47 protein-coding genes, 2 tRNA genes, 1 other RNA gene, 1 pseudogene and 1 CRISPR repeat array (2 of these 52 running past the window's edge) are annotated in these 57,252 nt (G+C 61.9%); of the genes and pseudogenes, 27 read left to right on the top strand and 24 right to left on the bottom strand.

Features of this window, described 5'->3' with window-relative positions:
• The 3 genes in view from ACMZ6R_RS02360 to ACMZ6R_RS02370 are tightly spaced (at most 20 nt apart) and all read left to right on the top strand, a layout consistent with a single transcriptional unit that may run on beyond the window.
• Window positions 1-101: the 3' end of an FUSC family protein gene (locus ACMZ6R_RS02360; protein WP_416109212.1), read on the top strand. It extends 2,035 nt beyond the left edge of the window; only the last 101 of its 2,136 coding nucleotides appear in the window; the start codon falls outside the window, past its left edge; the stop codon is at window positions 99-101.
• A 20-nt stretch (window positions 102-121) separates the two neighbouring features.
• The gene (locus ACMZ6R_RS02365; RefSeq protein WP_416109214.1) at window positions 122-334 is read left to right on the top strand and encodes a DUF1656 domain-containing protein; all 213 of its coding nucleotides are present in this window, start codon (window positions 122-124) and stop codon (window positions 332-334) included.
• A 5-nt stretch (window positions 335-339) separates the two neighbouring features.
• On the top strand, window positions 340-1,425 hold the full coding sequence (locus ACMZ6R_RS02370) for an HlyD family secretion protein (RefSeq protein ID WP_416109215.1): 1,086 nt from the start codon (window positions 340-342) through the stop codon (window positions 1,423-1,425).
• 248 nt (window positions 1,426-1,673) lie between these two features.
• Here ACMZ6R_RS02370 and ACMZ6R_RS02375 read toward each other — a convergent pair whose 3' ends face one another.
• The gene (locus tag ACMZ6R_RS02375; RefSeq protein WP_416109217.1) at window positions 1,674-3,128 is read right to left on the bottom strand and encodes an NAD-dependent succinate-semialdehyde dehydrogenase; all 1,455 of its coding nucleotides are present in this window, start codon (window positions 3,126-3,128) and stop codon (window positions 1,674-1,676) included.
• A 329-nt stretch (window positions 3,129-3,457) separates the two neighbouring features.
• Between ACMZ6R_RS02375 and ACMZ6R_RS02380 the strand changes: the two genes are divergently transcribed.
• From ACMZ6R_RS02380 to ACMZ6R_RS02415, 8 genes are all read left to right on the top strand, one after another.
• Window positions 3,458-5,161, top strand: coding sequence for a sigma 54-interacting transcriptional regulator (locus ACMZ6R_RS02380; RefSeq protein WP_416109219.1), 1,704 nt, complete (start codon window positions 3,458-3,460; stop codon window positions 5,159-5,161).
• 425 nt (window positions 5,162-5,586) lie between these two features.
• Entirely contained in the window at window positions 5,587-6,912 is a 1,326-nt protein-coding gene (gene gabT / locus ACMZ6R_RS02385; RefSeq protein WP_416109221.1) for a 4-aminobutyrate--2-oxoglutarate transaminase, read from the top strand.
• Between the two features lie 42 nt (window positions 6,913-6,954).
• On the top strand, window positions 6,955-8,202 hold the full coding sequence (locus ACMZ6R_RS02390) for an ABC transporter substrate-binding protein (protein ID WP_416109223.1): 1,248 nt from the start codon (window positions 6,955-6,957) through the stop codon (window positions 8,200-8,202).
• 72 nt (window positions 8,203-8,274) lie between these two features.
• The gene (locus ACMZ6R_RS02395) at window positions 8,275-9,159 is read left to right on the top strand and encodes a branched-chain amino acid ABC transporter permease (protein WP_005994335.1); all 885 of its coding nucleotides are present in this window, start codon (window positions 8,275-8,277) and stop codon (window positions 9,157-9,159) included.
• Between the two features lie 11 nt (window positions 9,160-9,170).
• Window positions 9,171-10,187, top strand: a complete 1,017-nt coding sequence (locus ACMZ6R_RS02400; protein ID WP_416109224.1) for a branched-chain amino acid ABC transporter permease — start codon at window positions 9,171-9,173, stop codon at window positions 10,185-10,187.
• Window positions 10,184-10,912, top strand: a complete 729-nt coding sequence (locus ACMZ6R_RS02405; RefSeq protein WP_416109225.1) for an ABC transporter ATP-binding protein — start codon at window positions 10,184-10,186, stop codon at window positions 10,910-10,912. Before ACMZ6R_RS02400 ends, ACMZ6R_RS02405 begins: the two co-directional genes overlap by 4 nt.
• Entirely contained in the window at window positions 10,899-11,609 is a 711-nt protein-coding gene (locus tag ACMZ6R_RS02410) for an ABC transporter ATP-binding protein (protein WP_416109226.1), read from the top strand. The genes ACMZ6R_RS02405 and ACMZ6R_RS02410 overlap by 14 nt, the downstream gene beginning before the upstream one ends.
• Before the next feature lie 68 nt (window positions 11,610-11,677).
• Window positions 11,678-12,334 carry a CBS and ACT domain-containing protein gene (locus ACMZ6R_RS02415; RefSeq protein ID WP_416109228.1) on the top strand — a complete coding sequence of 219 codons (657 nt, stop codon included), beginning with the start codon at window positions 11,678-11,680 and terminating at the stop codon, window positions 12,332-12,334.
• A 101-nt stretch (window positions 12,335-12,435) separates the two neighbouring features.
• Here ACMZ6R_RS02415 and ACMZ6R_RS02420 read toward each other — a convergent pair whose 3' ends face one another.
• From ACMZ6R_RS02420 to ACMZ6R_RS02460, 9 genes are all read right to left on the bottom strand, one after another.
• The gene (locus ACMZ6R_RS02420; protein WP_416109230.1) at window positions 12,436-13,905 is read right to left on the bottom strand and encodes a M48 family metalloprotease; all 1,470 of its coding nucleotides are present in this window, start codon (window positions 13,903-13,905) and stop codon (window positions 12,436-12,438) included.
• A 166-nt stretch (window positions 13,906-14,071) separates the two neighbouring features.
• Window positions 14,072-15,319: a transcription termination factor Rho gene (gene rho / locus ACMZ6R_RS02425; protein WP_416109231.1), complete on the bottom strand. Its 1,248-nt coding sequence runs from the start codon at window positions 15,317-15,319 to the stop codon at window positions 14,072-14,074.
• A 356-nt stretch (window positions 15,320-15,675) separates the two neighbouring features.
• Window positions 15,676-16,188 carry a CarD family transcriptional regulator gene (locus ACMZ6R_RS02430; RefSeq protein WP_416109232.1) on the bottom strand — a complete coding sequence of 171 codons (513 nt, stop codon included), beginning with the start codon at window positions 16,186-16,188 and terminating at the stop codon, window positions 15,676-15,678.
• Window positions 16,189-16,345: 157 nt separating this feature from the next.
• Complete coding sequence (gene pth / locus ACMZ6R_RS02435) at window positions 16,346-16,969, bottom strand: aminoacyl-tRNA hydrolase (protein ID WP_416109233.1); 624 nt, start codon at window positions 16,967-16,969, stop codon at window positions 16,346-16,348.
• A gap of 111 nt (window positions 16,970-17,080) precedes the next feature.
• Window positions 17,081-17,713, bottom strand: a complete 633-nt coding sequence (locus ACMZ6R_RS02440) for a 50S ribosomal protein L25/general stress protein Ctc (RefSeq protein WP_416109234.1) — start codon at window positions 17,711-17,713, stop codon at window positions 17,081-17,083.
• A 66-nt stretch (window positions 17,714-17,779) separates the two neighbouring features.
• Complete coding sequence (locus ACMZ6R_RS02445) at window positions 17,780-18,724, bottom strand: ribose-phosphate diphosphokinase (RefSeq protein ID WP_416109235.1); 945 nt, start codon at window positions 18,722-18,724, stop codon at window positions 17,780-17,782.
• An 85-nt stretch (window positions 18,725-18,809) separates the two neighbouring features.
• Window positions 18,810-18,885: transfer RNA gene (locus ACMZ6R_RS02450), tRNA-Gln, on the bottom strand.
• A gap of 55 nt (window positions 18,886-18,940) precedes the next feature.
• Window positions 18,941-19,831, bottom strand: a complete 891-nt coding sequence (ispE, locus tag ACMZ6R_RS02455) for a 4-(cytidine 5'-diphospho)-2-C-methyl-D-erythritol kinase (protein ID WP_416109236.1) — start codon at window positions 19,829-19,831, stop codon at window positions 18,941-18,943.
• 58 nt (window positions 19,832-19,889) lie between these two features.
• Window positions 19,890-21,350: a DegQ family serine endoprotease gene (locus ACMZ6R_RS02460; RefSeq protein WP_416109237.1), complete on the bottom strand. Its 1,461-nt coding sequence runs from the start codon at window positions 21,348-21,350 to the stop codon at window positions 19,890-19,892.
• Window positions 21,351-21,768: 418 nt separating this feature from the next.
• Between ACMZ6R_RS02460 and ACMZ6R_RS02465 the strand changes: the two genes are divergently transcribed.
• The 3 genes and pseudogenes from ACMZ6R_RS02465 to cas5c form a co-directional block, all read left to right on the top strand.
• Window positions 21,769-21,845 (top strand) — tRNA-Arg (locus ACMZ6R_RS02465).
• 447 nt (window positions 21,846-22,292) lie between these two features.
• The gene (locus tag ACMZ6R_RS02470) at window positions 22,293-24,554 is read left to right on the top strand and encodes a CRISPR-associated endonuclease Cas3'' (RefSeq protein WP_416109239.1); all 2,262 of its coding nucleotides are present in this window, start codon (window positions 22,293-22,295) and stop codon (window positions 24,552-24,554) included.
• 111 nt (window positions 24,555-24,665) lie between these two features.
• Window positions 24,666-25,130: pseudogene (gene cas5c, locus ACMZ6R_RS02475) on the top strand (type I-C CRISPR-associated protein Cas5c); the annotation flags it as partial.
• A 242-nt stretch (window positions 25,131-25,372) separates the two neighbouring features.
• Here the strand turns inward: cas5c and ACMZ6R_RS02480 are convergent.
• The 6 genes from ACMZ6R_RS02480 to ACMZ6R_RS02505 all read right to left on the bottom strand — a co-directional run bounded on the left by ACMZ6R_RS02480 (window position 25,373) and on the right by ACMZ6R_RS02505 (window position 30,697).
• Window positions 25,373-25,789: a hypothetical protein gene (locus ACMZ6R_RS02480; protein ID WP_416109240.1), complete on the bottom strand. Its 417-nt coding sequence runs from the start codon at window positions 25,787-25,789 to the stop codon at window positions 25,373-25,375.
• Window positions 25,790-25,847: 58 nt separating this feature from the next.
• A complete protein-coding gene (locus ACMZ6R_RS02485) occupies window positions 25,848-26,477 on the bottom strand; it encodes a hypothetical protein (RefSeq protein ID WP_416109242.1) in 630 nt (209 codons plus the stop codon).
• Between the two features lie 364 nt (window positions 26,478-26,841).
• Window positions 26,842-28,182 (bottom strand): hypothetical protein, encoded by a 1,341-nt coding sequence (locus ACMZ6R_RS02490; RefSeq protein WP_416109243.1) that lies wholly within the window; start codon window positions 28,180-28,182, stop codon window positions 26,842-26,844.
• A 147-nt stretch (window positions 28,183-28,329) separates the two neighbouring features.
• Window positions 28,330-29,253: a hypothetical protein gene (locus tag ACMZ6R_RS02495; RefSeq protein WP_416109245.1), complete on the bottom strand. Its 924-nt coding sequence runs from the start codon at window positions 29,251-29,253 to the stop codon at window positions 28,330-28,332.
• Between the two features lie 9 nt (window positions 29,254-29,262).
• Window positions 29,263-29,808: a hypothetical protein gene (locus ACMZ6R_RS02500; protein ID WP_416109246.1), complete on the bottom strand. Its 546-nt coding sequence runs from the start codon at window positions 29,806-29,808 to the stop codon at window positions 29,263-29,265.
• A 91-nt stretch (window positions 29,809-29,899) separates the two neighbouring features.
• The gene (locus ACMZ6R_RS02505; protein WP_416109248.1) at window positions 29,900-30,697 is read right to left on the bottom strand and encodes a hypothetical protein; all 798 of its coding nucleotides are present in this window, start codon (window positions 30,695-30,697) and stop codon (window positions 29,900-29,902) included.
• Between the two features lie 939 nt (window positions 30,698-31,636).
• Here ACMZ6R_RS02505 and ACMZ6R_RS02510 point away from each other — a divergent pair.
• From ACMZ6R_RS02510 to cas2, 4 genes are all read left to right on the top strand, one after another.
• On the top strand, window positions 31,637-32,071 hold the full coding sequence (locus tag ACMZ6R_RS02510; RefSeq protein WP_416109250.1) for a hypothetical protein: 435 nt from the start codon (window positions 31,637-31,639) through the stop codon (window positions 32,069-32,071).
• A gap of 282 nt (window positions 32,072-32,353) precedes the next feature.
• Complete coding sequence (locus ACMZ6R_RS02515) at window positions 32,354-33,016, top strand: hypothetical protein (protein WP_416109252.1); 663 nt, start codon at window positions 32,354-32,356, stop codon at window positions 33,014-33,016.
• A gap of 129 nt (window positions 33,017-33,145) precedes the next feature.
• Window positions 33,146-33,664: a hypothetical protein gene (locus ACMZ6R_RS02520; RefSeq protein ID WP_416109253.1), complete on the top strand. Its 519-nt coding sequence runs from the start codon at window positions 33,146-33,148 to the stop codon at window positions 33,662-33,664.
• A gap of 363 nt (window positions 33,665-34,027) precedes the next feature.
• Window positions 34,028-34,333, top strand: coding sequence for a CRISPR-associated endonuclease Cas2 (gene cas2 / locus ACMZ6R_RS02525; RefSeq protein WP_416109254.1), 306 nt, complete (start codon window positions 34,028-34,030; stop codon window positions 34,331-34,333).
• Between the two features lie 165 nt (window positions 34,334-34,498).
• Window positions 34,499-35,582: direct repeats of the CRISPR family, unit length 32 nt; unit sequence GTCGCCCCCCGCACGGGGGCGCGGATTGAAAC.
• A gap of 158 nt (window positions 35,583-35,740) precedes the next feature.
• Here cas2 and ACMZ6R_RS02530 read toward each other — a convergent pair.
• The gene (locus tag ACMZ6R_RS02530) at window positions 35,741-37,816 is read right to left on the bottom strand and encodes a methyl-accepting chemotaxis protein (protein ID WP_416109255.1); all 2,076 of its coding nucleotides are present in this window, start codon (window positions 37,814-37,816) and stop codon (window positions 35,741-35,743) included.
• Window positions 37,817-39,113: 1,297 nt separating this feature from the next.
• On the opposite strand from ACMZ6R_RS02530, the gene ACMZ6R_RS02535 reads away from it, so the two are divergent.
• Both ACMZ6R_RS02535 and ACMZ6R_RS02540 read left to right on the top strand, forming a co-directional pair.
• Window positions 39,114-40,361, top strand: a complete 1,248-nt coding sequence (locus ACMZ6R_RS02535; protein ID WP_416109257.1) for an MFS transporter — start codon at window positions 39,114-39,116, stop codon at window positions 40,359-40,361.
• A 223-nt stretch (window positions 40,362-40,584) separates the two neighbouring features.
• A complete protein-coding gene (locus ACMZ6R_RS02540) occupies window positions 40,585-40,887 on the top strand; it encodes a hypothetical protein (RefSeq protein ID WP_416109312.1) in 303 nt (100 codons plus the stop codon).
• Between the two features lie 14 nt (window positions 40,888-40,901).
• Here the strand turns inward: ACMZ6R_RS02540 and ACMZ6R_RS02545 are convergent, their stop codons facing one another.
• From ACMZ6R_RS02545 to hpsG, 4 genes are all read right to left on the bottom strand, one after another.
• A complete protein-coding gene (locus ACMZ6R_RS02545) occupies window positions 40,902-42,272 on the bottom strand; it encodes a sigma-54 interaction domain-containing protein (RefSeq protein WP_416109258.1) in 1,371 nt (456 codons plus the stop codon).
• Between the two features lie 183 nt (window positions 42,273-42,455).
• Window positions 42,456-43,376 carry a glycyl-radical enzyme activating protein gene (locus ACMZ6R_RS02550; RefSeq protein WP_416109259.1) on the bottom strand — a complete coding sequence of 307 codons (921 nt, stop codon included), beginning with the start codon at window positions 43,374-43,376 and terminating at the stop codon, window positions 42,456-42,458.
• 122 nt (window positions 43,377-43,498) lie between these two features.
• Window positions 43,499-44,851: an MFS transporter gene (locus ACMZ6R_RS02555; protein WP_416109261.1), complete on the bottom strand. Its 1,353-nt coding sequence runs from the start codon at window positions 44,849-44,851 to the stop codon at window positions 43,499-43,501.
• Window positions 44,852-44,994: 143 nt separating this feature from the next.
• Window positions 44,995-47,490: a (2S)-3-sulfopropanediol dehydratase gene (hpsG, locus tag ACMZ6R_RS02560; RefSeq protein ID WP_416109262.1), complete on the bottom strand. Its 2,496-nt coding sequence runs from the start codon at window positions 47,488-47,490 to the stop codon at window positions 44,995-44,997.
• Between the two features lie 632 nt (window positions 47,491-48,122).
• Here hpsG and ACMZ6R_RS02565 point away from each other — a divergent pair.
• The 4 genes from ACMZ6R_RS02565 (at window position 48,123) to ACMZ6R_RS02580 (ending at window position 51,240) form a co-directional block, all read left to right on the top strand.
• A complete protein-coding gene (locus ACMZ6R_RS02565; protein WP_416109264.1) occupies window positions 48,123-48,962 on the top strand; it encodes an amidohydrolase family protein in 840 nt (279 codons plus the stop codon).
• A gap of 38 nt (window positions 48,963-49,000) precedes the next feature.
• The gene (locus tag ACMZ6R_RS02570; RefSeq protein ID WP_416109265.1) at window positions 49,001-49,732 is read left to right on the top strand and encodes a sulfite exporter TauE/SafE family protein; all 732 of its coding nucleotides are present in this window, start codon (window positions 49,001-49,003) and stop codon (window positions 49,730-49,732) included.
• Window positions 49,733-49,767: 35 nt separating this feature from the next.
• The gene (locus tag ACMZ6R_RS02575; protein ID WP_416109267.1) at window positions 49,768-50,460 is read left to right on the top strand and encodes an SDR family NAD(P)-dependent oxidoreductase; all 693 of its coding nucleotides are present in this window, start codon (window positions 49,768-49,770) and stop codon (window positions 50,458-50,460) included.
• Between the two features lie 144 nt (window positions 50,461-50,604).
• Entirely contained in the window at window positions 50,605-51,240 is a 636-nt protein-coding gene (locus ACMZ6R_RS02580) for a hypothetical protein (RefSeq protein ID WP_416109269.1), read from the top strand.
• 169 nt (window positions 51,241-51,409) lie between these two features.
• Here the strand turns inward: ACMZ6R_RS02580 and ispD are convergent, their stop codons facing one another.
• Together ispD and rnpB are read right to left on the bottom strand one after the other, a co-directional pair.
• Window positions 51,410-52,618, bottom strand: a complete 1,209-nt coding sequence (gene ispD / locus ACMZ6R_RS02585) for a 2-C-methyl-D-erythritol 4-phosphate cytidylyltransferase (RefSeq protein ID WP_416109271.1) — start codon at window positions 52,616-52,618, stop codon at window positions 51,410-51,412.
• 29 nt (window positions 52,619-52,647) lie between these two features.
• An RNA gene (gene rnpB, locus ACMZ6R_RS02590) (RNase P RNA component class A) lies at window positions 52,648-53,010 on the bottom strand.
• Window positions 53,011-53,161: 151 nt separating this feature from the next.
• Between rnpB and ACMZ6R_RS02595 the strand changes: the two genes are divergently transcribed.
• Window positions 53,162-53,566 (top strand): surface-adhesin E family protein, encoded by a 405-nt coding sequence (locus ACMZ6R_RS02595; RefSeq protein WP_416109313.1) that lies wholly within the window; start codon window positions 53,162-53,164, stop codon window positions 53,564-53,566.
• Between the two features lie 143 nt (window positions 53,567-53,709).
• Here ACMZ6R_RS02595 and ACMZ6R_RS02600 read toward each other — a convergent pair whose 3' ends face one another.
• Window positions 53,710-54,198, bottom strand: coding sequence for a response regulator (locus tag ACMZ6R_RS02600; RefSeq protein WP_416109272.1), 489 nt, complete (start codon window positions 54,196-54,198; stop codon window positions 53,710-53,712).
• Between the two features lie 287 nt (window positions 54,199-54,485).
• Here ACMZ6R_RS02600 and ACMZ6R_RS02605 point away from each other — a divergent pair, with 287 nt between their 5' ends.
• On the top strand, window positions 54,486-55,232 hold the full coding sequence (locus ACMZ6R_RS02605; protein ID WP_416109273.1) for a DUF547 domain-containing protein: 747 nt from the start codon (window positions 54,486-54,488) through the stop codon (window positions 55,230-55,232).
• Between the two features lie 89 nt (window positions 55,233-55,321).
• Window positions 55,322-57,252, top strand: partial view of a glycosyltransferase gene (locus tag ACMZ6R_RS02610; RefSeq protein WP_416109275.1) — the 5' portion only. The gene runs 40 nt beyond the window's last position; only the first 1,931 of its 1,971 coding nucleotides appear in the window; it begins with the start codon at window positions 55,322-55,324; its stop codon lies beyond the right edge, outside the window.

Consider the following 57,252-nt stretch of genomic DNA (forward strand, 5'->3'; position numbering starts at 1 on the left):
GGCTGCTCGGCAGTTACCGGGGACTTTACAAGGCGCTCGTCGCCCATGCCGGCTTGGCGGCGGACATCGATTGGGGTTTGTGGCGCGAAGCCCGCTTTTGAACCGGATGAAGGAGAAGGAAATGTTGTCCGCACCGTATGAAGTCAATCTGGCCGGAGTTTTTCTGCCGCCCATGCTGGTGGCGGGAGGTCTTGGCCTGCTGCTGGCCTATTGGTTGACCCGGGCCCTGACCCGGTACCGGCTTTCCCGGTTTTTTGCCGCGCCACCCCTCGTGTTTCTCGCCCTGGTCGTCATTTTGACCGGGGCGATAGAATCCCTGCTTTTTATAAGGTGACATCCATGAAATTGCGTTCCTGGAAAGTGCTTCTCACCACGGTGGTCGTCGTGGCCGCCCTGGGCATGGTCGTCTTCAAGTACCGCCAATACATGCTCGATCCCTGGACACGGGACGGAAAGGTCCGGGCCAATGTCGTCCAGATCGCGCCCCGCGTTTCCGGTCCCATCGTGCGTTTGCCCGTCATCGACAACCAGTTCGTCCATAAGGGGGATGTGCTTTTCGAGATCGACCCCCGGACGTACCAGGCGGCGTTGGATCAGGCCCGGGCCAATCTGGACAAGACGCGCGACGAGATCAAAAACCTGGAAGCCCAGGTCAAAAGCGCGGAGGCGGCTTTGGAGCAAAGTCGCACCACGGTGCGCAACGCCTCCTTCGGGGTGACCAGCGCCAAGGCGCATTCCGAGGAAGTGCACAAGGATCTGGGCCGCAACAAGACCCTGGTGGACAACGGCACCATTGCCAGGCGGGATTACGATCTGAGCCAGGAAAGCGCCATCACCGCCCAGGCGGCCCTGAATCAGGCCGAAACCCAACTCGACAAGGCGGGCGCGGCCAAGCTCCAGGCCAGCGCGGAACTGGCGCAGGCCAAGGCGGCCCTGGGCGCGCCGGGCGAAAACAATCCGCATTTGCGAGAGGCGGTCGCCCAGTGGGAGCAGGCCAAGCTGAATTTCGAATTCACCAAGGTCAGGGCTCCGGTTGACGGGTACGTCACCAATCTGAACCTGCGCCTGGGAAGCCAGGCCGTGGCGAACCAACCGCTTCTGGCGTTGGTCGACGCGGGAAGCTTCTGGGTCGCCGGCTATTTCCGGGAAACCGTCATCAACAACATTCGAAAAGGCGACAAGGCCGTGGTGACGCTCATGTCCTACCCGGAAACGCCGCTTACCGGCGTGGTGGAAAGCATTGGCCAGGGCATCACCCAGGAGGACGGTTCGAGCGGGCAGGATCTTCTGCCCACCATCAGCCCGACATTCGAGTGGATTCGGCTTGCGCAGCGCGTGCCGGTACGGGTGCATATCACGAAAAAACCGCAGGAAGTGGCGCTTCGGGTCGGCACGACCGCATCGGTTCTCGTGCTGACGAAATAAGCCGTTTTTCCCCGCGATCACGCGGACCGCGCAGGAGAAGGCAGGGTTGCGCCACGTTGGCGCAACCCTTTTTTGTGCCGATGAAACCGAGGTCCTGCGGCGACGCAAGGGGCCTGCTTCCTGGGACTGACCGCAGGCAGGATACGCTATTATCCTATTGATAAAAAAGAAAAAAGTTTAGGAAAGGGAGAGCGCGAGAGGGGAGAACCCTTTTCAAAGGGTTTCCCCTCTCGCATCTCTTTTCCCTCTTACCCAAGACAGGTGCAGACGTATTTGATTTCCAGGTACTCGTCGATGCCGTACTTGGAGCCTTCGCGGCCGATGCCGGACTGTTTGACGCCGCCGAAGGGGGCGACTTCGTTGGAGACCAGTCCGGTGTTGTGGCCGACGAGGCCGTATTCCAGGCCCTCGGCCACGCGCCAGACCCGGCCGGCGTTTTCCGTGTAGAAGTAGGCGGCCAGGCCATACTCGGTGTCGTTGGCCGCGGCGATGACTTCCTCTTCGGTCTCGAAGCGGAAAAGCGGGGCCAGGGGGCCGAAGGTCTCCTCGCGGGCCACGCGCATCTCGCGCGTCACGCCGGTCAGGATGGTGGGCTCGAAAAAGCTGCCGCCGAGGGCATGGCGCTTGCCGCCAAGAACCACTTTCGCGCCCTTGGAGACGGCGTCGGCGATGTGGCTTTCCACCTTTTCCACAGCCTTGGCGTCGATCATGGGGCCGATCTGGACGCCCGGCGCGTCGCCCCGGCCGATGGGCATGGCGGCCACGGCGTCGGCGAGCTTTTTCGCGAAGGCGTCGTAGACCCCGGACTGGACGTAGAGCCGGTTGGCGCACACGCAGGTCTGGCCGGCATTGCGGTATTTCGAGGCGATGGCCCCGGCCACGGCGGCGTCGAGGTCGGCGTCGTCGAAGACGATGAAGGGGGCGTTGCCGCCAAGCTCCAGGGAGATGCGCTTGATGGTCGGGGCGCACTGGGCCATGAGCAGGCGGCCGACCTCGGTGGAGCCGGTGAAAGACAGCTTGCGCACGGTGTCGCTGGCCGTCAGCACGGCGCCGATGGCGCGCGAGGAGCCGGTGACGACCTGGAACACGCCGGCCGGAACGCCGGCTTGCTGGGCCAGCTCGGCCAGGGCCAGGGCGGTGAAGGGCGTCTGGGCGGCCGGGCGCACGATCATGGAGCAGCCGGCGGCCAGCGCCGGTCCGGCCTTTCTCGTGATCATGGCGGCCGGGAAATTCCAGGGCGTGATGGCGGCGGTGACGCCGACGGGCTGCTTCAGCACGAGCAGCCGCTTGTCGGCCGTGGGCGCGGGGATCACGTCGCCGTAGACGCGGCGGGCTTCCTCGGCGAACCACTTGATAAATGACGCCGCGTACATGATCTCGCCCTTGGCCTCGGCCAAGGGCTTCCCCTGTTCGGTGGTGAGGATGGTCGCCAGATCGTCGGCGGCCTCCAGAATCAGACCGTACCATTTTTCCAGGACCGCCGCGCGCTGCGTCGCGGCCAGGGCCGCCCAGGGCCGAAAGGCCGCACTCGCCGCCGCGATGACGCCCTCGATTTCCTTTTCGGAGAGCTTGGGCACACGGCCGACCAAGGACCCGTCGGCGGGGTTGGTCACTTCCATGGTTTCGCCGCTGGCCGCCGCGACCCATTGGCCGTTTACAAGGCAGGCTTCGCGGAAAAGTTGCGGATTGGAAAGCTGCAACATGATCTTCCCCCTGTTGGTGCGTTGACGCGTTTGACGCCCGAGTTCGCCGTGCGCGGAGATACGACTGCTGCCATGAAAATAAATAAAACAAATAGGATAGAACTTCATTTCGCGTGTCGGGCAGCGCGCGCGGCAGGCCCGGGGGGCCATTGGGTCCAGGCGTATAAGCCCGGACACGGCCGGCGCGCAAGGGTCGCTTCGTCTTTTTCGTTCGTTGGAAAAGGTTCTGGCGGGCAGGTCGCGGTTGCCTCCAAAGGCGCTTGTGTGCCAGTTTGCGGCAGGGACGCCGGCCGATTGCCGCGCCCCGAAAAAAATTTCGCGGACCTCCCATGCCAGCCCCCTTTACTGACGCCGACATCCTGCGTGCGCTGACCGGCGCCCTGCTCGCCGTGGACGCCGACGGCCGGGTGGTCATGGCCAATCCGGCGGCGAGAAACCTGCTTGGGCCGGAGACGGCCGCCCCGGGCGTCGCCTTGCCCCTGGTGCGGCCCGACCTGTGGCAGGCGGCGGCCGGCTGCCTGGCCAGCGGGCAGGGGGCCTGCGCCACCTTCGCCGTGGCCGGCAACGTGCGCACGGCCCGCATCGTGCCCATCACCGGCGCGGACGGCCGCGTCGCTGGCGCGTCGATCCTGTGCGGCGACGCCCAAGGGGGCTGCGGCCCGGTGGTGGACGACCAGCTGCGTTCCGTGCTCGATTCGGTCTCCGACGGCATCTGGATCTGTACGGGCGATGGCGTGATCCTGGAGATCAACGCCGCCTCGGAGCGCCTCAATTCCGTCGCGGCCGCCGCGTACATCGGCAAGGACGTGGCCTGTATCGTGGCCGACGGCATGGTGGACCGCTCGGCCACGGTCGAGGTCATGGCCACCAAGAAGCAGGCCAGCATGATCCAGCACATCACCCGCACGGGCAAGCAACTGCTGGTCACGGCCTCGCCCGTGTTCGACGCCGACGGCCATGTGTCGCTGGTGGTGGTCAACGAACGCGACGTGACCGAGCTTAATAACCTGCGCCAGGGCTTGCAGCACGCCCGCAAGGTGGAGGAGCGCTACCGCAGCGAGCTGGCCGAGCTTTCGCTCTACGAGCTGTCCCAGAAAGATATCGTGGCCCGCAGTCCGCAAATGCAGCGTACCCTGCGCACGCTTTTGAAACTCGCCCAGATGGACGTGACGCGCATCCTGCTTCTTGGCGAATCCGGCACGGGCAAGGGACTGCTCGCCAAATTCCTGCACCAGGTCAGCCCCCGGGCCAAGAAGCCCTTTATCCAGATCAACTGCCCGGCGGTGCCGGAAAACCTCTTCGAGGCGGAGATCTTCGGCTACGAGCGGGGGGCCTTCACCGGGGCGCGGGAAAGCGGCAAGGCGGGGCTGATCGAGCTGGCCATGGGCGGCACGCTTTTTCTCGACGAGGTGGGCGACATTCCGCTCTCGGTCCAGGCCAAGCTGCTCAAGTATCTCGACGATCACGAGCTGCGCCGCCTTGGCGGGGCCGAGTCCCGGGTGGTGGAATGCCGGGTGGTGGCGGCCACCAACTGCGACATGGAGTCCCTGGTGGAGCGGCGGCTTTTCCGCAAGGACCTCTACTATCGGCTCAACACCTTCGTGGTGCGCATCCTGCCCCTGCGCGAGCGCCGCGAGGACATCTTCGGCCTGGCCGAATTCTACCTGGCCCAGCAAAACGTCCGGCACGGCAAGGCCAAGCGCCTTTCGGCCAAGGCCATGCGGCTGCTTGAGGCCCACGATTTTCCGGGCAACGTGCGCGAACTGGTGAGCCTGATCCAGAAGGCCTTCGTCATGAGCGAGGACGACGACCTCACCGACGCCCTGGAGGAGGCGCTCGCCGGAGATGCCGGGGAGGGCGGGGCGGACGCCGCGCCGCGCAGTCTGGCCGAGTCCACGGACCAGACGAACCTGCGCCGTTTGCGCGAGGCCATGGCCGCCTGCCGCACCACGCGGGAAATGGCCGCCTATCTTGGCGTGAGCCAGGCCACCGTGGTACGCAAACTCAAACGGTACGCCCTGAATCGGGATTGATTCACTTCTGAATCAGAGCCCTCCCGCTGCCGCGCCTCCGGCGGGATGCCTCCCTCGATCGTGCAGAAGGCGTCTTTCCACAACCATCCCGCTACGTTTGCCGTTTTCGCTGCACTCCGGCCCGCTGGTCGGTGTCTGGTGTTTTCCGGTCGTCCTTTCGGTATGGCCGGGGGGCGGGTTTCTTTTGATTTATAATTGAATCAAGGGTAACTTCCTATTATGTAATTATTTTAACAAATTTGACGATTCATTAATGAATCAAGCGTAAGGCCTGAAAGGGGTGGCTGTTTTACAACACACTAAAATTAAATAGCTTTTTAAAAATACTCGGCTGGCGTGTTTTTTGCTCCAGAAACGAGTTGACGTTTAGGTCTTCATGGCAGACCGGCGATTTTGCCCCCAACCGTCAACTTCGAGGATGCTCCGTGAACACCACTGACAAGGCGAGCCAACTGCAAGCGTTGCGTGAACGTTATGTCCCCAAGGGCCATCCCAACGGCACGCCCTTCTTCGTCGAATCCGCCCAGGGCGCCTTGCTGCGCGATGTCGCCGGCCGCGAATTCATCGATTTCGTCGGCGGCATCGGCGTGCTCAACGTCGGCCACTGCCACCCGCGCGTCGTGGCCGCCATCAAGGACCAGGCGGACAAGTACCTCCACACCTGCTCCATGATCACCATGTACGAGCCGTACGTGGAGCTGGCCCGCCGGGTGTGCGAGGCCGCCGCCGGCGAGAGCCCGAAAAAAGCCCTTTTTGTCAATAGCGGTTCCGAAGCCGTGGAAAACACGGTTAAAATCGCCCGCTGCCACACCGGCCGCCCCGGCGCGGTGTCCATGAAGAACGCCTTCCACGGCCGCACGCTTCTGGCCATGAGCCTCACCAGCAAGGTCAAGCCCTACAAGTACGCCTTCGGCCCCATGGCCTCGGAAGTCTACCAGTACCCGTACTACGCCTACTGCTACCGCTGCCCGCTGGGGCTTTCCTATCCCGACTGCGGCGTGGCCTGCGCCGACAAGATGCGCGAATTTTTCATCGGCACCGCCGCCGCCGAACAGATCGCCTGCATCATCGCCGAACCGGTCCAGGGCGAGGGCGGCTTCGTCGTGCCGCCGGCGGAATTCTTCGTGAAGCTTCGGGCCATCTGCGACGAGTTCGGCATCGTGTTCGTGGCCGACGAGGTCCAGTCCGGCTTCGGCCGCACCTCCAAGCTTTTTGCCATGGAGCACTTCGGCGTGGAGCCCGACCTCATGAGCGTGGCCAAGAGCATGGGCGGCGGTCTACCGCTGGCCGGCGTCATCGGCAAGGCGGACATCATGGATTCCGTCCATGTCGGCGGCATCGGCGGCACCTACGGCGGCAACCCGCTGGCCTGCCGGGCCGGCCTCGCCGTCATGGACGCCTTCGAGCAGGACGACCTGCTGGGCGCGGCCGTGCGCCTGGGCGACACGCTCAAAGCCCGGTTCGAGGCCTGGAAGGACGAATTCCCCGTCATCGGCGACGCCCGGGGCCTTGGGGCCATGCGCGCCCTGGAGTTCGTCTCCGACCGGGCGACCAAGGCGCCCTGTCCCGAAGCGGCCAAGGGCGTGGTCAAGTACTGCCAGGACAATGGCTTGCTCGTGCTTTCCTGCGGCAACTTCGGCAACTGCATCCGCGTGCTCATGCCGCTGGTCATCACCGACGAGCAGCTCGCACGCGGCCTGGACATCATGGAACGCGGCATCCGCGAGGTTTCCAAGAACCTCGGCAAATAGACGAGGCCCGACCGACAGCAACCGTCAACCAAGGGGTATTGCATGAAATCGCAGGGTAAACGATCGCTGGTAGCGTGCTGCCTGGCCGCGGCGCTGGGGCTTTTCCTGGCCGCATCGCCGGCCGCCGCCGCCGACAAGGTGATCAAGATCGGCAACGTCGAGCCCCTGTCCGGCCCGTCGGCCTCGGTCGGCGTCCAGGGCAAGCAGGCCCGGGAAATGGCCGTCGAGGAAATAAACGCCGCCGGCGGCATCAAGTCCTTAGGCGGGGCCAAGCTCGACCTCATCTATGCCGACAGCAAGTCCGACCCCACGGTTGGCGTCACCGAGACCGAACGGCTCATCAACACCGAGAAGGTCAACATCCTGACCGGCTGCTGGAACTCCGCCGTCACCTATCCGGCCACCCAGGTTGCCGAGCGTTACGGCATCCCCTTTGTCGTGCCCGTGGCCGTGCGCGACACCATCACCGAGCGCGGCTTCAAGAACATCTTCCGCGTGGCCGCCAAGGACTCCTGGTGGGTGCGCGACCAGTTCCGCTTCCTCAAGGACATGCAGGCGGAAACCGGCACCAAGCTTACGACCATCGCCTTTGTCTTCGAAAACGGCGACTGGGGCACCGGCTTTGCCGAGAAATGGCGCAAGCTGGCCGAAAAGGACGGCTACAAGGTCGTGCTCGACGAGCCCTATCCGTCCACGGCCACGGACCTGACCCCGGTCGTGACCAAGCTTAAGGCCGCCAATCCCGACATCGTGATGCTCGTCTCCAACGCCGCCGACGCCATCCTCTTGACCAACACCATGACCGAAATGCAGCTCAAGCCCAAGGTCGTGCTGACCAGCGGCGGCGGCCATGCCGATCCCAAGTTCCTGGAGAATACCGGCGACAACGCCATGGGCTTTTTCGACGAGGTCGAGTGGAACACCGACGTCAACAAGCCCGGGGCCAAGGAAGCCAACGCCAAGTTCAAGAAGAAGTATGGCTACGACATGACCGGCGAATCCGTGGACGCCTACGCCTCCATGTACGTCATCGCCGACGCCCTGGAACGCGCCGCCTCCACCGACCTGGCCAAGCTCCGCGAGGCCCTGGCCACCACCAAGCTCACCACCGGCCCGGCCATGATCGTCTCCTACGACGGCGTCGAGTTCGACAAGAACGGCCAGAACAAGAATGCCGGCATCGTCATCGTCCAGGTGGCCAAGGTCGACGGCAAACCCCAGCGCGTGACCGTGTGGCCGAAGTCCGCCCGTCGCGCCGGCTACACCCCGGTCTTCCCGGCCAACAAGTAACCCCGCAAGCCGCAAACGCTCCGGACCGCCGCCGCCCGGCGGTCCGGAGCAAACGTCCGGAGAGAAGGCCTCATGACCGAGGTGATACAGTCAATCATAAACGGCCTCATGATGGGCGCCATGTACGGGCTGACCGCCCTCGGACTCACCCTGATCTTCGGGGTGATGAAGGTGATCAACTTCGCCCACGGCTCCCTGCTGATGGTCGGCATGTTCAGCGCCTACTGGCTGATCAAGCTCACGGGCATCCACCCGTACCTGGCCCTTATTATCGTTCCACCAATCCTCTATTTCTTCGGCTACTATCTCCAGGACGTGGTGATAAAGCCCGTGTTCAAGTCCGAGCGGGAAGTGCGCGAGCCGGCGACGGTCATCATCGTCACCACCGGCGTCTGGTACGTCCTCGACAACCTGGCGCTCATGTGCTTCGGCGCCGAATACCGCACCGTGCGCACGGCCATTTCCAACAAGTCCATGGCGCTGGGGCCGTATATCGTCTCGATCCCGAAATTTTCCGGCTTCGTGGTGGCGATCCTGACCGCCGTGGGGCTGGCCCTTTTCATGCGCAAGACCAAGATCGGCATGGCGCTTCGGGCCACCGCCCTTGACCGCGAGGCGGCCAACCTCATGGGCATCGACCAGTACAAGGTCTACAACATCGCCTTTGGCCTCGGCACGGCCATCGCCGGCATCGCCGGCTGCGTGCTCATCCCGTTTTACTACGTCTACCCCTCGGTGGGCGTGGTCTTCGACATCCGGGCCTTTATTATCGTGGTGCTCGGCGGGCTCGGCAGCATTCCCGGGGCGCTGCTCGGGGGCCTGGTGATCGGCCTTGTCGAATCGGTCTTTTCCCAGTTTATGGCCTCGACCTGGACCGAAGCGATCATCTACGCAATTTTCCTTATTATTTTGTTCGTAAAACCCTCGGGTTTTTTCGGCAACAAACAGGACTGGTAGGAGGGGACATCGTGAGCCGAAAACAACTCGACACGTCGCTTCTGGGCTTGGCCGCCCTGGTCGCCTTCGGGCTGCCTCTGGTGGTCACCTCGCCAACCTACCTGCAAATTCTCATTTTGCTCTTTTTCTACGCCTACCTGACCACGTCGTGGAACCTGGTCGGCGGCTTTGCCGGCGTGCTGCCTCTCGGGCATTCCGTCTTCGTCGGCATCGGGGCCTACACCTCGACCATCCTGACCCTGCAATACGGCGTTTCGCCCTGGCTCGGCATGTTGGTCGGCGGGGTGCTGGCCGCCATCGTCGGCATCATCATGGGACTCCCCACCTTCCGGTTGCGCGGGGCCTATTTCTGCCTGTGCACCATCGCCTTTGCCGAGGGCATCCGGGTCATCGTCGAAAACATCAACTACCTCGGGCCGCTCCACGTCAACGGACCCCGGGGACTTTTAATTCCGCTTACGCAGGGCTCGTTCTGGAATTACCAGTTCATGTCCAAGCTGCCCTATTATTACATCATTCTCGTCATGCTGGTCCTCGTGCTGTTCCTGACCTGGGGCATCTCCCGGTCCAAGATCGGCTATTACCTGGCCGCCGGCGGCGAGGAGCCGGAAGCGGCCGGGGCCCTTGGCATCAACGTGGCCAACTACAAGCTTCTGGCCATGGCTTTGTCATGTTTCTTCACGGCCCTGGCCGGCACCTTCTACGCCCAGCTCATGCTCTATTTCTATCCCAAGGGGCTCATGGGGCTCGACCTCTCCTTCGAGATCGCCTTTATCGCGCTCATCGGCGGCCGGGGCACCATCGCCGGCCCGGTCATCGGCGCGCTGGTGCTTCGGCCCTTAAACGAGTTCACCCGCATCTATTTAAGCGACATGCTGCCGGGCCTGCACCTAGTCATCTTCGGCCTCATCCTCATCCTGGTCATGCTCTACAAGCCGCAGGGCCTGACCGCGCCGCTGGCCGCCGCCTACGACAAACTCGCCCGCAAGATCACCCGCGACGACACCCCCAAGGGAGAAGCCGCATGAGCAACATCCTTGAAATAACGGCCCTGACCAAGAACTTCGGCGGACTGACGGCGGTCAGTTCCCTGGACCTGCATATCGCCGAAGGCGAGATCATGGCCCTTATAGGCCCAAACGGGGCGGGCAAATCCACGGTCTTCAACCTCGTGGCCGGCGTCTACGCGCCGACCGAGGGGACCATCCGCTTCAAGGGGGAGGTCATAAACGGCCGCAAGCCCTGGGACCTGTGCAAGATGGGGCTGGCCCGCACCTTCCAGATCGTCAAACCCTTCGCCACCAAAACCGTCCTCTATAATGTCATGGTCGGGGCCTTCCTCCACAGCGTCACCACCCACAAGGCCCGGGAGAAGGCCGAGGAGGTCATCGCCACCCTGGGCCTCGGGGATTTGCGCGACCGTCTGGCCGGAAGCCTCACCATCGCCGACCGCAAGCGCCTGGAGATCGGCAAGGCGCTGGCAACCAACCCCGAGTTGCTGCTTCTCGACGAGGTCATGGCCGGTCTGCGCCCGACCGAGGTCGACGACATGATCGCCATCATCAAGGGACTTCGCGACCGGGGCGTGACGGTCTTCGTCATCGAGCACATCATGCGCGCCGTCATGGCCCTCTCCGACCGGGTGGCCGTGCTCCAGTTCGGCCAGAAGATCGCCGAGGGCACCCCCGAAGAGGTGACCAGGGACGAGAACGTCATCAAGGCCTACCTGGGAGGCGACTATGACGCTGCTTAGCGTGGAACATATCGACGTGGCCTACGGCGACGTCCAGGTCATAAATGACCTGTCCCTGACCGTGGAGGAGGGGGAGGTCGTCAGCATCATCGGCGGCAACGGCGCGGGCAAGTCCACGCTGCTCAAGACCATCTCCGGCCTGCTCTCCCCGACTTCGGGCATCATTCGCTTTCGGGGCGAGCCCATCCAGAGCCTGCCGCCCGAGCGCATCGTCGAACGCGGCATCGTCCAGGTGCCCGAGGGACGGCGGCTTTTTTCGCTTATGACCGTGGCCGAGAACCTGGCCATCGGCGCCTACACGCCACGGGCCTACAAGGAGCGGGAAAGGACGTTGCGCCAGGTGCATGCGCTGTTGCCGCGCCTGCTCGAACGCCAGGACCAGATGGCCATGACGCTTTCCGGCGGCGAGCAGCAGATGGTGGCCATCGGCCGGGGGCTTATGGCCCTGCCGGGGCTGCTCATGCTCGACGAGCCGTCGCTCGGCCTGGCCCCGATCCTGGTCAAGTCCATCTTCGAAACGCTGCGCAAGATCGCCGACACCGGCACCACGGTGCTTCTGGTCGAACAGGACGTGAACCATTCGCTGAAACTGTCCGACCGGGGCTACGTGCTGGAGCACGGCCGGGTGGCTCTTTCCGGCGAAGCCGGGCAGCTGCTCGAAAACCCGCACATCAAGACGGCCTATCTGGGCATTTGACGATATCCCGGCGGGGGGCCCCGTTCGGGGCCCTGTCCGCCTCACCTTTAGCGCAAGGAGCCAGACAGATGCTCGTCGGGGATTGGATGTCGCAAAACGTCGTCACGGCGACCGGGGACGTGTCCATGATCAAGGCCGGGCGAATGATGCGCGATCGCAAAATCCGCCGTCTGCCCGTCGTGGACAAGGACGGCAAGCTCATCGGCATCGTGTCCGAGCGCGATCTGAAAGCGGCCTCGCCTTCGGACGCCACCTCCCTGGACATGTACGAACTGACCTATCTGCTCTCGGAGATGAAGGTCAAAAACATCATGACCGCCTCGCCGCGCTTCCTCCGGCCCACGGACACGGTGGAGCGGGCGGCGCTGATCATGCGCGACCTCAAGATCGGCAGCCTCCCCGTGGTGGATGCGGCCGGCAAGGTGGTGGGCATCATCACGGACACCGACATCTTCCGGCTGCTCGTGTCCATCACCGGCATCGACCAGGGCGGGATTCAGATCGGGCTGCGCCTGGGCACGGCCGAGGGGAGCCTCAAGCCCGTGCTCGACGCCCTGCGCGGCCACGAGGCGCGCATCATCAGCATCCTGTCTTCCTACGACCAGGCCGACCCGTCGCGCCGCGACGTCTCCATCCGCATCCAGGGTCTGCCGGAAACCCGCGAACGTGAACTGCACACGCTCCTGGAAAAAAACTGCCAAGTGCTTTCCTGGACCAGGGACTAGGGCCGGGAGAGAATGGAAGAAAGCCCAAACGCGAGCGGGGACGCCCTCTCAAAGGGCGTCCCCGCTCGCGTTTGAAAGGCTTTCCCCTTCGCGTGCCGTGTCTAATTTCCTAACAGCGATTTTTTCCAGTAGGCCGAACGTGTCTTCATGGTTTGTTCGAGCCGGGCCAGTTCGCGGCGGTCGTCGTCGCTTTTGGCGGCGGCCTTGGCCTTGTCCATCTGGAATTTGGCCTGGCGGGGATTGTTCTCGTAGATGGCGGCGTAGGTGAGGTTGAGGTAGGCGTGAAAGATGTCGCCGGCCTGGCCGAGAATTTGTCCGTAGAGGGCGCGGATTTCCGGGTTCTCCGGCACGCGCATGCGCACCTGGTCCAGGTAGCGCACGGCTTCCCTGTAATTGCCTTCCTGGGCCAGCATGCGGCCGTATTCGTAGTTGGCGTCGATATCCCGGGGATTTTGCCGCAGGGCCGCCTGGAGCAGGCTCTTGGCCCGGGCGAAATCGCGGATTTTGAGGAAATACCGGCCCGATTCGCGCAGCACCAGCGCATCCTTGCCGCCGCAGGCAAGCGCCGTCTCGAAGGCCGATTTGGCCTGACTCACGTCGGCCAGGGACCGGGACAGGGCGATGGCCAGCCCGAGCTTGTCCAGGCAGGTGGCCTTGTCCCCGAGCTTGCGGAAATAGGCCACCGCGTTCTTGGGATCGGTGTAGCGGGCGCGCACCAGCATCTGGGCCCGCTTGAAGGCCACGTCGTCGTCCTTGCGGTCGAGCACGTTTTTGGGCAGCAGCTTCAGCCGGTCCCTGAGGTAGCCCATGCGTTCCTCGAGGCCGGGGTGGGTGCTCAGGTAGGTGGGAATGATGCCGCCGCCCTGCATGAAGCGCAGCCGGCGCATGGTTTCGAAGGCGTCGACGAGCCCTTGGGGCCGGTAGCCGGCGGCGACGAGCGTGTTCATGCCGACCTGGTCGGCCTCGCGTTCGTCGTCGCGGGAATATTTCAGGTAGGCATGGGCCGAGGCCGCTTGCGAGCCGATGGCGACGGCGCTGCCGAGGTCCCGGTTGCCGGTTGTCTGGCCGAGGAGCACGCCGGCCAGGACGCCGACGAGCTGGCCGATGGACAGGGCCTGCATTTCGCCCATGCGCTTGGCGATGTGCTGCTGGCTGACGTGCCCCAGTTCGTGGGCCAGGACGCCGGCCACTTCGGACTCGTGATCCATCTGGAGCAGAAGGCCGGTATAGACGAAGACGTAGCCGGCCGGGCCGGCAAACGCGTTGACGGCGTTGTTGTTGATGACGCCGAGGGTGATGGGGAAGGCCATGGGCGGTTTGACCCGCACCAGCCGGTTGATGATGCCCTGGATGTAATCGTTGACCTCGGTGTCTTCGATCAGCGGCATCCGGGCGCGGATCAGCGCATTGAACTTCTCGCCGAGTTCGCGCTCGTCCTTGAGGTCGAAGGAGAAAAAGCTGGCCTGGGCCGCGGGGACAAGGACCGCGGTCACAAAGAAAAAGACGGCGGCCAGGGCTGCGGCCAGACGCCGGGACCCGCCCGGCACGAAGCGGAAGCGTTGGACGGACATGGCTGGTACATATCCCGATACAGGCGGGAAGGAAAGCCGGAGGCGTTTCCCTAACCCATGTTTAATATACGGCTTTCGAGCAGACGGGCGCAAAATCCCGGCGAGGGGGGAGCGGCCGGCGGGCCGGCCGTTCCCCGGGCGGGTGAAAAACCGGAGCCTTCCCCGGTTATCTGTTCATGAGATCGAGGAATTCGCGATTGGTTTTGCTGCCGCGCATTTTGTCGAGCAAAAACTCCATGGAATCGATGGGGCTCATGGGGGCGAGCAACTTGCGCAGAATCCAGACGCGGTTGAGCACGTCGGTTTCGAGCAGCAGTTCTTCCTTGCGCGTGCCGGACCGGTTGATGTCGATGGCCGGGAAGACGCGCTTTTCGGCCAGGTGCCGGTCCAGATAGATTTCCATGTTGCCGGTGCCCTTGAACTCCTCGAAAATGACTTCGTCCATGCGGGAGCCGGTGTCGATGAGCGCCGTGGCGATGATGGTCAGCGAGCCGCCGCCCTCGATATTGCGGGCCGCGCCGAAAAAGCGCTTGGGCCGCTGCAGGGCGTTGGCGTCCAGGCCGCCGGAAAGCACGCGTCCGGACGAGGGGGTCACGGCGTTGTAGGCGCGGCCGAGGCGGGTGATGCTGTCGAGCAGGATGACCACGTCGATTTTGCGCTCGACGAGCCGCTTGGCCTTTTCGATGACCATCTCGGCGACCTGCACATGGCGCTGGGGCGGTTCGTCGAAGGTGGAGGAGACGACCTCGGCCTTGACCGTGCGTTCCATGTCCGTGACTTCCTCGGGGCGTTCGTCGATCAAGAGGACAATGAGGAAGACGTCGGGGCGGTTGGCGTTGATCGAGTTGGCGATGGTCTGCAGCAGCATGGTCTTGCCGGTGCGGGGCGGGGCGACGATGATGCCGCGCTGCCCATGGCCGATGGGGGTCAGGAGATCGATGACCCGGGACGAGTAGTTTTCCGCCCCGTTTTCCATGACGTAGCGCTTGTCAGGATAAAGCGGCGTCAGGTTGTCGAAGAGCACCAGGTTTCGCGAGGCCTCGGGCGGGGCGAAGCCGATCTCGCCCACGCGCAGCAGGGCGAAGTAGCGTTCGCCTTCCTTGGGCGGGCGGATCTGGCCGGAGACCACGTCGCCCTTGCGCAGGCCGAAGCGGCGGATCTGGGACGGCGAGACGTAGATGTCGTCGGGGCCCGGCATGTAGCTGTACATGGGCGATCGCAGAAATCCGAAGCCGTCGGGCAGGATTTCCAGCACGCCTTCGCCGAAAATGGCCCCGTTTTGCGAGGCGCAGCTTTGCAGCAGGGCGAAGATGAGCTCCTGCTTGCGCATGCCGTTGGGATTCTCGACGTTGTATTGGACGGCCAGGTCCATCAACTCGGGCATGCTTTTAAGCTTCAGTTCGGAGAGGTTCATAGACGTCTCCATAAGGCCCGGTTTCGCTGAAGGTGGTTGCAGGATGTCGTCGCTTTCGACGGGATCGGAAGGTGCGGGAGGGGGTGGGGACTGGGGCGGACGTCCACGGCGTTTTGGTGCGTTGCTCACAGAAATAGCCCGGCGCAAAGAGGCGCGTATTGAAGTGAAAGAAAAAACCCGATGCAGCGTGAGTTCAGTGGAGCCGATCCACAGGGGAAACGGCATAAACTCGCTTTTTTACGGGGACCAGGGCAGTGGGGGACAGACCGACAACGGCCTGGAACGATCCATATACATTTTCCGGGGTCTGTCAAGCGTGTGGGCGGCCCTTGTTTGAAAAGAGCCGCCCTCCCGGATCATTCCTCGGGTTTCGGAGCCAGCACGTCGGCGAAAATCTCGTTGATGACGTCTTTGATTTCCTGCTGGTCTTTGTCCAGAGCCAGGGCCAGCTCCAGGGTCAAAAGGCTCGTGGCCTGTTCGAGCAATCGGCGCTCGCCAAAGGAAAGTTCCTTGTTCTGGCCGATTAGAAGCAACTCCTTGAGCACATAGGCCACGTCGGCCAGGTCGCCGCTTTTCAGTTTCTCGGAATATTCGCGGTAACGGCGATTCCAGTTTTGGCCGGTATAGCCGGTAAAATCCGACCGGTCTTTGAGGGACTCGATGATGGCCAGTCCTTGCTCGGCCGTACAGAGCGGACGCAGACCCACGTTTTCGGCGTTGGCCACCGGCACCATGAGCGTGACGTTGTTGCTAAGGATACGAACGATAAAGAAATCAGCCGAGGTCCCGCCGATCACTTGGGTCTCGATACGTTCGACCCTGCCCACTCCCTGGGCCGGATACACGACAAGTTGTTCCTCGGAAAACACCGTTCGACTCCTTTCGGAAATCGCGCATCATGCCTGCACGATCGCCGTCTAGGAGTAAAAATAGCGCACTTGCCGCCATGTGTCCACGCATTCGGTCGTGAAGCTCAAAGCCTGGGGGGGGAATAAGGCGCGCCGAGCGGAAAATGGAGCCTGTTTTTCAGCCGGATGTGGCGGTAAAAGCCCCGGCCCGACTCATCGCCGTCTCCAGGCCCTCCTCGAAATACGTGAAAACGGCGTCCACGGCGGCTGGCAGAATCTGGCGCACCACGGCCATTTCCTCGCTGCGAAAGGGCTCGAGCACGTAGCCGGCCACGTCGCGTCCCGGCTCGGGCCGGCCGATGCCCAGGCGCAGCCGGACGAAATCCGGACTGCCGAGTTCCTGGGTCAGGGATTTGAGGCCGTTGTGCCCGGCGTTGCCGCCGCCGCGCTTGGCCCGCATGCGCCCGAGCGGCAGGTCGAGTTCGTCGTGGATGGCCAGGACGTCGGTTGGGGCGAGCTTGTAGAAGGCCATGGCCGCACGCACGGCCCGGCCGCTTAGGTTCATGTAGGTCAGGGGCTTGACGCACACGAACTGGGCGAACGCGCCGCCCGGCAGCACGGGCAGGGCGATGGCGACGGCGTCCATGTCCTTGTGGGAGGTCATGGCCGCCTTGGGCGCGCCGCCGAGTTCGCGCGCCCGGGCGATCAGGGCGTCGACGGCCATGAAGCCGAAATTGTGCCGCGTCGCGGCATAGCGGGGGCCGGGATTGCCAAGGCCAACGATAAGGGCGGAAACAGCCATGGGTCGCTTTTTTCCCGGGTAGTGGCAGCGGCGTCAAAAAGGGCGGGACGCACCCGGAATTCCGGTGGCGCGTCCCGCCCGAAAGGCGCGATGCCGTTGGCGTGCGTCTGGTTAGGCCTCTGCAGCGGCCGGGGCGGCAGCCGGCGTTTCCGCGGCCTCTTCCTCCCCTTGATCCTCGGCCTCGGGCGTGACCACGGCCAGCAGCGAGAAGTTGTCCTCGTAGACCGCCTTGACGCCCTCGGGCAGGGCCACATCGGCGATCTGGACGCTTTCGTTGACGTCGAGGTCGGTGATGTCGATGACCACCTTGTCCGGGATGGCCAGGGGCAGACAGATGACCTCGATGGATTCGCGGTAGACTTCCAGGGCGCCGCCCGCGACCTGGCCCTTGGCCTTGCCGGTGACGACCACGGGAATGTGCACCCGGATGGCCTTGGTCAGGTCCACGCCGTAGAAGTCCACGTGGGTGATTCGGGGCTTGGTCGGGTGGTGCTCGACCTTCCACAGCAGGGACGGCTTGGTCTCCTCACCGGCGTCGGAGGCGATCTTGAGCTCGAAGACGTGGGAGGAGGCGGTCTTGGCGTAGAGTTTTTGCAGCGGGAGGTGATCGACCATGACCGGGATGTTGGCTCCGGTGTCGTCGTAATAGATACCGGGGACCATGCCCGTGGCACGCAGCTTCCGGTTGGCCCCCTTGCCAAAGCCCGTGCGGGTCTTGACGGCGAGGGAAAGGGTCTCTTTCATGGCGGGTATCTCCTTTGCGCCCGTGGGCGAAATATGATTTTGGGTCAGGCGGCGTGTGGCCGGCATTTACGTGAAAAGCACACTCACCGAGGATTCGGTGTGGATGTTGTGGATGGCTTTGGCCAGAAGCCCGGCGATGGACAGGACCTTGATCTTGGAACAGGCCCTGGCCGTTTCGTTGAGCGGAATGGTATTGGTGGTGACGATCTGGGTAAAGGGCGAGGCTTCCAGGCGCTCGATGGCCGGGCCGGAGAGCACGGCGTGGGTGGCGGCGGCCATGACTTCGCGGGCGCCGTTTTCGAGCAGCACGGTGCCGGCCTGGCACATGGTGCCGGCGGTGTCGATCATGTCGTCCAAAACCACGCACAGCTTGTCGGTGACGTCGCCTATGACGTGCATGGCCTGGGCCTGGTTGGGGGCGTCGCGGCGCTTGTCGATGATGGCGAGGCTGCCGCCCAGGCGCTTGGCGAAGGACCGGGCCCGCTCCACGCCGCCGGCGTCGGGGGACACCACGCAGACGTTTTCCCCGGAAAATTCCTTGAAATATTCGGCCATGATCGGGGCGGAAAAAAGATTGTCCACGGGCAGGTTGAAAAAGCCCTGGATCTGGCCGGCGTGCAGGTCGATGGTGAGCAGGCGGTTCATGCCGGCGATGGTGAGGAAATCGGCCACGAGCTTGGCGGAAATCGGCGCGCGCGGGGCCACCTTGCGGTCCTGGCGAGCGTAGCCGTAGTAGGGGACCACGGCGGTGACGCGCTGGGCGCTGGCGCGCTTTAAGGCGTCGAGGATCAGGCACAGCTCCATCAGGTTGTAGTTGACCGGATACGAGGTGGACTGAACCACGAAAATATCGCAGCCACGGACGTTGGCGCCGATTTCGACGCGTATCTCGCCGTCGCTGAACGTGCCGACTTTGGCCGGAAGCAGGGTGCAGCCGAGATGGTCGCAGATGGCTGCGGCCAGGACGGGATTGGATGTTCCGGTCAGTATTTTCAGATCGCCTTGCGCCATGCCGGGCCTCTGGGAAGGTATGGGCCGCCGGGATGGCCGGGCGGCGGGACCGCCGTCGCCGACGGGCCGGGTTGCTTCTGGAATATGGCTGGGGCGGTAGGACTCGAACCCACGAATGCGGGGACCAAAACCCCGTGCCTTACCTACTTGGCTACGCCCCAGCATGCCGTTCCGCCCAGGGGCGGATACATTTCGCGGTGATCCGTGCCACGCCGCCTATAGCGACGCGAGAAAGGTGCGGGGACCGCTTCCGGACAGATCGGCCAGGGCCAAAACGGCCGATTGGCGCTGCCGGAAGAGTCCGAACACCGCGGAACCCGTACCGGAAAGAAGGGCGCCCGCTGCCCCAAGGGCCAGCAGGCGTTCCTTGACCCGCCCGAGTTCCGGGTGGGCGGCGAATACGACGGGTTCAAAATCGTTTCGCAGTGGCGCTCCGGTCACGCAAAACGCCCTTCTATTAGTGTCAAAAACGCTTGTCAAGAGCTTGGCCCCGGGTTTGGCGGGGAAAGTTCTGGCGGCGTCCAGGGCGGCATAGGCCCAGGCCGTGGGAACCCGGCTGTGGGCGCAGACCACGGCCGCGTGCCAGCCGGTCAGCCCCGGGTCGGTGGGAATGAGGCGTTCCCCGACGCCGGTGGCCACGGCCGGCGCGCCGAGCAGGAAAAAGGGGATATCGGCGCCAAGGGTCAGGGCCAGGGCGGAAAGGTCGGGTTCGGCCAGGGCGGCATCGCCGGCCCGGTCGTTTAGGTAGCGCAGCATGACGGCCGCGTCCGAGGAGCCGCCGCCAAGGCCCGCGCCGTGGGGAATGCGTTTCTTGAGCCCCGCCTCGATCCTCGGGGAAAAGCCCGTGGCCGCGGCAAAGGCGCGGTAGGCCCGCACCACCAGGTTGTCGTCGGTTTCCAGCTCCGGGTCCGAGCAGGAGAATTCAATATCGCCCGGCTCGTCGAAGCGCCGGATGAAAAAGGCGTCGCACGGTTCGGGCAGGGGCAGAAAAAAGGTTTCGATGTCGTGGTATCCGTCGGCGCGACGCGGGCCGACGGCAAGGCGCAAATTGACCTTGCAGGGAACGGGGAGGGCGGTTTCTTCGGCGCAGTGGGGGCGCAAGGCCATGGGCGAGCCTGTCATGCCGCGGGCGCGGGGGACCTCCCCCGCGCCCGCGGGCGATTGGTTATTTGGATTCCTTCAGGGGCACGGTCCGGAAGATGGTCTGTCGCTGCCGCTTGATCTGCAGCATGACGACGCCCTTCTTCTTGCCGTCGGTGTCCACCACCTTCTTGAATTCCTCGGGGGTGGAAACCGGCTGCTGGTTGACCTCGAGCACCACGTCGCCCGGGCGCACGTCGGATTGTTCGGCCTCGGAACCGTCCGCGACATCCGTTATCAGCAGGCCGCGCGCCTTGTCCATGCCGAGGGCCTTGGCCTCCTTGCCGGTGACGGGGCGCAGGGACATGCCAATGACGGTGGTGGCGTTTTCCGGTCCGGACTCGTCGCCTTCCATGCCCTGGCCTCGCTGTTCGGCCAGCTTTTTGGCATCGCGCTGGCCCAGGGTGACGGAGATGGTGACCGGCGAGCCCTTGCGCAGAAGCGTCATTTCCGTCGATTCGCCGGGCTTCAGCGCGGCCACGCGGCGCAGCAGCTCGTTGGAATTGTCCACCTTCTCGCCGGCGATGGCGGTGATGACGTCACCGCTTTTCAGGCCGGCCTTGGCGGCGGGCTGTCCTTCGATGACCGAGGTGACCAGGGCGCCCTTGGTGTTGTCCATGCCGAGGGCCTTGGCCGTATTCTCATCGATGTCCTGGATGGTGACGCCGAGCCAGCCGCGCTTGACGGATTTGCCCTGGCGCAGTTGGTCGATGACGCTTTTGGCCATGTCGGACGGGATGGCGAAGCCGATGCCCTGGCCCGAGGCCACGATGGCGGTGTTGATGCCCACGACCTTGCCGTCGAGGTCGATCAGCGGGCCACCGGAGTTGCCGGGGTTGATGGAGGCGTCGGTCTGGATGAAGTTATCAAAGGGCCCGGCGCCGATGATGCGGCCCTTGGCGCTGACGATGCCCAGGGTGACGGTGTTTTCCAGGCCGAAGGGGTTACCGATGGCCAGCACCCAGGCGCCGACCTTGAGCTTGGAGGAGTCGCCGAATTCCAGGTAGGGCAGGTTCGACTTGCCCTCGACCTTGAGCAGGGCCAGGTCGGTTTCCGGGTCGCGGCCGACGATCTTGGCCTTGACCGGGGTTTCGTTATCCTTGAACTGGACCTTCACCTCGTCGGCATTGTCGATGACGTGGTTGTTGGTCACGATGTAGCCGTCGGCGGAGATGACGAAACCGGAGCCGAGCGAGCGCTGCTTGTGGGGGTGCCCGTCGCCGCGTCCCTGGGGGCCGAAGAATTTTTGGAACTGGTCGAAGAAGTCGTCCATAGGCCCGCCACCGCGCTTATGAAACTGCTCGAAGAGGTCGCGCATGTTTTCCTGGGCCTTGATGGTCTTGGTGGTGGAAATGTTCACGACTGCCGGCCCGGCCTTCTCGACCAGTTCGGTGATGTCCGGCAGGGGGATGCGCGCCGCGGCCAGGCTGGCCCAGGCCAGAAAGAGCAGGGCGGCGGTGAGGGGAGCGAGGATGCGTTTGGCCATGGTGGACTCCTGCGTCATTGCCGGGGGCTCTCCTTGTGGAGCCGGTCCGGGCGGTGATGCGATTTCCGGCGCTTACCGGAAGGTTTCGGGGTTTGCGGCGATGCTATTTGTTATACGCCGTACGAGGTTGTTGTAAACCGGGTCCTTGGACTTTTCCGTTTCGGGGCATCGGTTGGGCCCGTGTCCCGATGTCGTCTTGTCGTTTGTCTGGCATGCCGATTTGTTGACAAGTGGCGCTTCGGCAAATAATAAAATTTGTTCGGCGCGCGTCAATTGGTGCCGAGGCGCGAAACAGCGGCCTTCGCAAGAATTGGTCAGGAAAGATAACTTTTGAATTTCGCCATGTTAGCTTATGGCGACAGGCCCGTGCCCGGGTCAAGCTGAAAGCTGCATGAACATCGTTTCATGCGCTTGCCCTGCTCCCGTAGCTCAGTCGGATAGAGCGATCGCCTCCTAAGCGATAGGCCATGCGTTCGAATCGCATCGGGAGCACCAGAATTTCAGGGGTTGGACTGATAAAGTCCAGCCCCTTTTGCGTTGGGTGGGGATTTTGTCCCCCATATGTCCCCCGATTGGGGATTGCGAGAAAGCTCAAGAGGGGGATTCTGCGACCCCCTGCCACTGCGCCCCGGATGCCACAGGAGCAGTCGTGCGATGTGCCCTGTTGGCCCTTCACCTTTTCAGGAAGATGTATCCACCGGGAAACCATGCCGATCACAAGTGTTCGCCTACGATGTTCCAGGCTTGGAATCCTCTTTCCCGAACCGTTCGTTCCTTGAACATCGATACCTCATAGTACCCATGCCTACCGGCTCTCAGATTCCCGGCCCCGTACAGGGCGTATTTGTCATTGGGCATCTTTCTGGAGGATACTGATTTGCATCATGTGATATAGAGATGTATGTTCAGTAATACAATTTTACATAATGGGGGGTGCCCAATATGCCCGAGGAATGCCATTGGTTTGCCCACAGCGTCCCGGACATGCCGCAAGAGGCATGGCAGACGCTGCCTGTGCATCTCTCTGCCGTGGCCGCGCGGGCCAAGAAATTTGCTGCGGTATTCGGCGCGGCCGAGTGGGGCTATCTGGCCGGCTTGTGGCATGACGCCGGTAAATACACCGAAGCATTTCAACGTCGCTTGGCCGGTGGTGCCGCAAAAGTGGATCACTCCACGGCCGGGGCAAAGCTGGCGGTCGACACGATACAGCCCAAAAACTGGGGCAAGGCGCTGGCGTATTGCATCGCCGGGCACCATGCCGGGCTCCCGGACGGAAAGGAAAGCGGCGACCCTTCCTGCCTCACCGTGCGACTGCGAAACGCCATCCTCCCAGAGGCAATACCGGATTGGCTGACACAGGCGAATGCGCCGCAGGAACTCCCGTTTACCCAGATCGTGGGGCGATCGGGCTTGCAGGCCGCCTTTTTCATTCGCATGCTGTATTCCTGTCTGGTCGATGCGGATTTTCTCGATACCGAGTCGTTTCTCGATACGGGCAAGCAGGCCTTGCGCGGAGGCTATCCGCCGCTGGAAGCGCTTTGGGAACGGTTGCAGGCGCATCTGGACATGTTCAAAGCAAAAGAAAAACCTTCTCCGGTCGATCCCTGGCGCAATGCCGTGCTCGGCTGGTGCCTGGAGGCGGCCGAACACGCGCCGGGACTTTTTTCCCTGACCGTGCCGACAGGCGGGGGCAAGACGCTTTCCTCACTGGCCTTCGCACTGAAGCACGCCGTGGCTCACAGGCTTGATCGCGTGATTTACGTCATTCCTTATACGAGCATCATCGAGCAAAACGCCGATGTTTTCAGGGAAGCAGTGGGTACGGAGGAGGTGATCGAGCATCACAGCAATTTCGATCCTCTGGCCAGGAAAGGACAAAGCAAGGAAGACTCGGCCGGCGACGAAGTCCTTGCCGCGCGTCATGACTTGGCCTGCGAGAACTGGGACGCGCCCCTGGTCGTGACCACCAGCGTGCAGTTTTTCGAATCACTCTTCGCGGCGCGTTCCTCCCGCTGCCGCAAACTCCATAACATCGCCAAAAGTGTGGTCATCCTGGATGAGGCCCAGATGTTGCCGCCACGGATTTTGCGGCCGTGCATGGAGGCCTTGCGCGCGCTTACCGAAAGTTACGGCACGACAGTTGTTTTGTGCACGGCCACCCAGCCGGCGCTGACCAAAACCGATGATTTTTCGTTCGGACTCGACCAGCCGGTGAAAATCGTCAGCGACGTGGACGAGGCCAGGCTTTTTTCGGCGCTTAAGCGTACGCGGGTGGAGCACCTGGGCAAGCTTTCCGACGAGGAGCTTGCCGCGCGGCTTGTGGGGCACACGCAGGTGCTGTGCGTGGTCAACTGCCGCCGCCATGCCCGCATGTTGCGCGGGCGGCTTGGCGAAGCGGAGGGCGTGTTTCATTTGAGCGCCAGCATGTGTCCGGTCCATCGAAGCCGTAAGCTGGCCGACATCCGCGCGGCTTTGAAAGCCGGCCGGCCCTGCCGCGTGGTCAGTACGACGCTGATCGAGTGCGGCGTCGACATCAGCTTCCCCGTGGTCTACCGGGCCAAGGCGGGCATAGACTCGGTGGCCCAGGCCAGTGGTCGCTGCAACCGCGAAGGGGAGTTGCCGGGAAAGGGTGTGGTGTACGTTTTCGAGCCCGTGGACGTGCCGACGCCCGGCGGGGACATGGCCCGTGCGGCGGCGGTCGGGGCGGGCATCATGCGCCGGTATCCGGATGTGCTGTCGCCGGAGGCGGTGGAGGCCTATTTTCGGGAATTGTACTGGATGGCTGGCAAGGGCGGGTTGGATGCGCTGGAGTGGGATCGAAAGGGGCCGGACGTGTTGGTGGGGATTGTGAACGCCCTGCAATCCGACGGCAATCGCTGGAATTTTCCGTTTCGCAAGGTAGCCGACGCGTTTCAATTCATTACGAGCTGTTACCGGCCGGTCATTATTCCCTGGGACGAGGAGGGGGAGAAGATTGTCGCGGGGTTGCGGCATGCCGAACATGCCGGGAAGCTGGCCCGCCGGGCCCAGCGTTACACGGTGCAGATTCCGCCCTGGGAGTTCGCGGCTCTGGAGGGTGACGGCGTGCTGGAGTGCGTCCAGGAGCGGTTTTTCGTCTTGGGGGACATGCGGCGCTATGACGACGAAGAGGGGCTCTTCGTGGACGTCGGCGGCGCGTTTCGAGCCGCGGATTGGATTCAATAGGCGCGAAAGAGTTTCATGGTTGAATTGGTTGTTGTATTAACGTATCTATCTCTGAGCAAAATAAAAGGAGCGTATTTCATCGAGGAATGATCAGACAACAAGGAGGTTGCCATGTCCTTTGGCGTCAGTCTCAAGGTGTGGGGCGATTTCGCCTGCTTCACACGGCCGGAGATGAAATCCGAACGCGTATCCTACGACGTGATGACGCCGTCGGCCGCACGCGGCATACTGGAAGCCATTTATTGGAAACCGGCCATAACCTGGATCATCGATCGCATACACGTCCTTTTACCCATCCGCTTCACCACTATACGCCGCAACGAGCTCGGCGGAAAAATGCCCTACGGCACGGTCAAATCGGCCATGAAGGGCGGTATCCCGCCATACGTCTTCATCGAGGACGACAGACAACAACGCGCCGCCTTGCTGCTGCGCAACGTGGCCTACGTCATAGACGCCCACTTCGACGTTGCGGGCGATGACGCCAATACCGCCAAGCACAAGGAAATGTTTCTGCGCCGGGCGCGCAAGGGGCAATGCTTCAACCAGCCCTATCTCGGCTGCCGCGAATTCCCGCCCCAGAGGGGGGCGGGAGAATTACCGTCCCTGAAGGCTTTGACCCGGGGATGCTCAAGCGGCAGCTCGCTTCGCGCGGAAAAGAAAATCCATTCGCCGTTTGAATCGCCGGACCAGCTGACGGCCATGATCCTCTTGTCCGGGGAAAGCGAGACGGCGTCGGTCATATCGCCAAACGCCTCGGGCGAGCCTCCCTGCGATGGGAGCGGGGCAGTCCCGCTCCCATGGGAAGCGTCTCGTGCTTATTTTGTGATCTGGACATCCAGGGTGTAATGCGTGTCGTCACCCTGCATGGCACCGACAATGATTTTGTAGGTACCGTCCGCAGGCAAAACCCCTTTCCAGGCGGTGGCGTCGTCCTCCTTGCCGGCCTTGGGCAGGTAGGCTTCCTCCTTGCCGGGCTTTTGGATGTGGAACAACACAAGCTTGTGCTTGTTGGACACTTTCACCTGCATGGTTTGTCCGGCCTTGACCGTTATGGGGTAAATATCGCAGTCCATCCCCTGGATCTCGCCTTTGAGGCTGGCACTGTTGGCCCCGGACGCGAATTTGATTTGGGGCTTGTCTCCGGCGACAGCAGCAGTCGCGAGACACAAGACCATAATGGACGGCAGGGTGAGCGCCGTCATGACGCGAAACATACTACAGTTCTTGGTCATGTGATTTCTCCTCGGTTGTAGGCCTGGAACGCCTGTTTGAGACGACAAAAACTGTTTGCTATCGGGCCATGAAATCGGAACTTGCCACAAATGATTTTGCAATATCGCCGACCAGCGGGTTGAACACGGCACTGGACGATTTTGGGTAGGTCAAGATGAATGTTGCCGTGATTACTTTATTCTTGATCGTTTTTTGATAAACGATCTTCCCGTCTTTTATTCCGGAAACGACGAAGAAATTCTTCCCCATATATTTATATGTAACGCGCGAACCAATCTCCTGTTGCGCTTTTATATAAAGCACTTTTATGGAGTTTGTTCCCACGGAATTCCATCCCGCCCAGCAAATCAATTCAGCCTGTCCGTCCGCATCCTTGAAAATCTGCCCATCGCCAGCGTCCGACTCCCCCAGAGCTGTGAGCAGTTTCTTTGGCCAAGCAATCACGTATCCATACTTGTGGTTTGTATACCAGTCATATGTATCAGTCTTGCTGGAAACGGAAATGCCAGCGGCGTTATGTCCCTGTAGCGATTGCGTGGCCAATGCTCCTCGCGCGCCGGTCAGCAGCAACATGAAGAGAAGTAACACTATAATGGGTGTATGGATGGTTAGGACGTACGCAACGCCTTGTCTGGCATCCTTCGCAACTTCCAGTTTTTGAATCATATGACATGATTGCAGGTCCATACTTGTTCCTTTATTGCGTTTCATTCGATGGTGTGTTCCCAAACGCCCTGGCCGGCTCTGCATCCTACTTTCCTGCGTGCGCCTGACGTTATGGTCATCGGGGCATTGCATGGACCGTACCGGGGCTAAGGACACGAGGAATGCCTGAAGCCGTGCGCCGTCGCGCCCATCGGGCTGCGCTGTATCTGCCCACAATTCTGCCGTCAGGCTGCTTTTCGGTCAGATTCCCTGCCACACAACCTGACAGCCGCCAGGCGGGAGCTCGACTCGGCGCACGTGGCGGCCAGCGCTCTTCCACGACGGACGGCCCGCCAGCGACGACATCCCGCTTATGGGCATCAGCCGCGCCCGGGAGGAAAAGAGCTCAATTGAAAACAAGCGCCAGGCTTTGTTGCAGGGACGCGATCGCGAAGCGCAACCGATCCGCATGTTTTTCTTTGGCCACGGAGTCGAGGGAACACATAACGGTGGGCTGGCGGTCGTCCTCAAGGCGGTAAACGGCCACCATATTGCCGCCGGAACCGTGGTACCCCTGGGCTGTGACCGCAATCCATCGCTTGTCCGGGGACACGCAGGCACCCACGGGCCAGGCCGCCGTCGGGAGCCTTTCCAGGGGGGCGAGGCTCGCGGCGTCATACAGGCCGATCTCCTTGCGGCCGTGCAGGGCCGCCACAAGGACGTCGCCGGCCACGGCGAGGGTGCGCACGCCGGAGTCCGCTTTCCGGACGCGCCAGTTCTCCCTGCGGGGTTTCTGCCTGGGGGACAACAGCGTTGCTTCCTTGATGCTGGCAAGGCACTTTCCGGCCGAGGACGAGGCGTAGACCATCCCCCGGGTGCAGACGAGATGCCGCAAGGAAGTCGGCACGTCGGGCAGAAACCCGACATGCGCGCCCGAAACCGCGTCCACGATGTCCAGGCCGTTGTTGCGGCTCATGCGGCTTATGAGCACGGTTTTGCCGTCCGAGGCAAAGGTCGTGCCGCGCAGGCAGTAGCCGCATTGCACGTCCCGGTTGCCCGTGAGTCCGGACACGTCGAGCCGTTTCCCGACGGCAAAATGGTTCACCAGGCGCCGGGGCAGCCCGTCCTTGCCGAGTTCCCAGACCGAGACGGTATTGTCCCCCCAATCGGCCACCACCAGCCGTGTTCCGTCGGGCGAGATGGCCGGTGACTTGGGAATGGGGCCGCTGGGCAGGGAGGCGATCAGCTTGCCGGCGGCGATGTCGATGATGCTGACCGAGCTGGCCAGATGCCCATGCGGGTCAAAATTTTTCCGATAGCTGGTGACGTAGGCCAGACGTCCGTCCGGGGTGATGGCCATCTCCACCGGCTTGCCGGTCCAGGCCCGGGCTTTTGGGGGAAAATCGAAATACTGCCGCAAATTGTCCGGGATCAAGGCCTCGTGGCGCGCTTGCTCGGAGGCCGGGAAGGCGTGGCCGACCTCCCATGCCTTGCGCCATGTCCCGGTTTCGAAGGCGAAGGTCTTGCCGGCTTCCAGGGCGTTAATAAGGAGCAGCCGGCCATCGGGGGTGAAGGCCACGCTTTTCGGGGAGTGCATGTCCGGTTCGATGACGGAGTGCGGGAAATGGGACAGACGAAACGTCCCGATGGAGACTTCCCGGACCAACCGCGCGCCATGGGCCAATCCGGGGACTGTGAGTAAGCCCGTCAGCAGGACGGCGCCAAGGCACCGGAATGCGTATCGCATGGATAATTCCCTTTCGGTTAGATCGTGGGCGGAGTAAGCGGCCGGCCCGCCACCGGCCGCCATGGACAAGACCACCGGAAGCGGCCTTACGGTCGAGAAACGAAAGTGAAGAGGGCGCAGCCGTGTCTGCACCGCACCCGCAATGTTTCAGGAGGTTTTCATTCTGGCCCTGGCCTGGGCCGTGGCGACAAAAGACAACCGCCACCGCGCCGTGGCGAAGTCCATTTCCACCAGGACGCACCGGGCATCCTCCGACGGGTTGGAGGCGAGCACCGCGCCACCCGAGGTCACGCTGTCCACGCTCGCAAGCAGGGCGACACCCGCTTTGCTTTGCAGCCCGGCCTGTACGTCCGAGGCCAATTGCCGCAGGGCCTTCGGGCGTTGCGCTCCGGAGAGGGCGATTTCATCCGAAACCTTGCCGCGACCCGGCCACGCCACGCGCCAGAGCCGTCCTTGCGCCTCCAGCGCGTCCAACACGTTGGCTACGGTGTCGGACGTCAGCTTGCCCGAAATGGTCAGCGGCACCCGGCCGTGCCGCAAACGGAGATGCCCCGTGCCGCGTAAGGGACCGTAGGACACGGCGCCTTCCCAGCCGGAGGCCAGTTCTTCGGGACTCAGGCCCAAAATGGCGCTGACGTCCGCGGCATCGGCCGGGGGCAGGAATTGGCGGAAGTCGAAAACCGCTTCGTCCCCGGCGTCAGCCGCGCGCAGGTTCAGCATCGTGCCTGGCACGCGGTGTGGGATTCCCCGGGCGTCCGTGACGACGAGGACGGGCTTGTCGCTCCCCTGGACCACGAGTTTTCGCGCCGTGCCGTATTCCCCGGCCGGAAAGACGAAACGGACCATGCCCATGTCCGCCTTGAGGCGGCTTTTGCCTGGCGGCAGGGAAACCGTTTCGCTTTGGCCGGGAGCGAGGCGCATGTCCACTCGTCGTGGCGTCGCAAGGTCCGGCAGGGACAGGCCGGTTAGGGTAAAATAAGCGGTGGCGTTCGCAACCTGTCCGGCCGCCGTGTTTTGGGGCGACAGGCCGCACAGGACCAGCAGGCAGCAGAGGGAAAAAAGGGGACGCATGGGGGGGCCTCATTGCACGTCGAGGTCAAAGTCCTGGGCCGCATCCGGGGCGTAGCCGGCCTTTTCGCCCAGGAGGGGGAATCCGATGTCGTAGGGCTTGGTTGCGGGAAGGCAGATGTGTTCCGCGAGGTGCTTTTCCCCCCTGACCTCGGACATCCCGGTCTGCTTCCAGCCTTTGCCGAAGCCGGAATAGGCCACGTACTCCCTGTCTGCGGCCTTGAACCCGCCATAGCTGCCGCCGCCGCCGGAATACAGCATGTATCCCACGCGTACGGACGCCTTGTCGGCCGGGTCCTTGGGCAGCGCGACGCGGGTGTTCGCCTTGCCCGCCGACTCGAAGACCAACTGGAGCAGGCCGTTATCCCGGGTACAAACGGCAACCAGATAGTTGTCCCGGGTCTTGCAGGAAAAGGCGACGGTCGCGGCGGGAGCGGCACAAAGTCCGGCCGCCTCCTTGATGCCGGCGTCGCCCTTGGCCGTGTCGGCGGCCAGGACCGGGGATACGAGCAAAAGCGAAAGGGCCATGGCGCAAAGGACGGGTATCGCGCGTGGCATGCATGTCCTCCTGTGGTGTAAAAGGGTGCCCCCGTGCGTGGGGAAACGTCGCGCCTGCGGCTGGCGCTTGGGCACGGTTTATCCGGCCTGCCTACGGCAGGGGCGCGGCAACGGTTTCCGTGGGTGCGTTTTCCGGGTAGCTCTTCCAGGCCGCGACCTTCGGCAGACAAAGCTTCGTGGCCGTGACCGAGCCATTTTTCACGGACTGCACGCGGTAGTCGCAAAGATCCGTGCCTTGAAAAATCGGGCTGGTCTTGCCCGTGTCCAGGTCGTAGGCCACGACCGAGATCCGTCCACAGGGATCATAGTCGCACGGCCGCTTGCACCCTTCCACGTCCATGGAATCGACAACCACCCGCCGCTTGCCGCTCCACAGCAGCGGCGGCGACTTGCGGGAAGTCTCCCAGTACCCCACGGTCGTGGGGTGATCGAGGGGCCGGACGTCCGGCCAGTGGAAAAAATACCAGACTCCTTGGAGCGTGGGGAAATATCCCAGGGCCAGGATGTCCTTGTCCGGCGACAGGGACACGGCCACGACGCTTTCCCAGGCCTCGGGCCCCTCATCCTCCAGGGGTGAATTGAAATACGTCACCGCACCGTCGGACCTGACCAGATACAGCCCCGGTCGTATGGGAAGCTTGTCCCGCTCGACGGCGAAAGCCTCGACGACCGCGAACCGCATGTCGGCATGCTCCACGGGCTTGAGTGTTGCCACTCCATCGGGCAAGGGCTTGCCGGTCTGGCGCAGCACAAGCCGGCCATCTTTAAGTTCCAGGGAATCCAGACGCTCGTTCGTTTTTTCCCCGTCCATGCAGGAGGCTGCACGGGGCAGGGCCAGACAGAGTCCGAACAGACAAATAAACAGGAGGTGGAGCACTCTATTCTGCATGTAGACTCCATTTCATGGAAGGGTTTCTGCTCTAAAGCTGTGTGCTCAGCCCAAAGCAACAACCATACCAGCTTTATTCATTTTAGAGCACAGCTGCTCGTTGCCTGATTATTTCCCTGCCCGACACGTGCAAGCGCTTTGCAAGCGACGCGGCCATACCGCGCCGCGCCACTGCCTGCAGCGGCAACCAGGAACGCGCGACGCGCAAAGTCTCCTGGCCCTCCGCCGCTGCCTCCTGCCCCTCCCCCATCCCTGCCCGAGGGAATCCGGCGGCGGCAACCCAAACGGCCTCAACGCCTCTTTCCCGGCCCTGGCCAGGGCCGGCACCAAGGAAAAGGGTGCGACGCCGGCGGGAAATTCGCGATGCAGGCCGACCGGAAAACAGGCTATTGGCAGAATCGTGGGCAGTTCTGGCGTCTTCTTCATCTGCGACTTCCCCCTGCCGCGCGCGAGCGCCGTTTGTTGTCCGGCACGCCTTGTTCCGGGGATTCCAATGGCGGAGCGGTGCCATGGCGGCGCTGTTCCCCCAGGCGTCTGTTGCGCCAAGAATTTTGGCATATGCGCGATCGCTGTCCGACGTAGGCCCCGGGAGGGGGCGAACCGGGGAACAGGACGACGCAACAACGCCCCATTATTATAACTATATGAAATATAATAATAAATATATACAATATTGCTTTTGCGAACGACAACGCCCACGTCCCGAAAGTCAGGAAGGCTTGCCTGTCAGGGAAGGCACGCCACATGCAATGTCGCCGCGCGAAGGATCTCGTCCCTCGCGTCCGTGGGAGAGGCACAGGAAGTTCGCCGCATATATGCATTACGGGTATAGGATTGCGGACAAAAAGGAATGTGCCGTGTTTTCATGTCTAGCTCGATCACACAGGGGATATCCATTGCGTGATGTCGACGCAACGTGATCGAAAATGGAGATTCAGGATGAACACCTTGGCCAGGTACAAAAAAATTCTTGTCATGCTGATCGTTTTTACATGCCTCGCGGTTGCTGCATCGGCAATCGACAGCGAGGCACGTACGATAGACTGCAAAATGAACGGATCCATCGCCGGTCCGGTGCGGGATGGAAAGCAGCTCATCATATTTGATGCGATATTCCGTAATGTCTCCCAAGTCGAATATATAGCAAGAGTGAACTGGGTAGAGGTTTCCGTGCATGGATATTTTAGCGGGAGAGAAGAAACATATTCCCGCAAGGTCAAAGTGGACTGGGATTTCTCGCCCGCGCTCGGACCGGGGCGGCAAAAGGGCCTGAAGATCAAATTCTGGAGAAAAGTCCAACCCCGTCGCGGTTCTTTTCCGTATGACGACGTTGAAGTCCAAGTCCGCAATATCAACTTCAAACGGGCGAGCTAGTTCCAGGTTCCAAAACGCAGGTGAAGCGAGGGACAATCTCCCCTCTTCATCCCTGCCGGAAGCCAGGAGAGGGCCCGCGGCGAAAGCCATGTCCCCCTCCTGGTAAGGCGCCCAATCCCGGAAGCATTTCGGGATCTGCCGCGAAAGCGGCCTGCTTTGAGGTGCGCCGGGCCAAACGGGAGCAAGGCCGTCTCCCTTTGCTGGTCCAGGACACGGCTGGAAAAGGGATGGCGTCTTGTTACGGCCCATACCGCACAACAATACTCTCTTGGGAGCACACGCATGCACGCACGGCTTATAAGCCTCCTGGTTTTTTGCCTTTGCCTTTGCGCAGCCTTCGCCTTTGCACATGGCGATCCGGGCGACGGCAGCCAGAGCGGACTCGACGTCTATTTTCCGGGTATGACCATGGCTGATGCCAAAAAATCGGGAGCCACCGCAGCCGAAAAAAACGCCATGAAGGTCACGGTCGCCTGGGGCGGCAAGAAATGGGACGTGCGCCTGCTTCTCAAGGGCAAGGACATCGCCGTGGTCGGGCTGACGGCGAAACTGACCGGCAACGACCAGGTTTTCACCATGCTGCAAGACATGCAGGAGCGTCTCGCCGTGCCGATGGTGGTCACCCGCATGGTCGACGGCGAGAAAAACGAACTGAACTTCGCCAAGCTGGCTGTCGCGGGAAAGGATACGGACGCGCGGGACGACGCCTTAAAGGATGCGCTGAACACCTACGCCGGTCAGGAAAAAGGCAGCATCACCGTCACCTTTTGTCCCGAAGCCATGTTCGAGGAAATGGCCAAGGCGATGAAGGCTACCGGGCACATCGCGCAAAAGGCCACCATGGCCGACTTTGGCGACGCCAGTGTTTACTCCTTGCACATGGATAAAAAGGACGACTCGATCACCGTGGTGGCCTCCACCCTTGCCGATATCGGAAAATTATAAGGCGCGACCGTTCGGCGTCGGCTCGCCTCCCCGGACCATGCAGCCCTGGCGGCCGGGGAGGGGAGGGGGCCGACGCCGAATCCGGCACGCCCCGAACAGGGCTTTGCGCCCACAAGGAGAAAACCAGACATGAAAACACTGCTGCTGGCGTCCCTGCTTCTGCTGCTTTTCGCCCTGCCGGCCACGGCCGGCGATGCCGGGCGTCGCTGGAATGTACTGGTCATCGATAAGGACCCCAAGGGGGCCAATGTCCGCGAGTCCCCCGCCGGGAAAGTCATCAAAGCCATCCCGTTCGGAAACGGCGACACGCCGCGCCTGGTGCAGCTCACGGGTCAGGCCGCCGATTGGTTTAACGTCGAGGTTGACGGCGCCGGGGGCTGGATGCACGGGAGCATGCTGGGCACGTGCGCCTCAGCCACCGAGGACGGTGCTCCCTCCCTGAGCAAGGGCCCTCATATCGACAGCCCCCTCGGCGTGAAGGTCCCGGCCGACGCCCCCGTGCGCCTGCTCGGCATGTACAAGGAATGGTTGCAGGTCCGCTACGTGGACGCCAAAGGTAAAAGCCATGACGGCTGGCTCATGGAACAGGCGCTTGCCATAAGCGAGAACGAGCTCGAACATTGCGCCCGGGCCTGGGCCAGACGGTAATTCGCCGGCTTCGTCCCTGGCCCACAAGAAGTGCGCCATGACGGTCCGTTGGATTGTCCCTGGTCTGGTCGCGATCCTGTGTAGCGGCCTCTTGATTGTCCCAAATTCTGCCACGCGCCCGTTTTTTTGCCTGCGTGATGGCCAATTTTTCGGCATGTATCCTTTCACGCGCGAGAGATGGCTCCTATGCTATGTTGGCTCTTCACCTTATAGTACCCATGCTTGTCGGCTCTCGGCTTCCCGGCCCCGGACGGAGCGCATTTGGCATTGGGTACTCTTGATGTTGCCGCCACGGATTTTGCGGCCCGTGCATAGGGATCCTCGCGCGCGCTTCGCCGCTTTTTTTGTGGAAGTGACCTATCTATGATGGTGCTCGAGAGTTACGATGTGGCGACGTCCGATGCCGGAGGCGTTGGGCGGCTGCGGCGCGGGCGCAAGGCGTGCAAGAATTACGGGCAGCGGGTGCAGTTTTCGGTGTTCGAGTGTGTTATCGATCCGGTCAAGTCGGAACGCTTGCGGCATCGCTTGGTGGGGGACATCGACGCGGACCGGGACAGCCTACGGTTTTATTATCTGGGGGCGACCTGGTGGGGGCGCGTGGAGCATGTCGGTGCCAGGCCTTCCATCGATTCCAAGGGGCCGCTTATTGTGGAGGTCGTGCGAACCTGAAGCGGGTGTATTTTCCCCGGGCGGTTCGCATGGTTGCTTTTGCTTGTTACTGTAATGGGTTATGTTTGTATGGTTCTTTGAAAGATGAGGAAGGGATAGGTGTTGAGGTCGGTTCGCGGAGAGACGGGTGCAAATGCTCGCGCCGTCGGGCTCCTGTGGCCGACAGTCGCCCCCCGCACGGGGGCGCGGATTGAAACCATCCATGCCGCCGTGTCGTCGACGCGGTGCAGTCGCCCCCCGCACGGGGGCGCGGATTGAAACCTCCGTCCATACCCCTGGCTTTCCCGGGCCTCATCGTCGCCCCCCGCACGGGGGCGCGGATTGAAACGTGAGGAAAAGGGCGTCGCCGGGGGCACGTTCAGTCGCCCCCCGCACGGGGGCGCGGATTGAAACTGCCACCACCGAGTACGTGGATGCGGTCTATCAGTCGCCCCCCGCACGGGGGCGCGGATTGAAACCTGGTGCACCTGGCCAGCGAACGTGGCCACGGGGTCGCCCCCCGCACGGGGGCGCGGATTGAAACGTACAAACCTGTCCGACCGCCGTTCCGCGCTCTCGTCGCCCCCCGCACGGGGGCGCGGATTGAAACATGCTGTCGCTGGGGACCGGCGACAACAGTCGCCCGTCGCCCCCCGCACGGGGGCGCGGATTGAAACTCGAAATGAACCACAACCCGGTCGTCCTCTGCAAGTCGCCCCCCGCACGGGGGCGCGGATTGAAACGCCTTCGACGGGCGGCCGGCGATGGGCTTGCCCGCGTCGCCCCCCGCACGGGGGCGCGGATTGAAACCCGGTCAGGATCTGTCGCATCTTGAGCAGCTTGAGTCGCCCCCCGCACGGGGGCGCGGATTGAAACCGATCACGCCCGGGCCGTTACGGACCCAGGCCAAGTCGCCCCCCGCACGGGGGCGCGGATTGAAACTTCGGAGGCTGCGGCGGCCTGAGCCGAAGCCGCGTCGCCCCCCGCACGGGGGCGCGGATTGAAACCGTCCCGTGCCATTTGCAGCCGGGCCCGGGTCGGTCGCCCCCCGCACGGGGGCGCGGATTGAAACGGTCACCCGTGAATTTCGACCGCTTGCCGGCATGTCGCCCCCCGCACGGGGGCGCGGATTGAAACTGGACCCGGTGCGCAAGTTGCTCCAGGAGTGCCTGTCGCCCCCCGCACGGGGGCGCGGATTGAAACAGGGGGATGAGAGCCGGACTGTTTGGTGCGCCGACGTCGCCCCCCGCACGGGGGCGCGGATTGAAAACCTTCGAGTTCTCCACCGCCAATCGCCCGGCCCTGGCCTCGATTTCGGCCAGGATCTTCATATCACCAGCCATGCCGATGGCTACTGATTGTCATCGCCCAACGTAAAGCTTGCCCGCATGGGGCCTGCTGCCCGGGCCCCATGCGACCATCGGCCGATCAGCCTCTCGATTCGGAAGCCCCGCCGGGAAGCGCTTGTGCCGCATCGCCTTCTGCCTTCAACGTATTAATTAATTGCAGAAGCACATTGGCCTGATGCGCGAGCTCGCCGACAGCCTGGGTGGATTGCTGCATCGCCGTCGACATTTCGGAAGCGATCGTGTTGATGCCGTCGATACTGTGATTGATTTCTTCGCTGGCTGCAGATTGTTGTTCCGAAGCCGTGGCGATAGAGCGAACCTGGTCCGTCGTCTGGTCAACGAGGGAGACGATGGTATTGAGAGACTCGCCGGATTGGTTGGCCAGTTCGGTAACGGCGTCAATTTTCGTGACCGCCAATTCCACGTTACTGATATTTTTCCGCGTGCCGTCCTGAATGTTCCGGATGGCTTCCCCGACTTCTTTGGTCGCCGTCTGCGTCTTTTCCGCCAGTTTCCGGACCTCGTCGGCGACAACGGCAAAACCTCGGCCGGCTTCCCCCGCACGGGCGGCCTCAATCGCCGCATTCAGGGCCAACAGATTGGTCTGGTCGGCGATATCCGAAATGACACTGAGAATCCGGCCAATGCCTTCGGCCTGTGCGCCGAGCTCGGTCATATCCGTTTTCAGGTCCAGGGCTGTCGATTGCACTTCGCCTACCCTGGTGATGACTTCGGAGACGACCTGCGAACCCTTTTTCGCCTTGCCTTTTGCCTCGGTGGCTATTTCGGCGGCCTGGGATGCATTTTTGGCCACCTCCAGGACCGTCGCGTTCATTTCCTCCATAGCCGTGGCCGTCTCGCTGATGCTGTGCGATTGTTCTCCGGCCCCTCGGGTGGATTGTTCGACCTGGGCCGAGAGTTCTTCCGACGCGGACGTCACCACTTCCACGACGCTCTCCAGCTGGCGTGCCGCCTGCAGCATGCCCTCGGACTTGGCCCGTTCGGCCGCCTGCTTGGCCTGTTTCGCCTCTTCGGCTGCATGATGGGCGTTTTCGGTTTCCTTATCCGCCTGTGCGGTCGCAACTTGTGCTTCAGCGATTTTCCCTTTGAGCGAGGCAACCATTTTTCGCAAGGATTCGGCTAAAACCCCCACTTCATCTTTGCGGTGGACATCAAGCGTCTTGTTCAACTCGCCGTGCGCCACGGCCGTCGAGAACTCAACGCTCTTGCCCAAGGGATTGAATAGTAGTAGCGACGACAGCATATGGACAATAATTGCGGATAATACCAATGCAATTGCCGCGATAATGGCAGTCAGTTTCAGATTGTTTCTGGAGTCTTTTTTGATGGATGTCAATTTATCATAGACCCAGACTTTCCAGTCAAGTCCTTTGATGGTATAGAGGTAGCCAACATATGCTTCGCCATCGAGTGAAAAATCTATTTTCCCATCAGTATTTTCGATACTTCCAGTGTTGAGTCCTGGGATAATGCTTTTGATGTTTTTTCCGATGTATTTTTTATCCTGATGTGCGAGAATATATCCATCGCCACGTGTCAGGATAATATTTTTGTAATTCATTATTGAATTGGTGAAATTTGTAATGTCTGTCAATCCAAGATTGGCGCAGATGGTTCCAACAATATTCCCATCCTGGAGAATCGGGACTCCCACCGCCATCACAATTGCACCAATGGAAGACGTATAGGGTGTTGTAATGATCCGCTTTTCTCCATTGAATAAGCGTTTGTACCATTCCCGGCCAAGGGTTTTCGCATTGAAATTTGGGATAATGCCTTTGCTTGCCCAACTGTATGTTCGGCCATCTTTGAGACAAAAATATGCCTCACCTGTTTTTGTTTGCTCTATAATCTTATGCATTAGATCGAGTCTGTAAGCGAGTAATGCATCTTCTGGTAAGCCAGGAGTGCCGGGCATCATTTTTGCGGCCAGCTCAAGTACGTTGAAGTAGACGCTGGCCTTTTCAGACACAGCGTTTCCGACAGCTATAGCGATGGTCTCAAGCCTCTCGTTGTTTACTTTTTCAGATGATTGGCTAAATCTATAGTATGAGAAATAAGCCAAAGCCAATATTGTTATAAAGAAGAAGGCTACCACACTAAAAACGATTTTGTTTTTTGCACTGGACAACATAGCGAATATCTCCCTCACCTGATCTCTTTCGAACGCGGCTCCGACAAATTCCTACCGACTCCTCCGGAGAATTTCCCCAATGACGCGGACGGCGTTTTCCCGGAGAATTGCTCTCCTCGTTTGCGAGACCGCCTTGTCAGACTCCTCTCTTCTGTCGCGTCCAAACCGAAGTCCTTTCGCCCGAGACGCCAAAATGGGAGGGCCTTTCTTGGAATATCGGTAACTCGCTGTAATTCCAAGTAGATTTGGAAAACAGGAAGCACACGTTGTGTTCCATGCCTTGCCCCTATTCTGGCGCTATCGCGGCAGGGCAATGCGTGCCCTTCTCTGGAGGCGGCAGTCTGGATTGCAAGTCACTTCTGCTCAGAGCCTATAGTGTACTGGTTCGGGTTGCTATTTTAGCAAGAAGTATACCGTAGCGCGTATAATGCCCCTATGATAATGCCATTTATCCTTTTATACACCATTTTTCAGGAGACATTTCCCCACAGATATCTTGTCCTGCAGCGTTGCGTGGCCCCGTACTACAAAAAACACAGCCTCGATGCTTCTCATGGAAGCTGCAGATTTTCCTGCAATACGGCTTGGAGCACGTTGAGGGTTTGGGTCGGTTCATATTTGAGACTATGGTGCAATTTTGAGACAAGCGGTATTAGATGTAACCAGTTATTATCATGTATTAAAAATATATATGTTTTAAGTATGCAACAAAAAAAGCTGTTTCCCCCTTCGAGAGGGAATCTTGTGGGATTTTCGGAGGGAAACGTGGCGGGCTCCTCGCTGCTGCGCGCAATGGCCGCATAGGCTGGGCAGGCTGCGAAAAGCATGTCGCGGTCTCCGTTCTTTTTTTGGGGGGGGCGGGGAACTCCCCCCGCACCTTGCGATTCGCCATGGGTATGCGGCCGGGGCTTTGGACGGTCTGGAGATGGCGCCTTGGTCCGTATTGGCTTTGCCAGGATGCAGCTTTGCGACAGTGTCGCAAAGCTGCATCGTTTTTGTTGTGATATAATTAATTGATATTATTATATTTTTCTCATTATTCCCAGTTTTGCCCTTTTCCTTGTCCGGTGAACGTGCCAGCGGATGAAACGACGGCAGAGGGAAAAGTCTTTTCTGGTAATATTTCAGTTGGTTGGTTTTATTGTGGTGGTTGGCACGCGATATGCCTCCCGGTGAGTGCTGCAAGACTGCACAGCAAAAGGATATTTTTTTGATTGGCCATACAAAAGTCTTATACATACCAGTATCGCGTAGATGATAAAATACATTGCAGTGTAAAAATATGTGATAAAACACTATGAAACTGAAAAAGAGAATTCTCTTTTGGGCGGTCATATCGCTTACTATAAGCTATTTGCCATGGTATAATTTTTCAGCTGTGCTAAGTTTCATCTCGAAAGAGTTTCATCTGACATCAATCGATACAGGAATGATTATTTCCTGCTTTCAGGCCGGCTATGTCCTCACCGTCCTTTTGACCGGATGGTTGGCGGATAAATTCGGGGCAAGGCGGGTGATGCTTTATGCAACACTTTTGACGGCAATTTCGTCCACAAGCTTTGCCTTTGTTGTTTTTGACAAGTGGACGGTCATGCTCATGCGGCTTTTGACCGGGTGTTCCTGCGGCGGCATCTACGCTCCGGGCCTGGCCTTGCTTTCCGAATGGTTTCCTCCCAGGGAACGCGGGGCGGCGTTGGGCGCCTACACGGCGGCATCTTCCGTCGCCTCGGCCGGCGGGTATTTTCTGGCGGCCCCGGTCGCGGCCGCGGCCGGATGGCGGCTGGGCATGCTGGTGACCTCCGTTCCGGTCTTTGTCGCGTTTTTCGTGCTGCTTGCGTTTGTCCGGGAGCCCCCGAAGGCCGCCGGAACGGTGGTCCGGTGCAACGGGCCGCAACTGGCCCCGGGGGGCGGCTACGGGGGGCTGGCTCTGATTACCGCCAGCTATATGGGGCATATGTGGGAACTCTATGCGTTCTGGGCCTGGATCGGGCCGTTTCTGGTCGCCTGTGCGGTAGCCGGCGGGATGGCCACCGCCAGGGCCGTCAGCCTCGGGGGACTTTTCGCCGCGATGATCACGCTGTGTGGTGCGCCGGCGGTCTGGATCATGGGGCGGATTGCCGACCGTTACGGCCGGACAAAAATTATTTGTTTGTGCGCGCTGGCCAGTCTTTTGCCTGAATTCGTTTTCGGCTATCTGTACGGATTGCCCTTGGGCTGCATCGTGCTTGTCGGCGTGTGGATCGGCTTCTGGGCTGTCGCCGATTCCGCCATCTACAAGGCCTCGCTGACGGAACTGTGCACCTCCCGTGTCCGTACCACCCTGCTCGGTCTGCAATCCGCCCTGGGCTATTCCATGACCATTTTCGCGCCGGTGATCTTTGGCTGGGTGCTGCAGCGCTCCAACACAAGTTCCAATCCTACCGAGGCGACCCAGTGGGGCCCGGCGTTCCTGCTCCTCGGCCTGGGGGCGCTGTTGGCGCCTCTGGCCGCCCTGGCGCTACGCCGCCATCCACAGGCGCTCTTGCTGTGCGGTGGGAAGAAGTAGGGCGGACCAGATGGCTTTCACGATCGGCGTGCAGCATACGCCTGGGCTGGCCTCCCTGGGCCGCCGGGTACAAGACGCGCTGCCGGCGCTTTGGTCCGGCCGGGTCCGCTTTGTGCCCCTGGCGCAACGGTCGGTGCCGCGGGCTGCCTATGATACGGCGCAAAGGCATGTTGACGTCCGCTTTTTGCTGGGCGAAATCCCGCTGCCGCCGGGGTGCGACGCAATGATATGGCTTGTCGGGGAAAATATCGGCGACTGCTGGCGCCCGTGGGTGTTGGGCGCCGCCGTACCGGGACGGGCCGTGGTTTCGACGTTTCGCCTGCCACGCCCTCTGGAGGCCCTGAAAAATACGGCCCACGAAATCGGCCACCTGCTTGGCTTGCCCCACTGCGACGCACGGTGCTGCATGCGGCCCGTCCGTCACGAGTCCCAACTTGTGGCTTTGCCTTTGGCGTTGTGCTGGGGGTGCCAAAAACGTCTTTGGGCAAGGCAGGGGGAAACGCTCCCGCGCGGCGGTGCCGCGTGAGAACCGGGCGTGGTCTAGCGCCGGAGTTTCCGAAAGACCGTGGACCGGCTTGTCTGGAAAAAACGGGCGACTTTGCAGACGGACCCATATTTCTTCAGCGCCCGTTCAAGGATCTCCCGTTCGATTTCGGCCATGATGTCCGGCAACGGTTTGGAACGTTCCAGGTCCGGCATCGTATACTGGAGTTCGGACGGACAGGCTTCCCACATCTGGGGCGGCAGGTCGACGCAGCTGATGGTGGGGCGCTCACTGGTCACGACGAGGCTCTGGATGAAATTTTGCATTTCGCGGACGTTGCCCGGCCAGCGATAGCTTTCCAGGGCCACCAACGCGGATTCCGCGATTTCCATGGAGCGCCGGTACTTGCCGGTGTAGCGGGCCAGAAAATACTGGGCCAGGGGGGCGATGTCCTCGCGGCGTTCACGCAAAGGCGGGATGCGAAAGACCGCCACCTTCAAACGGTAGAACAGATCGCTGCGGAATTTGCCGCTTTCCACGTCTTCAGCCAGATCGCGATTGGTGGCGGCGATGATGCGGACGTCCACGGCGCGCGGTTGGGTCGTCCCCACCCGGGTGACTTCGCCATCCTGGAGGACGCGCAACAGCCTGGTCTGCATGGCCAGCGGCAGGTCGCCGATTTCATCGAGGAAAATGGTGCCCTTGTCCGCCATCTCGAAGTACCCTGCCTTGCCCTTGGCGCTGGCGCCGGAAAACGCGCCGGGGGCATAGCCGAACAACTCCGATTCGATGAGATTGGGGGCAATGCTGCCGCAGTCGATTTTCAGGAAAATGCCTTTGCTGCGTCCGCTGTGCTCGTGGGCCAGCCGGGCCAGCACGTCTTTGCCCACGCCCGTTTCGCCAAGGAGCAGGATGGTCGCATCGGTCCCTGCCACGCGACCCAGCCTGGACATGAGGGCGGCCATGACATCGCTTTGAAAAATGGCCGGCGGCGCTGTGGCATTGGCCTTGATGATGCCTTCCAGGCGCTGGCTGAACTCCTCGATCAGGAGCTTTTGTTTGGCGATTTGTTCCCGAAAATGCGAAATCATGGTGATGTCACGCGCAAACGTGACGACCAGGCGGACTTCGCCGGTCGCGTCGAGGACAGGGCAGCCATGGAGGATGACCCGTTTGTCGCCGTGGATGGTCTGTACGGAAACGGAGGGGCGTTTCGAAGAGACAATTTCGGGGTTCAGGATGCGATCGAAAATTCCTTCATCGACCAGCGTGTTGACGTTACGCCCTTTGAGGACTTCCTGACTCAACCCGGTCAACTGTTCGTACATTGTGTTGACCAGCAGCGTGGTTCCCTCACGATCCGTAATGTATATCCCGTCGTTGAAAATATTCAGTATTTCTTTGAAGTATTGGAGGATAACTTCCATTTTGTCCTCGCAGGCCTCATGAGGAAAGCAGGAGAAACAGGCTGTTTCGCTTGGTTGCAATCACGCGAAGAGTCAATATCCGCGACCGGTTGCTCCTTCAATTCTCGGATACACCACCGGGGGGGGCAAGTCAGCCCCCCCAAAAGTGGACGGGCCGTGGCGGGTGCCGGTTTGTGGGCCGGATCAGCCGCGACGCGAGGTGACCAGTTTCTGGAGGCCGGTGAAGCGTTCGCTTGGCAGGGTGACTTCCCCCATGGGCGCGTCACGATGCAGGAATTGATACTTCTGTGTCCCCAGGCGATGATAGGCCAGCAACTGGTACTCGACCCGGGGGTAGGGCTCGAGGATGTCGAGGATGCCGTTTATGGCCTCTTCCGAATCGTTGAACCCCGGGATGACCGGCGTGCGGACGAGAACGGGCAGGTCCGGGTGGTATTGCATGACGTTGTGGAAATTCCCGAGGATCTGGCTGTTGGAAATCCCGGTGCCTTCCTTGTGCTGCGCCGGGTCCGGATGCTTGATGTCAAACAGCAACGTGTCAAGGATCCCGCAGGCGGCGTCCAGGATTTCCCACGGCGCGAGACCGCAGGTTTCCGCCGCGGTGTTGATGTGCCGGCGTTTGGCCTCGCGCAGCAGGGCCAAGGCGCCATTCGCCTGAAAGAGCGGTTCGCCGCCGGAAATGGTCATGCCCCCTTCCGATCGGGCATAGAACTGGCCATCCTGCTCCACCACCCGCAAAATGTCATCGACCGTGCGGACCTCGCCATAGGAAATGAGCGCCTTGGGGGGGCAGGCCTTGGTGCAGGGCTGGTCGCAGTCGCGGCAGTGGGCGCGATCGATGGCGAGCGTTTGCCTTGCGGGCCGTGTGATGGAGCCGTGCGGGCAGGCTTCGATGCAGCGCGTGCAGGCTTCGCCGAGGCAGCGGCCCTCGTTGAAGGCGATCTGGCGGAAAGCTTCCTGGGATTCCGGGTTGCTGCACCAAAGACAACGCAGCGGGCATCCCTTGAGGAAGACCACCGTGCGGATGCCCGGGCCGTCGTGGACGGAATATTTTTGGATATTAAAGACAGTGCACGTGCGGTTTTTGTCGTCCGTTGTGTTCATAAGGTGTCCGATCACCCCCGGTCGGGGGCTGGTGACTGTGCGGTGAGGGGCGTCGGCGGGGGGGGGATGCCCCTGCCTTCCGGCGGAAGAACTTCCGCCGGAAGGCAGGCAAGCAGGCCGGCCTAGTTGGTCGCCTTCGCTTCGAGGGCTTCCCCGACAAGTTCTTCCTTGGTCACTTCCAGGAAGTCGCCCTGGCTTTGCGGAACGTATTTGCCGATCCACCAGGCGGAAACAGCGCTGACCACTCCGGCGAAGGCAACATACAGGCAGATGAGTGTCGCACTGGGGTCGTATTTCAAAAGGGCCGTGGCGATGATCGGCGTGATGCCGCTCGCGAAGATGCCGGACACCTGATACACGAAGGAGATGCCGGTATAGCGGACGTTGGTGTCGAACAATTCGGCAAAAAGCGCCGCTTCCGGTCCGTAAACCGCGGCATACAGGATGCCCAGGGGGATGATGAGGCCAAGCCAGATGAGCGTGACGTCGCCGCCGCTGTGCGCCATCATCCAGAACGAGGGCAGGGCGGCAAACCCGGTGACCAGACTGCCGATGATGTAGACTTTGCTGCGGCCGATCTTGTCGGAGAGATGGCCGAAGAAGGGGATGGTGGCGACCATGACCAGGGCGGCCAGCATGACGCCCAACAGGGATTCGGTCCGGTTCACGTGCAGCGTGGTGGCCAGATAGCTGATGGAGAACACACCGAAGATATTGAAGGCCACGCCGTCGATGTAACGGGCGCCCATGCCGGCAATGACATTGCCCTTGTGCTTCTTCCACATCTCGACAAGGGGGATGCGCGGCGCCGGGCTGCTCTTCTTGGCTTTCTGGAAGTCCGGCGTTTCCATGACGTGCAACCGGATCCAGGTGCCGACGAACAGCAGTATGACGCTGAGGAAAAAGGCGATACGCCAGCCCCAGGCCAGGAACTGGGCGTCCGTCAGGGTGTAGGAGAGCAGGCTGACAACGCCGGCGGAGAGGCACAGCCCCAAAGACAGGCCGATCTGGGGCAGGCTGGCATAGAAACCGCGTTTTGACGGCTTGGCGAATTCGAATGTCATCAGCACGGCGCCGCCCCATTCGCCGCCAAGGCCGATGCCCTGGAAGATGCGCAGCAACAGCAGGGTGATAGGCGCCCAGATGCCGATTTGCTGGTAGGTCGGCACGGCGCCGATCAGCACCGTCGAGACGCCCATGATGCTCAGTGTCATGATGAGCATGCTTTTGCGGCCGATCTTGTCGCCGAAGTGACCGAAAATGATGCCGCCGATGGGACGGGTGATAAATCCCACCGCAAAGGTGGCATAGGCCAGGAGCGTGCCCACTGTGGGGTCGGAAGAAGGGAAGAACTGTTTATTGAGAACAATACCGGCGACTACACCATAGAGAAAGAAATCATACCATTCGATTGTCGCGCCGACGAGACTGGCGACAACAACGCGGGACAGCATTTTTTTTTGATCGTTGGCCATGAGTGATCCCTTGGTTCTCTGTACAGTGTCCGTACATCCCGCCTGAACCCCGCCAAAGGGAGCGTCAGACGGCCTGAAACCAGAAGAAGCGTCTCCGGGTACGGCCGAATCGGCGGCGCAGTACCCGGAGAAAACGCGCCTTGTTACATGGAATCATGCTCCGTCCGGGCAATGAGATCGTTTTGCAGATCCGGGGACAGGTCCACGAAGTAGGCGCTGTACCCGGCGATCCGGACGATGAGGTTGCGGTATTTTTCAGGGTCCTTCTGGGCGGCGATAAGGGTGTCCTTGTTGATGACGTTGAACTGCACGTGCCAGAGCTTGAGGTCGCACACGGTCCGGATAAACGAAACCATCTTCCGGGTGCCGCTGTCGCCCTCCAGGCATTTCGGCGTGAACTTGATGTTCAGCAGGCGGGCCGCCCGGTCGCGGTAGCCGTAGTTCTTGGTGCTGAAGTTCGAAAGCAGAATGGCGGTCGGACCGTTGACATCGGCGCCGTGGGAGGCCGACGAGCCGTCGGACAGCGGGCTCCACGCCTTGCGGCCGTTCGGCGTGGCGCCGACCACTTTGCCGAAGGGCACATGGGAGGTGAAGGGCACGTAGCGCACGTCGTTGTGCATGCCCAGTTCCTTGGAGTACTTGTTGCCATACTCCACGGACAGCAAATCGATCTCGCGGCCGATGACGTCGGCGTAGGCGTCATTGTTGCCGTAGCAGGGGGCGTTTTTGAGAATCTGACGGATGTCTTCCTTGCCCTCGAAGTTGCAATCCAGGGCTTCCAACACCTGATCCATCGTCAGGGTCTTGTCTTCGAATACCACCTTCTTGATGGCGGCCAACGAATCGATGACGGTGCCGAAGCCGATGTATTCGAAGTAGCCCATGTTGATGCCTTCGGGAATCTGCGGCGTATGCAGATCGAGGCAGTATTTCATGCACAGGTCGTGCATGGCGGAACCCATGGGCTGGGCGAAGTGGCGGGCGCGCAGGTTGTTGATGAGATACTGCTGGATGAAGGCCGTCTTCAGGAAAAGGATGTGCTGGGCCTTGTAGGCCTCCCACAGATCCTCCCAGCATTTGAACGCGTGGGCGTCGCCGGTTTCCTTGCCGAGCTGCTTGTCGCCGTACTTGTGCATGCGCCCGTTGTACAAAGCCATTTCCAGGGCGGCCGCGAAGTTGATGTAGGCGCCGCCGCTGGTATAGGTGTCGCGGTTGGGCATGCGGGCTTCCGAGCAGCCCGAGACGGCGTAGTCATAGGCTTCGGCGAAGGTCGCCCCCTTGGAGACGTACAGGGGCACCACTTCCTCGTCGTTTATGAGCTTGGGGAAACCGGAGCCATCCTTGATGGTCTCGGACACTTCCCACAGGAACCGTTCCGGCGAGCGGGAGTGGATGCGGGCGGCCAGATCCGGGTAGTGCAGCGGGAACTCCCGCTTGGAGCGCAAGAGCAGGTAGCTCAGATCGTTGGTGGCGTCGCGGCCGTCCGGGGTCTGGCCGCCGACGGTCACGGCTTCCCAGTGGGCATAGCCTTCGTTGAAGGCCCCGCCGTTGGGCGAGATGTAGAGGTCGATGAACTGGGCCATGCCCACCCACATGCACTCGATGAATTCGAGGGCCTGATCCTCGGTAAGGCGTCCTTCGGCCAGGTCCTTGGCATAGTAAGGATAGAAATACTGGTCCATGCGGCCGTTGGAAACGATGGTTCCGGTTTTTTGCTCCAGACGGGAGAACATCTGGGTAAACCACTGGGACTGTACGGCCTCATGGAAATTGCGGGCCGGCTGCTCGGGAACGCGCTCGCAAATGTCGGCCATGGTCTGGAGTTCTTTCTTGCGGAGAGGATCTTTTTCCGCCGCGGCCTTTTCCCGCGCCAACGCCGCATGCCGCTTGGCCCAGGTGACGATGGCATCGCTGACGATCACCACGGCTTCCAGGAACGGGCGCTTCTCGCAGTTGTCCACCGGGCTTAACGGATCAAGTGCGGCCAGCTTTTCCTGGGCTTCCTTTCGCAGTCCGCCAAAACCGCGTTTGAGAACCTTCTCATAGTCGTGCACCCACTGGATGGAGGAGCGGAAGGAGGAGGTCTCGTTGACGATGTACCGCGAGCGCAGGCCTTCGGGATCATCATACGTCAACTTGTGCACATCGGCCGGCAGGGCGGTGTTGAGATCCTCATGGTAGGTTTTGCCCTTCCAATATGGGGCAATATCCTCAATGACAACCTTGGCGTCCTCGGGCGTGATGGAGAAGGGCGATTCGCGGCGGTTGGGCAGATCCTTGATGGAGACATCGAGAAAGTCGCCATCGAGTTCGGGGTACAAAATACCGTAACGGCCCTGGCAGCCGGCCCGGCCGGCCAGCAGCTGGTTGTCGTCGATGTAGACCGTGATGTTGTCGGCGATATGCTTGAGCGCCTTGGCCCAGCGCAACACCAGCGGCTGCCCTTCGGTGGCCCGCATGGACTCGGTAAAGTACTTGGCGCGTTCGATATCGATGCGCGGCCGCATTCCTTCGAAGGAATCCAAAATGGCAAACGCCCGACGATGTGTCGCCCGGTACGGATCTTTTTTGCCTTCAATTTTATTTTGAAGGCGTTGCTCCTGCGGGGACATTGTTCCACAACACTCAATATTCAGCATAGCCTGTCTCCTTGAGCGGATGCTCTGGCTTTAGAATTCCGGATATAATGAACACAATGATCTTTTTTGTACCGTCGCGTCTGCCTTGCTCAAAAGGTTTTGTGACGTGATGTAATACAAATAAGGGATTGAGTAGTCTTATCCCTTTCGATCTGTTTGTGTTCAATCTCCGTAAGCCGGAAATTGCAGAGACCATGCCAAAGATCGGTGAAGGCCCGTATCTTGTGCAAACAGGCGCAAGCGGATGGATTTTACGTCATGGAGTGAGCCACAGAGCGGAATCCGAGGGGTCGGGTATGGCGCATAAATGAGACATTTTTTTTAAAAAACTAAATATATAAGTAAGTTATAAAAGTAACGAATGCGTTGCAATTTTGCGTCAGCGTGTCAGGTCTGCACCCGATCCAAGCCTGCATCCAGGGGGCACGCCGCCAGGAATCAAAAAAACTTTGAAATAGACGTGACCGGCTGATCGGGCGAAAGAACCCTCTCTGCGCCAGGGGACGGGGCTGCTCTAAAATGGAAGGGCCTGGAATCAAGCGGGGCGATGGCTGCTTCGGGAATGGAAGACGAGCGCCGTGCAGGCATGTCTTTTGCTATGTGGCGCTCCTGCCAACCAAAGGAGTCTGTCCATGGCTATCATCGATTTCAGATTCCGGCCGAATACACCGGAAATTATCAACGGTATTGCCAACAGCAATATGTTCAAGGCCGCTTGTGCCGTCATCGGCTTTGACAAGCGCAAGCCCCAGCCACTGCCCGAAATCGTTGCCGGTCTCGACGCCCGCGGCGTGACGCGTTGCGTCATTACCGGCCGCGACAGCGAGACGACGTACGGGTCCCCGGCGAATAATCCCGAGGTGCTTGCGTTCATCCGGGCCTATCCCAAACGCTTCATCGGTTTCTGGGGTGTGGACCCGCACAAGGGCATGAAGTCCGTGCGCGAATTGCGTCAGGCCGTTACCGAATACGGCATGCGCGGGGCGTCCATCGATCCGTATCTGGCGCATCTGCGGCCGGATGCCGCCCGCTACTATCCCCTCTACGCCGCCTGCTGCGATCTCAATATCCCCGTTGCCGTGACCACCGCGCCCCCGCCGCAGGTGCACGGGGCGCTGATCGACTACACGGACCCCCGCTTTGTCGATGTGGTGGCCCGGGATTTTCCGGATTTGACCATTGTGATGAGCCATGGCGCCTATCCCTTCGTCACCGAGGCCATCTACACGTGCCTGCGCAACGCCAACGTCTACATGGATTGTTCCGAGTATGAACGGGCGCCCATGTCCGACGTCTATGTCCAGGCCATGAACACCATGATTCCGGACAAGGTGGTCTTCGCCAGCGCCCATCCCTTCATCGAGCAGGCGGATGCCCTGGCGGCCTATGCCGCGATGCCGCTTTCCGACGAGGTCCGGCGCAAGGTCCTCTATGAAAATGCCTTGCGTGTATTGGGTGAGTCGGTCGCGTAGGCCCTTTCCGGCAACAGACAAGAAAGCGGGGAAACGGCATGTCCGCGGGTGCGTATCTGGCCATCGCAGGCTGGGGGCTGGGCGGCTTCGTCAACGGCTATATGGGGTTTGGGGCGGCTCTGGTCGCCATGCCGCTCGTCGCGCTCGGCAACGATATGGCGCTGGCGCTGCCGGCGTGCAGTCTGCTGGTGCTGTCCCTCAATATCCAGATGGCCTGGAATTACCGCCGCTCCATCGCCAGGAAGCCGGTGTGGCTTATGCTCACCGGAGCCGTGCCCGGGGCGGCAATGGGCTTGGCGTTGCTGCGATTCGTTTCGGAAGCCGGGTTGAAACTGGGACTCGGCGTATTGTTGCTGTGCTGCGCCGCCTGGGGACTGTGCTCCAGCAGGGTGCGGCATGGCAGCCTCGCCGCCGGCTGGGGCGTTCTGGCCGGGCTGTTGTCCACGTGTTTCGGCACGGCCTTCGGCATTAATGGCCCGCCGCCGGCCGCCTACATGTTGCTTCGTGGCGGTAACCAGTCCGAAACCAAAGGGGCGCTGGGTTTTTTCTTCGTCTGGAGTACACTTTGTATCGTGGGGGCGCAGCTTTTGGCCGGCATGTTTTCCCTGCGGGCCGTGGCCCTGGCTGGAATCGATCTGCCCGTCATGCTGGTGTGCAGTCTGTGCGGCATGCGCCTGTCGGCGCGTCTCGGGACGGCAACCTTTCATCGGGTGATGTCGGGGTTGCTGCTGGTTATGGGCTGCAAGCTGATCTGGACGGGGGCGTCCTAACCCAATTGGTCATGCACTTTTGAGAGGAGGGTCCGATGCGTCAACGCGCACTTGTTACCGGTGCCAGTCGGGGCATTGGTCTGGAGGTGGCAAAACGGCTTCTGGAGAGGGACATCGAGGTGGTGGCCGTATCGCGGTCCTTTGACACGCTTAATCCGGCCTTGGCCCGCCGGTTTTCCCTCTTTCCCTTCGACCTGACGGATGTGGAGGCCATTCCGGATATGGTCGCGCATATCGGCCCGGTGGACATTCTCGTCAACAATGCCGGCATGATGCTTTCGTTGCCGTTCGATGCCTATCCCGAAGAGCAGAAAAGACGCATGTTGCGCCTGAACCTGGAAACGCCCATTGCCCTTATGCGCGAATACGGCAAGCGCATGGCCGGGAAGCGGGGCGGGCGCATTGTCAATACGGCGTCTGTGGCCGCCCATACCGGGCACCCGGATATCTGGTACGGCGTCACCAAGGCCGGGTTGCTCAATGCCACCAAGAGCTTTGCCAAGCTTTTGGGTCCGCAGGGGGTGATCGTCAACGCCGTTTGTCCCGGTCCGGTTGCCACCGACATGCTGGAGCGCATTCCCGAAGCCCGGAAGGCGGCGATCCAGGGACAGAGCATCGCCGGGCGTTTTGCCTATCCCGAGGAAATCGCCCAGACCATGGTCTGGCTGGCCACCGAGAGCCCGGCGTACATCAACGGGACCGGCATCGACATTGTCAACGGCATTTGACTGTCCCGGGAGTTTTCCGGAGGCCACGGCGGCTTCGGAATCGGATCGAGTCCCTCAGACGGTGGATCGTGCTTTTGGATATGCCTGGCTTGCGGAGTCTCCCGATTCCCCCTATGTCGGCAGGAAGTCGGAAAAGGAGGCCCCATGGGACCCAGGTATGGGCGCGTTATCGTTTGTTTGGTTGTCTGGGCGCTTTTTCCCCGGAGCCTTGCCCTGGCCGATGGCGCGGAAACCATCGACCGGAAGGGCGTGTGGGCGTTGCCCGAGGCCGCCTGGACCGACTGTCTGCAAAAGGGGCAGGACGCCACCGGCTGCCTGTCGCGCATCATGCGCCAAACCGACGCGACGCCCCAGGCCCTGGCCATAAACAAGCTGCTCGAGGGCGAAGGCTACATGGAGGCTTTCCAGGAAATGGGGCGGGTGGACGTGGCGGTGATGGTTTTTTCGCTGCGGGCCAACACCAACGCCGTGACCTATCTGGTCAACGGTTCGCCGACCCTCGTTTCGAGCGAAATCGAGCCCGCCGACCTGCCGCTTGCCGCCGACCCGATTTACGCCGCCTTGCAAAAGGCCCATCCCGAACTCATGTTCTGGCCGACCGGCGAGGGCCCAAGCGCCGTGAATACCCCGCCCGGCGGCGGCCAGGGTTTCGTCTTCAGCTATCCGCTCTTAAACGGCTGCCACGCCTGTGCCGTGCTCGGCCAGGCCCTGCTTTCCCTCGATTTCGGCCCGGACGGGACCTACCGCGGCCCGCGGCTCCTCCGCGTGGAAGCCCGGTAGGAGGCGAAGAGAGGAAAGAAGTGCGAGAGGGGAACCCTTTTTGAAAAAAGGGTTCCCCTCTCGCGCTCTCCTCTCCCAAAAACTTTTAACGGTGACAAGCTGTTATCGTTAAAAGTCTTTGGAAAGGGGTTTGGGGGAAACCTTTCTTCAGAAAGGTTTCCCCCAATGCTTATTTCGATGCGAGCTTCCAGCCTGTGACCAGGGCGATGGCCTTGATGCCTTTTTTCTCGCCGGTAAATCCCATTCCTTCCTCGGTCGTGGCCTTGACGTTGACGTGGGACTTGTCGAGCCCCAAAAGCGCCGCCACGTTCAGCCGAATGGCCTGGGCATGGGGCCCGATGCGCGGAATCTGGGCGATGACGGTCAGGTCCACGTGGGTGATGGCAAGTCCCTGGTCGCGCGCCAGAAGCAGCGCCTCGCTGACGAAGACCCCCGAGGCCATGTTGTCGAAATCGGGATTGCTATCCGGGAAAAGCTGCCCGATGTCGCCGCCGGCCACACAGCCGAGGATGGCGTCGGTCAGGGCGTGCAACAGCACGTCGCCGTCGGAATGGGCCAGCACCTCGGGCGCGCCGAGGATGGGGTAGCCGCCGAGCTTCATGGGCCGGGCCGGCTGTTTGCCGGGGTGGACGGGATCGGCGTAGCGGTGCACGTCGTAGCCGTAGCCGACCACGGGCACGGGCGACGGAGTGGCGTCTTCGAGCAAGAGCAAGTCCTCGGGATTGGTGATTTTCCGGTTGTCCGGGTGGCCGGGCACGGTGTGCACAGGGCGGCCGAGGTGCTCGACGAGGCTTGCGTCGTCGGTGACGGTGAAATCCTCGCCGGCGTGTTCGAAGGCCTGGCGCAGGAGGGCCGCGTCAAAACCCTGGGGGGTCTGCACGGCGGCCAGCCGGCTGCGGTCAAAGGTGGCCTGCACCGCCTCTTCGCGCACGTCCTTGATGGTGTCCGTGACGGGCAGCACCGGAATGACGGCCTCGTGTCCCTCGCGAAGGGCGGTGATGACCCGGCCGATGAGCCCCGGGTCGACAAAAGGCCGCGCCGCGTCGTGGACGAGCACATGGCGGCATTTCGGCGGCAGTGCGCCAAGCCCGTTTTGGACCGAATCCTGGCGGCGGACGCCTCCGGCCGTGGTGACGACCGCCACACCCGGATCGTGGGCGACCAGCAACCCGGCCAACTCTTCCCGGGCCGCGTCCAGATCGGCCGGCGGAAACACCACCACCACGCCGACCACATCCGGGCAGCGGGCAAAGGCGGTTAGCGACCGCCAGTACAGCGGCCTGCCGCCAAGGCGCAGAAACTGTTTTTTGATGCCGCCCGAGGCTTCGGCGAGTCGGGTCCCCGAGCCGGCGGCGAGCAGAACGGTCCAAACGGACACGGAACATCCTTCAGGCTAAAGTGGAAAAAAAGGGGAGTCGGCCGATAAGCCGGGTTTTGTTCCCCGGAGATTCCGGGGCGGTCGTCATTCCTCTAGGACCGCGATTACCCGCGGCCTCAAGCAACCTACCCGAGGGCACGGCCGGGCCAGCCTTGACGCCCTCCTATTTGGTCTTGCTCCGAACGGGGCTTGCCGAGCTTGCCGCGTCACCGCGACAACTGGTGGGCTCTTACCCCACCGTTTCACCCTTACCGGCGCACGCGCCGGCGGTTTGCTTTCTGTGGCGCTCTCCCGGGATCGCTCCCGCTGGGGGTTACCCAGCGTCCCGCCCTATGGAGCCCGGACTTTCCTCCCCGGGCCAAAAGGCCCGCGACGACGACCTGTCCGACTCCCCGACATCCCAATAAGACCGTTTCCCTGGCACGTCAAAGGGATTGGGGCGACCCCGTTGGGAAGCTATCCGATCGGTATCTTGTGCCCGCGCCGCGCCGATGGTACACGGAAACCATGGGAAATGGCACGAAATTATCGGGAGGCGGCGTGATGCGGACCTACTTTTTCATGGCCCTTGCCGTGGCTGTGGCCAGCCCGGCTTTGGCTACGGATTGGGTCTTTTTGGGCGCGCACGACGACCAGTCCGTGGAACTTTACTATGACCGCCACTCCGTGCGGGTGTCCAGAAACACCGTCTGGGTCCGTGTGAAGCGGGTTTTTTCCGAGGACGAAGGCCGGGAGCTGGCCGCCGAGCACGGCGACGGGCAACCCATTGCCTACAGTGTGGAGCGCATCCTGCTGGACTGCGCCGGCCGGCGGATCAAGCGCAATGCTTCGGCGTGGTACGGCGTAAACGGCAAGCTGCTCGAACGGACCGTGGCCACGCCGGGCGTGCCCTGGCGGCCCTTGCGCTCTGGGGGGCTGGGCCAGGCGCTTTGCCAGGAACTGGATTAGACGGACCACGCTTGTTTAAATTATCTAGATATTCCTTGTAGCTCTGTGGTGATTCGGCTCTGTTGAAGAGTCTTTGGAAAGGGGGTCTGGGGGGAGAACCTTTCTGCAAGAAAGGTTTCCCCCCAGCCTCTTTTCGAGGGGCATCACGAAGATGCTCCTTGGGCAAAAAGTCCGGCCAGGGCGGCGAGCAGCGTCGCCTTGCGCACGGGTTTGCGCAGAAAAAGGGTACAGCCGGCTTCCAGACAGGCGGCTTCGTCCGCTTCGAGTGCCCTGCCCGAAAGCCTCACGATGGGCGTCGGGGCCAGGCCGCGTCCGGCTTCGTGGGCCCGGATGCGGCGAGTGGCCTCTAGGCCGTCCATGACCGGCATGATCGTATCCATGATGACGCAGTCGTAGGCCCCGGCGACGAACCGTTCCAGCGCTTCCCGGCCGTTCTGGGCTTCTTCCAGAACAACGGGCGCCTCCTCCAGGTACAGCCGCACGAGATGCCGGTTGATGGTGGAATCGTCGACCACGAGCACGCGCCAGGGGCCGCCCGGGGGCCAGGACGGTCCGGGCCTGGCGGCGTTCTTGTCCGGGGACGCGTCCGGTGGGGGACCGGTTTCCATCCCGGTCAGGCGAGTGCCGGGCAAGGGGGCCGTTGGCGGGGGGCGGCCGGCAAGCAGGTGTTTGGGCGGACGTGGGCAGTCTGGCATAGTGTGTCGCGTGTTGTTTGCTCGCAAAGCGTAACGTTTAACCTGTTGGGTGGGAAACCGGACAACGAATAGCGGACACAGCACGGTTCTCCCACTATGGAACTTTTTTTTGCCAAGTTCAATGGGGTTCCGCAAAAAAAGAATCCCTCTCGCCTGATGACAATATGAACGTGCTTATGGCAGGCTTTCCGCAAAAGACATGTCGGAATTATTGAGCTTCTTTTATGAATAAGCACATTGTTCTGCTGGCGGCGCTGGTGTTGCTTCTGGCGTCCGCCGTGTCCGTGCCGGCGGCCGCCCGCGACGATGCGGGGTATGGCCGGCTTTTGGCGCGCCATGTGGCGGACGGGCGCGTGGACTATGCCGGGCTGAAAAAAGAGGAAGCGCAACTCGACGCGGCGTTGGATGCCATGGCCCGGGTCGATCCGGCCGCGCTCTCGCCCCAGGCGCAATTCGCCTATTATATCAATGTGTGTAACGCCTGGACCCTGAAGCTGATCCTGGAGCATTATCCGGGCATTCGTTCCATCAAGGAGGCGGGGAGTCTTTTCCGTTCGCCGTGGAAACGGTCCTTCGTGCGTCTGCGGGACGGGGTGGTGAGCCTCGACGACATCGAGCACGGCATCCTGCGGCCGCGTTTTCATGACCCGCGTGTGCATTTCGCCGTCAACTGCGCCTCCAAGAGCTGTCCACCCCTGGCCGGCGCGCCGTATCGCGGCGACATAGTAAACGCCCAGCTCGACGCCGCGACCCGGGCCTTCGTGAACAACCCGAAAAACACCTTTTTCAAGGACGGCGCGCTGCATGTGAGCCGCATCTTCGACTGGTACGGCGAGGATTTCGGCGGCGAGCCCGGGGTGTGGGCCTTCATCCATCGCTTCGCCGATGCCCCCCTGGCCAGGGAAATGGACGCCGCGACCCGCCACGAACTGGTCTATGACCCGTACGACTGGTCGCTCAACGGCGGATAGCCATGCTTTCCGCCAGACCAGATTTCCCCCCGGGCGGGTCAGGGAACGGGTTTCCCCGGCCGTGGAGTTTCAGGGCGGCGACACCCTTTTTGCTCTTGCTCTGCGCCCTGGCCGGGCTGGCGCTGGCCGGGCGGCTGGAAGCCGGGCGAGGCTGGTTTGTCTTCTGGTGGCTGGCGTCCTTTGGCGGGTTGGCCTGGGCCGTTGTCCGCTTTCCGGGGCCCGGGCGGGGCAGGGCGGTCATGGCGCTCCTTGCCCTGGGCGTTGCGCTACGTCTGGTCTTTGTGTGGGCCTGGCCGGCCGACTCCGACGTCAACCGCTACATCGTCGAAGGCGCGTTGCAAGCCGCCGGTGGCAATCCGTATCTGCTGGCCCCGGGAGATTCGGGAACGCTACGGCTTTTGCCCGAAGCCCTGCGCCCGGTGATTGACCGAGTCAACCACCCGGAACTCTCTGCCGCCTATCCGCCTCTGGCCGAGCTCTTTTGCCGACTGGTGGCCGCGATTTCCCCGACTCCGGGCGCGTTTCAGGCGGCGGCCGCCCTGGCGGACTTTGCGTTGTGCCTGGCCGTGGCCGTCTGGGTGTGGCGCACGGGACGTCCGGCAGCGCTTTTGCTTTTGTGCCTGGCCAATCCGCTCTCGCTGGCCATGGCGGCCGGGGAGGGGCACTGCGACGCGGTCGCGGCCCTGGGCGTGGCCCTGGCCGTGGGCGCATTCGCGTCCAGGCGGGACCGGACGGGCTTTTTCCTGCTCGGTGCGGCGGCCATGGTGAAATATCCGGCCGTGCTCCTGCTGCCTTTCTTTTTGCACCGGACCAACGCCGGCAAGGCCTGGACGGCCTGTCTGCCCCTGGCGCTGTTCGGGCTGTATGGCCCGGCCGAGGGGCATTTTTTCACTTCTCTGGCCGCCTTTGCCGGCTATGTCGCTCATGGGGGGCCGGTTGCGGCCGGGCTGCGCCCGCTTTTCGGGGGCCTTGCGCCGTGGGCTTCCCTGGCCGTTGGCGCGGCTTTTCTGGCCGGACTGTGGCTGACAGTCCAGGACGATCGGCGCGGCCCCATCGCCGGGTTGACCGTCGGGCTCGCCTGCCTGCCCACGCTCTATCCCTGGTACTTCCTGCCGCTGGTGCCCTTGCTCCCGACCCGGCCGGGCTGGGCCTACTGGTGGCTTTTGGCCGGTCAGGGCCTGGTGACCGCGCCTTCCTGGCTGCGGGCCGGCGGACTTGGCGGCGAGGCCTGGGCCATGGCGGCCGTCTGGCTGCCGTTTGTCGCGTTGACGGTCCTTGGCTGGGGGCGTTCGCTGCTTCTGGTCCCCGGCCGGTCTTTCGCGCCGGTTACGCGGCTTTGGGTGGTGATTCCGGCCCGAAACGAGGCCGACCGGCTCGGGGCGTGCCTCACGTCCCTGGCTCCGGGGCTTGCCGAGGGAACCCTCGCCGGGGTGGTGGTGGCCGACGGCGGTTCGAGCGACGCCACCGCCTCCGTGGCCGCCGCCCATGGGGTGCGGGTGGTCGCGGCAACGGGCGGTCGGGGGGGACAGATCGCCGCCGCCCTGGCCGCCTGTGCCGGCGAGGCCGTGCTGGTGGTCCACGCCGACGCGGTGTGTCGGCCGGATGTGCCAGGGCGGGTGCTTTTCGCCCTCAACCGGGACCTACGCCTTTCCGGCGGGGCGGTGGGCATGGATTTTTCCGGCGGCGGCTTCGGGCTTTGGGCCATTGCCGCCCTCAACGCCCTGCGCGCCCGGGTCACGGGCATAAGCTTTGGCGATCAGGGGCAGTTTTTCCGGCGCGCGGCCCTGGGCGGGGCGGGCGGCTTTCCAGACATGGCGCTCATGGAGGACGTGGAACTGGCGCTAAAGCTGCGCGAGGCCGGCGAGACGGCCTACCTCGGCGGCGGGCTGACCGTTTCGGCCAGGCGGTGGGCCGGTCGGGGCTTTGGCCCCAACGTGGTCCGGGTGCTCACGCTTTTTGCCGGCTATCTCCTGGGCCGCCGCCTGGGACTGGGCGATCCCACGGGCCTGCGCCACTACCG

This window comes from Solidesulfovibrio sp. C21 (genome assembly GCF_047785625.1).
Taxonomy (GTDB): Bacteria; Desulfobacterota; Desulfovibrionia; order Desulfovibrionales; family Desulfovibrionaceae; genus Solidesulfovibrio.

Coding starts and splice junctions, on each gene's coding strand:
- ACMZ6R_RS02365 (WP_416109214.1), top strand. CDS start 122: ATGTTGTCCGCACCGTATGAAGTCAATCTGGCCGGAGTTTTTCTGCCG.
- ACMZ6R_RS02370 (WP_416109215.1), top strand. CDS start 340: ATGAAATTGCGTTCCTGGAAAGTGCTTCTCACCACGGTGGTCGTCGTG.
- ACMZ6R_RS02375 (WP_416109217.1), bottom strand. CDS start 3,128: ATGTTGCAGCTTTCCAATCCGCAACTTTTCCGCGAAGCCTGCCTTGTA.
- ACMZ6R_RS02380 (WP_416109219.1), top strand. CDS start 3,458: ATGCCAGCCCCCTTTACTGACGCCGACATCCTGCGTGCGCTGACCGGC.
- ACMZ6R_RS02390 (WP_416109223.1), top strand. CDS start 6,955: ATGAAATCGCAGGGTAAACGATCGCTGGTAGCGTGCTGCCTGGCCGCG.
- ACMZ6R_RS02395 (WP_005994335.1), top strand. CDS start 8,275: ATGACCGAGGTGATACAGTCAATCATAAACGGCCTCATGATGGGCGCC.
- ACMZ6R_RS02405 (WP_416109225.1), top strand. CDS start 10,184: ATGAGCAACATCCTTGAAATAACGGCCCTGACCAAGAACTTCGGCGGA.
- ACMZ6R_RS02410 (WP_416109226.1), top strand. CDS start 10,899: ATGACGCTGCTTAGCGTGGAACATATCGACGTGGCCTACGGCGACGTC.
- ACMZ6R_RS02415 (WP_416109228.1), top strand. CDS start 11,678: ATGCTCGTCGGGGATTGGATGTCGCAAAACGTCGTCACGGCGACCGGG.
- ACMZ6R_RS02420 (WP_416109230.1), bottom strand. CDS start 13,905: ATGTCCGTCCAACGCTTCCGCTTCGTGCCGGGCGGGTCCCGGCGTCTG.
- rho (WP_416109231.1), bottom strand. CDS start 15,319: ATGAACCTCTCCGAACTGAAGCTTAAAAGCATGCCCGAGTTGATGGAC.
- pth (WP_416109233.1), bottom strand. CDS start 16,969: ATGGCTGTTTCCGCCCTTATCGTTGGCCTTGGCAATCCCGGCCCCCGC.
- ACMZ6R_RS02440 (WP_416109234.1), bottom strand. CDS start 17,713: ATGAAAGAGACCCTTTCCCTCGCCGTCAAGACCCGCACGGGCTTTGGC.
- ACMZ6R_RS02445 (WP_416109235.1), bottom strand. CDS start 18,724: ATGGCGCAAGGCGATCTGAAAATACTGACCGGAACATCCAATCCCGTC.
- ispE (WP_416109236.1), bottom strand. CDS start 19,831: ATGGCCTTGCGCCCCCACTGCGCCGAAGAAACCGCCCTCCCCGTTCCC.
- ACMZ6R_RS02460 (WP_416109237.1), bottom strand. CDS start 21,350: ATGGCCAAACGCATCCTCGCTCCCCTCACCGCCGCCCTGCTCTTTCTG.
- ACMZ6R_RS02470 (WP_416109239.1), top strand. CDS start 22,293: ATGCCCGAGGAATGCCATTGGTTTGCCCACAGCGTCCCGGACATGCCG.
- ACMZ6R_RS02480 (WP_416109240.1), bottom strand. CDS start 25,789: ATGACCAAGAACTGTAGTATGTTTCGCGTCATGACGGCGCTCACCCTG.
- ACMZ6R_RS02485 (WP_416109242.1), bottom strand. CDS start 26,477: ATGGACCTGCAATCATGTCATATGATTCAAAAACTGGAAGTTGCGAAG.
- ACMZ6R_RS02490 (WP_416109243.1), bottom strand. CDS start 28,182: ATGCGATACGCATTCCGGTGCCTTGGCGCCGTCCTGCTGACGGGCTTA.
- ACMZ6R_RS02495 (WP_416109245.1), bottom strand. CDS start 29,253: ATGCGTCCCCTTTTTTCCCTCTGCTGCCTGCTGGTCCTGTGCGGCCTG.
- ACMZ6R_RS02500 (WP_416109246.1), bottom strand. CDS start 29,808: ATGCCACGCGCGATACCCGTCCTTTGCGCCATGGCCCTTTCGCTTTTG.
- ACMZ6R_RS02505 (WP_416109248.1), bottom strand. CDS start 30,697: ATGCAGAATAGAGTGCTCCACCTCCTGTTTATTTGTCTGTTCGGACTC.
- ACMZ6R_RS02510 (WP_416109250.1), top strand. CDS start 31,637: ATGAACACCTTGGCCAGGTACAAAAAAATTCTTGTCATGCTGATCGTT.
- ACMZ6R_RS02515 (WP_416109252.1), top strand. CDS start 32,354: ATGCACGCACGGCTTATAAGCCTCCTGGTTTTTTGCCTTTGCCTTTGC.
- ACMZ6R_RS02520 (WP_416109253.1), top strand. CDS start 33,146: ATGAAAACACTGCTGCTGGCGTCCCTGCTTCTGCTGCTTTTCGCCCTG.
- cas2 (WP_416109254.1), top strand. CDS start 34,028: ATGATGGTGCTCGAGAGTTACGATGTGGCGACGTCCGATGCCGGAGGC.
- ACMZ6R_RS02530 (WP_416109255.1), bottom strand. CDS start 37,816: ATGTTGTCCAGTGCAAAAAACAAAATCGTTTTTAGTGTGGTAGCCTTC.
- ACMZ6R_RS02535 (WP_416109257.1), top strand. CDS start 39,114: ATGAAACTGAAAAAGAGAATTCTCTTTTGGGCGGTCATATCGCTTACT.
- ACMZ6R_RS02540 (WP_416109312.1), top strand. CDS start 40,585: ATGATATGGCTTGTCGGGGAAAATATCGGCGACTGCTGGCGCCCGTGG.
- ACMZ6R_RS02545 (WP_416109258.1), bottom strand. CDS start 42,272: ATGGAAGTTATCCTCCAATACTTCAAAGAAATACTGAATATTTTCAAC.
- ACMZ6R_RS02550 (WP_416109259.1), bottom strand. CDS start 43,376: ATGAACACAACGGACGACAAAAACCGCACGTGCACTGTCTTTAATATC.
- ACMZ6R_RS02555 (WP_416109261.1), bottom strand. CDS start 44,851: ATGGCCAACGATCAAAAAAAAATGCTGTCCCGCGTTGTTGTCGCCAGT.
- hpsG (WP_416109262.1), bottom strand. CDS start 47,490: ATGCTGAATATTGAGTGTTGTGGAACAATGTCCCCGCAGGAGCAACGC.
- ACMZ6R_RS02565 (WP_416109264.1), top strand. CDS start 48,123: ATGGCTATCATCGATTTCAGATTCCGGCCGAATACACCGGAAATTATC.
- ACMZ6R_RS02570 (WP_416109265.1), top strand. CDS start 49,001: ATGTCCGCGGGTGCGTATCTGGCCATCGCAGGCTGGGGGCTGGGCGGC.
- ACMZ6R_RS02575 (WP_416109267.1), top strand. CDS start 49,768: ATGCGTCAACGCGCACTTGTTACCGGTGCCAGTCGGGGCATTGGTCTG.
- ACMZ6R_RS02580 (WP_416109269.1), top strand. CDS start 50,605: ATGGGACCCAGGTATGGGCGCGTTATCGTTTGTTTGGTTGTCTGGGCG.
- ACMZ6R_RS02595 (WP_416109313.1), top strand. CDS start 53,162: ATGCGGACCTACTTTTTCATGGCCCTTGCCGTGGCTGTGGCCAGCCCG.
- ACMZ6R_RS02605 (WP_416109273.1), top strand. CDS start 54,486: ATGAATAAGCACATTGTTCTGCTGGCGGCGCTGGTGTTGCTTCTGGCG.